51 protein-coding genes (1 of these 51 only partly in view) are annotated in these 56,072 nt (G+C 63.2%); 22 read left to right on the plus strand and 29 right to left on the minus strand.

Features of this window, described 5'->3' with window-relative positions; genetic code table 11:
• The 6 genes from IOD17_RS00275 to IOD17_RS00300 form a co-directional block, all read right to left on the minus strand.
• Positions 1-216, minus strand: the 5' portion of a protein-coding gene (locus tag IOD17_RS00275) for a DUF3301 domain-containing protein (RefSeq protein ID WP_233683126.1). 183 nt of this gene lie to the left of the window's left edge; 216 of the gene's 399 nt are visible here — the first part of the coding sequence; its start codon is at positions 214-216; its stop codon lies off the left edge, out of view.
• A 56-nt stretch (positions 217-272) separates the two neighbouring features.
• Positions 273-1,772 (minus strand): GGDEF domain-containing protein, encoded by a 1,500-nt coding sequence (locus tag IOD17_RS00280; protein WP_233683127.1) that lies wholly within the window; start codon positions 1,770-1,772, stop codon positions 273-275.
• Between the two features lie 64 nt (positions 1,773-1,836).
• Positions 1,837-2,322 carry an acyl-CoA thioesterase gene (locus tag IOD17_RS00285; protein WP_233683128.1) on the minus strand — a complete coding sequence of 162 codons (486 nt, stop codon included), beginning with the start codon at positions 2,320-2,322 and terminating at the stop codon, positions 1,837-1,839.
• A gap of 64 nt (positions 2,323-2,386) precedes the next feature.
• Complete coding sequence (locus IOD17_RS00290; RefSeq protein WP_233683129.1) at positions 2,387-3,118, minus strand: substrate-binding periplasmic protein; 732 nt, start codon at positions 3,116-3,118, stop codon at positions 2,387-2,389.
• A gap of 55 nt (positions 3,119-3,173) precedes the next feature.
• Entirely contained in the window at positions 3,174-4,541 is a 1,368-nt protein-coding gene (locus IOD17_RS00295; protein ID WP_233683130.1) for a glutamine synthetase family protein, read from the minus strand.
• Positions 4,542-4,631: 90 nt separating this feature from the next.
• Entirely contained in the window at positions 4,632-6,023 is a 1,392-nt protein-coding gene (locus IOD17_RS00300) for an aspartate aminotransferase family protein (RefSeq protein ID WP_233683131.1), read from the minus strand.
• 122 nt (positions 6,024-6,145) lie between these two features.
• Between IOD17_RS00300 and IOD17_RS00305 the strand changes: the two genes are divergently transcribed.
• From IOD17_RS00305 to IOD17_RS00320, 4 genes are all read left to right on the plus strand, one after another.
• Positions 6,146-6,916, plus strand: a complete 771-nt coding sequence (locus tag IOD17_RS00305) for an SDR family NAD(P)-dependent oxidoreductase (protein ID WP_233683132.1) — start codon at positions 6,146-6,148, stop codon at positions 6,914-6,916.
• A gap of 120 nt (positions 6,917-7,036) precedes the next feature.
• Entirely contained in the window at positions 7,037-7,693 is a 657-nt protein-coding gene (locus IOD17_RS00310; protein WP_233683133.1) for a GntR family transcriptional regulator, read from the plus strand.
• Between the two features lie 71 nt (positions 7,694-7,764).
• Positions 7,765-9,369: a response regulator gene (locus IOD17_RS00315; RefSeq protein WP_233683134.1), complete on the plus strand. Its 1,605-nt coding sequence runs from the start codon at positions 7,765-7,767 to the stop codon at positions 9,367-9,369.
• Entirely contained in the window at positions 9,366-10,058 is a 693-nt protein-coding gene (locus tag IOD17_RS00320) for a sensor histidine kinase (protein WP_233683135.1), read from the plus strand. The genes IOD17_RS00315 and IOD17_RS00320 overlap by 4 nt, the downstream gene beginning before the upstream one ends.
• 9 nt (positions 10,059-10,067) lie before the next feature.
• Here IOD17_RS00320 and IOD17_RS00325 read toward each other — a convergent pair whose 3' ends face one another.
• Complete coding sequence (locus tag IOD17_RS00325; RefSeq protein WP_233683136.1) at positions 10,068-10,520, minus strand: hypothetical protein; 453 nt, start codon at positions 10,518-10,520, stop codon at positions 10,068-10,070.
• A 14-nt stretch (positions 10,521-10,534) separates the two neighbouring features.
• A complete protein-coding gene (locus IOD17_RS00330) occupies positions 10,535-10,945 on the minus strand; it encodes an SMI1/KNR4 family protein (protein ID WP_233683137.1) in 411 nt (136 codons plus the stop codon).
• Between the two features lie 131 nt (positions 10,946-11,076).
• Here IOD17_RS00330 and IOD17_RS00335 point away from each other — a divergent pair, with 131 nt between their 5' ends.
• Complete coding sequence (locus IOD17_RS00335; protein WP_233683138.1) at positions 11,077-11,652, plus strand: hypothetical protein; 576 nt, start codon at positions 11,077-11,079, stop codon at positions 11,650-11,652.
• 4 nt (positions 11,653-11,656) lie between these two features.
• Here IOD17_RS00335 and IOD17_RS00340 read toward each other — a convergent pair whose 3' ends face one another.
• From IOD17_RS00340 to uvrD, 5 genes are all read right to left on the minus strand, one after another.
• Positions 11,657-12,025, minus strand: coding sequence for a VOC family protein (locus tag IOD17_RS00340; RefSeq protein ID WP_233683139.1), 369 nt, complete (start codon positions 12,023-12,025; stop codon positions 11,657-11,659).
• A 134-nt stretch (positions 12,026-12,159) separates the two neighbouring features.
• Positions 12,160-13,005: a Tim44 domain-containing protein gene (locus IOD17_RS00345; RefSeq protein WP_233683140.1), complete on the minus strand. Its 846-nt coding sequence runs from the start codon at positions 13,003-13,005 to the stop codon at positions 12,160-12,162.
• Between the two features lie 104 nt (positions 13,006-13,109).
• The gene (locus IOD17_RS00350) at positions 13,110-13,688 is read right to left on the minus strand and encodes a TetR/AcrR family transcriptional regulator (protein ID WP_233683141.1); all 579 of its coding nucleotides are present in this window, start codon (positions 13,686-13,688) and stop codon (positions 13,110-13,112) included.
• 102 nt (positions 13,689-13,790) lie between these two features.
• Positions 13,791-14,882, minus strand: coding sequence for a TRAP transporter substrate-binding protein (locus IOD17_RS00355; protein WP_233683142.1), 1,092 nt, complete (start codon positions 14,880-14,882; stop codon positions 13,791-13,793).
• Positions 14,883-15,072: 190 nt separating this feature from the next.
• Entirely contained in the window at positions 15,073-17,277 is a 2,205-nt protein-coding gene (gene uvrD / locus IOD17_RS00360; RefSeq protein ID WP_233683143.1) for a DNA helicase II, read from the minus strand.
• Between the two features lie 221 nt (positions 17,278-17,498).
• Between uvrD and IOD17_RS00365 the strand changes: the two genes are divergently transcribed.
• The 5 genes from IOD17_RS00365 (at position 17,499) to IOD17_RS00385 (ending at position 24,444) form a co-directional block, all read left to right on the plus strand.
• Positions 17,499-20,369, plus strand: a complete 2,871-nt coding sequence (locus IOD17_RS00365) for a putative bifunctional diguanylate cyclase/phosphodiesterase (protein ID WP_233683144.1) — start codon at positions 17,499-17,501, stop codon at positions 20,367-20,369.
• Positions 20,370-20,450: 81 nt separating this feature from the next.
• The gene (locus IOD17_RS00370) at positions 20,451-21,443 is read left to right on the plus strand and encodes an MBL fold metallo-hydrolase (RefSeq protein WP_233683145.1); all 993 of its coding nucleotides are present in this window, start codon (positions 20,451-20,453) and stop codon (positions 21,441-21,443) included.
• A 104-nt stretch (positions 21,444-21,547) separates the two neighbouring features.
• Positions 21,548-22,792 (plus strand): MFS transporter, encoded by a 1,245-nt coding sequence (locus IOD17_RS00375; RefSeq protein ID WP_233683146.1) that lies wholly within the window; start codon positions 21,548-21,550, stop codon positions 22,790-22,792.
• A gap of 50 nt (positions 22,793-22,842) precedes the next feature.
• Positions 22,843-23,595, plus strand: coding sequence for a substrate-binding periplasmic protein (locus IOD17_RS00380; RefSeq protein ID WP_233683147.1), 753 nt, complete (start codon positions 22,843-22,845; stop codon positions 23,593-23,595).
• 174 nt (positions 23,596-23,769) lie between these two features.
• On the plus strand, positions 23,770-24,444 hold the full coding sequence (locus tag IOD17_RS00385) for a hypothetical protein (RefSeq protein ID WP_233683148.1): 675 nt from the start codon (positions 23,770-23,772) through the stop codon (positions 24,442-24,444).
• Positions 24,445-24,452: 8 nt separating this feature from the next.
• Here IOD17_RS00385 and zwf read toward each other — a convergent pair whose 3' ends face one another.
• Positions 24,453-25,940 (minus strand): glucose-6-phosphate dehydrogenase, encoded by a 1,488-nt coding sequence (gene zwf / locus IOD17_RS00390; RefSeq protein ID WP_233683149.1) that lies wholly within the window; start codon positions 25,938-25,940, stop codon positions 24,453-24,455.
• A 112-nt stretch (positions 25,941-26,052) separates the two neighbouring features.
• On the opposite strand from zwf, the gene hexR reads away from it, so the two are divergent.
• A complete protein-coding gene (gene hexR / locus IOD17_RS00395; protein WP_233683150.1) occupies positions 26,053-26,919 on the plus strand; it encodes a transcriptional regulator HexR in 867 nt (288 codons plus the stop codon).
• 88 nt (positions 26,920-27,007) lie between these two features.
• Positions 27,008-27,232, plus strand: coding sequence for a PA3496 family putative envelope integrity protein (locus tag IOD17_RS00400; protein ID WP_233683151.1), 225 nt, complete (start codon positions 27,008-27,010; stop codon positions 27,230-27,232).
• On the opposite strand, the gene IOD17_RS00405 is transcribed toward IOD17_RS00400, so the two are convergent.
• A complete protein-coding gene (locus IOD17_RS00405) occupies positions 27,174-28,136 on the minus strand; it encodes a LysR family transcriptional regulator (protein WP_325175653.1) in 963 nt (320 codons plus the stop codon). The genes IOD17_RS00400 and IOD17_RS00405 overlap by 59 nt on opposite strands.
• 189 nt (positions 28,137-28,325) lie before the next feature.
• Between IOD17_RS00405 and IOD17_RS00410 the strand changes: the two genes are divergently transcribed.
• From IOD17_RS00410 to glsB, 5 genes are all read left to right on the plus strand, one after another.
• Positions 28,326-29,741, plus strand: coding sequence for an acetyl-CoA carboxylase biotin carboxylase subunit (locus IOD17_RS00410; RefSeq protein WP_233683152.1), 1,416 nt, complete (start codon positions 28,326-28,328; stop codon positions 29,739-29,741).
• 16 nt (positions 29,742-29,757) lie between these two features.
• Entirely contained in the window at positions 29,758-31,566 is a 1,809-nt protein-coding gene (gene oadA / locus IOD17_RS00415; protein ID WP_233683153.1) for a sodium-extruding oxaloacetate decarboxylase subunit alpha, read from the plus strand.
• 308 nt (positions 31,567-31,874) lie between these two features.
• Complete coding sequence (locus IOD17_RS00420) at positions 31,875-32,816, plus strand: sodium-dependent bicarbonate transport family permease (protein WP_233683154.1); 942 nt, start codon at positions 31,875-31,877, stop codon at positions 32,814-32,816.
• A complete protein-coding gene (locus IOD17_RS00425; protein ID WP_233683155.1) occupies positions 32,817-33,119 on the plus strand; it encodes a DUF3240 family protein in 303 nt (100 codons plus the stop codon). It begins immediately after the preceding gene.
• A 78-nt stretch (positions 33,120-33,197) separates the two neighbouring features.
• Positions 33,198-34,106 carry a glutaminase B gene (glsB, locus tag IOD17_RS00430; RefSeq protein WP_233683156.1) on the plus strand — a complete coding sequence of 303 codons (909 nt, stop codon included), beginning with the start codon at positions 33,198-33,200 and terminating at the stop codon, positions 34,104-34,106.
• A 30-nt stretch (positions 34,107-34,136) separates the two neighbouring features.
• Here the strand turns inward: glsB and IOD17_RS00435 are convergent, their stop codons facing one another.
• From IOD17_RS00435 to IOD17_RS00455, 5 genes are all read right to left on the minus strand, one after another.
• A complete protein-coding gene (locus IOD17_RS00435) occupies positions 34,137-34,487 on the minus strand; it encodes a hypothetical protein (RefSeq protein ID WP_233683157.1) in 351 nt (116 codons plus the stop codon).
• Between the two features lie 130 nt (positions 34,488-34,617).
• Entirely contained in the window at positions 34,618-35,973 is a 1,356-nt protein-coding gene (locus IOD17_RS00440; RefSeq protein WP_233683158.1) for an 8-oxoguanine deaminase, read from the minus strand.
• 227 nt (positions 35,974-36,200) lie between these two features.
• Positions 36,201-36,656: a GNAT family N-acetyltransferase gene (locus IOD17_RS00445; protein WP_233683159.1), complete on the minus strand. Its 456-nt coding sequence runs from the start codon at positions 36,654-36,656 to the stop codon at positions 36,201-36,203.
• Positions 36,657-36,714: 58 nt separating this feature from the next.
• A complete protein-coding gene (locus IOD17_RS00450; protein ID WP_233683160.1) occupies positions 36,715-37,701 on the minus strand; it encodes an asparaginase in 987 nt (328 codons plus the stop codon).
• A gap of 79 nt (positions 37,702-37,780) precedes the next feature.
• The gene (locus IOD17_RS00455; RefSeq protein ID WP_233683161.1) at positions 37,781-39,223 is read right to left on the minus strand and encodes an alanine/glycine:cation symporter family protein; all 1,443 of its coding nucleotides are present in this window, start codon (positions 39,221-39,223) and stop codon (positions 37,781-37,783) included.
• 152 nt (positions 39,224-39,375) lie between these two features.
• Here IOD17_RS00455 and IOD17_RS00460 point away from each other — a divergent pair, with 152 nt between their 5' ends.
• On the plus strand, positions 39,376-40,194 hold the full coding sequence (locus IOD17_RS00460) for a helix-turn-helix domain-containing protein (RefSeq protein WP_233683162.1): 819 nt from the start codon (positions 39,376-39,378) through the stop codon (positions 40,192-40,194).
• Positions 40,195-40,206: 12 nt separating this feature from the next.
• Here the strand turns inward: IOD17_RS00460 and IOD17_RS00465 are convergent, their stop codons facing one another.
• Genes IOD17_RS00465 through IOD17_RS00475 form a run of 3 tightly spaced genes read right to left on the minus strand, consistent with a single transcriptional unit; the run spans position 40,207 to position 41,989 of the window.
• Positions 40,207-40,881, minus strand: coding sequence for a GNAT family N-acetyltransferase (locus IOD17_RS00465; RefSeq protein WP_233683163.1), 675 nt, complete (start codon positions 40,879-40,881; stop codon positions 40,207-40,209).
• Positions 40,882-40,895: 14 nt separating this feature from the next.
• Positions 40,896-41,339: a GNAT family N-acetyltransferase gene (locus IOD17_RS00470; protein ID WP_233683164.1), complete on the minus strand. Its 444-nt coding sequence runs from the start codon at positions 41,337-41,339 to the stop codon at positions 40,896-40,898.
• A gap of 23 nt (positions 41,340-41,362) precedes the next feature.
• A complete protein-coding gene (locus IOD17_RS00475; protein ID WP_233683165.1) occupies positions 41,363-41,989 on the minus strand; it encodes an FMN-binding negative transcriptional regulator in 627 nt (208 codons plus the stop codon).
• 103 nt (positions 41,990-42,092) lie between these two features.
• Here IOD17_RS00475 and IOD17_RS00480 point away from each other — a divergent pair, with 103 nt between their 5' ends.
• Positions 42,093-43,568 carry a PLP-dependent aminotransferase family protein gene (locus IOD17_RS00480; protein WP_267925122.1) on the plus strand — a complete coding sequence of 492 codons (1,476 nt, stop codon included), beginning with the start codon at positions 42,093-42,095 and terminating at the stop codon, positions 43,566-43,568.
• Between the two features lie 80 nt (positions 43,569-43,648).
• Here the strand turns inward: IOD17_RS00480 and IOD17_RS00485 are convergent, their stop codons facing one another.
• The gene (locus IOD17_RS00485) at positions 43,649-45,073 is read right to left on the minus strand and encodes an aspartate ammonia-lyase (RefSeq protein WP_233683166.1); all 1,425 of its coding nucleotides are present in this window, start codon (positions 45,071-45,073) and stop codon (positions 43,649-43,651) included.
• Between the two features lie 169 nt (positions 45,074-45,242).
• Between IOD17_RS00485 and IOD17_RS00490 the strand changes: the two genes are divergently transcribed.
• From IOD17_RS00490 to IOD17_RS00500, 3 genes are all read left to right on the plus strand, one after another.
• A complete protein-coding gene (locus IOD17_RS00490; RefSeq protein ID WP_233683167.1) occupies positions 45,243-46,166 on the plus strand; it encodes a LysR substrate-binding domain-containing protein in 924 nt (307 codons plus the stop codon).
• 92 nt (positions 46,167-46,258) lie between these two features.
• Complete coding sequence (locus IOD17_RS00495; RefSeq protein ID WP_233683168.1) at positions 46,259-49,129, plus strand: ATP-binding protein; 2,871 nt, start codon at positions 46,259-46,261, stop codon at positions 49,127-49,129.
• Positions 49,119-50,189 (plus strand): HD domain-containing phosphohydrolase, encoded by a 1,071-nt coding sequence (locus tag IOD17_RS00500; protein WP_233683169.1) that lies wholly within the window; start codon positions 49,119-49,121, stop codon positions 50,187-50,189. Before IOD17_RS00495 ends, IOD17_RS00500 begins: the two co-directional genes overlap by 11 nt.
• Positions 50,190-50,191: 2 nt before the next feature.
• Here the strand turns inward: IOD17_RS00500 and IOD17_RS00505 are convergent, their stop codons facing one another.
• The 5 genes from IOD17_RS00505 to IOD17_RS00525 form a co-directional block, all read right to left on the minus strand.
• The gene (locus IOD17_RS00505) at positions 50,192-51,517 is read right to left on the minus strand and encodes a sigma-54-dependent transcriptional regulator (protein ID WP_267925123.1); all 1,326 of its coding nucleotides are present in this window, start codon (positions 51,515-51,517) and stop codon (positions 50,192-50,194) included.
• On the minus strand, positions 51,514-53,424 hold the full coding sequence (locus tag IOD17_RS00510) for a sensor histidine kinase (RefSeq protein ID WP_233683170.1): 1,911 nt from the start codon (positions 53,422-53,424) through the stop codon (positions 51,514-51,516). The genes IOD17_RS00505 and IOD17_RS00510 overlap by 4 nt, the downstream gene beginning before the upstream one ends.
• A 166-nt stretch (positions 53,425-53,590) precedes the next feature.
• Positions 53,591-54,325, minus strand: coding sequence for an amino acid ABC transporter ATP-binding protein (locus IOD17_RS00515; protein ID WP_233683171.1), 735 nt, complete (start codon positions 54,323-54,325; stop codon positions 53,591-53,593).
• Positions 54,322-54,990, minus strand: a complete 669-nt coding sequence (locus IOD17_RS00520) for an amino acid ABC transporter permease (RefSeq protein ID WP_233683172.1) — start codon at positions 54,988-54,990, stop codon at positions 54,322-54,324. The genes IOD17_RS00515 and IOD17_RS00520 overlap by 4 nt, the downstream gene beginning before the upstream one ends.
• Complete coding sequence (locus tag IOD17_RS00525; protein ID WP_233683173.1) at positions 54,987-55,733, minus strand: amino acid ABC transporter permease; 747 nt, start codon at positions 55,731-55,733, stop codon at positions 54,987-54,989. The genes IOD17_RS00520 and IOD17_RS00525 overlap by 4 nt, the downstream gene beginning before the upstream one ends.
• Between the last annotated feature and the right edge of the window lie 339 nt (positions 55,734-56,072).

A 56,072-nucleotide genomic window follows, 5' to 3' on the forward strand; every position in this document is an offset into this window, starting at 1 on the left:
ACCATACACCCGGGCCAGGCGTTTGCGGCCGCGTGCATCAGGCAACAGGGCGAGCCGGCGCAGGGCGACATTGTCATCGAGTAATTCGATATCGGTCTTGGCGCAGTGCTGTTTCACCAGCTCCAGCGCCCGTTCGCGCAAGCCATGGGCATGCCACAGCCAGGCGCAGGCAGTGGCGAATAGCATCAGCAGAAACATATCAAAGAGCTCGAACATAATGGCTCCGGCAGCAGGAAGCAGAGCTTAACAGAGCACAACCGCTGAGCCTGTACTCATTCGGCATCCTGGCAGATGCGGTTACGGCCCTGGGTTTTGGCCTGGTACAGCTGGGTGTCGGCGCGCTGTAGCAGCTGCTCCAGGGTTTCATGCGGGCGGCTGCTGGCCAGGCCGATGCTGACGCTGATGTTCAGCGGGCCCTGAAGCGTGTCGATGGGGTGCGTGTGCAGGTCGCTGTCGGGCAGGAGGATGACGAATTCCTCGCCACCCATACGGGCGAACAGGTCGGTACTGCGTGCCTGCTGCCGGCACAGGGCACTGAACGCCACCAGCACCTGATCACCGGCTGCATGGCCGTACTGGTCGTTGACCCGTTTGAAGTGGTCGAGGTCGAGCATCGCCAGGCACAGCGGCGTGGCCTGGCGCTGGCTGCGCTGCAGTTCGTGTTCGGCGCGCTGCTGGAAGGCGCGGCGGTTGAGGGCGCCGGTCAACGGGTCGGTGGTGGCGAGCTGGCGCAGTTGCTCTTCGAGGGTTTTGCGTTGGCTGACATCACGGATTTCGGCGACCTGCTGCTGGGCTTCGGCCAGCCGCACGATGCTCAGCTCGGCGGCAAATGTCTGGCCGTCTGCGCGTTGGGCGAGCAGGTCGTGGGGCTGGCCATCGGCCTGCAGCAGCAGGTCGCTGAGCGGCTGTTGGCTGCTGCTGTCGAATAGCCGCGACAGCGGTTGACCGAGCAGTTGTTCGCGGGTTTGCGCAAACAGCTGTTCCAGCCTGGGGTTGCTGTCGATGATGCGGTCATCTTCCAGTACCACCACTCCGGCGTTGCTCACGCTCATCAGGCGTTCGAAGCGTTCGGCGTTGGCGGCCGCCTGCTGGGCATTGCGCTGGCTGTCGGCGAGGATGCGGCGCATGGTCAGCAGGGTCAGGCCGACCAGGCCGGTTACCCACAGCGGGACGCCGAAATTGTAGGGCAGCAGGTAGGCAACCGACTGGGTTACGTCGACGTGTTCGATGCCTTGCAGGCCATCAATCAGACCCAGCAGGCCGCGAATCAGAGTGATCAGGGCAAAGGCGGCGAACGTAAGGGCGACGAAGCGCCGTACGCTTTTCAGTTCTGCCTCAGCCGAGGCCGTCCATAACGCGCGACAGGCCTGGATGGGCAGCAGGCCACCAATCAGCGAGTAGATCGTCACCACCAGTTCGGTATTGATCGCGGCAACAAACCAGTGCCAGCACATCACTGCGCTCATCGCGCCGGCACTGGCCGGGACGATCCACCAGGGCGGCGGCAGGCCCAGAAACCGGAAAACCCCAACCATCAGCAGGGCTTCGCCAGCCAGTTGCAGGGCGTTGCCGCTGATGTTCAGCAGTTTGTTGCCAGTGCCCATGTAGCCAACGAACAGCAACACGCCGATCAGCAGCGTCCAGGTTCCGGCCATCCAGATGCCGGGGCCACGATAGGGGCGGGAGAAGTACCACAGGCCACTGCAGGCCACGGCGCTGCCGAGCATCAGGTTGATGCTCAGTAGCATGGGGGAGAAATACAGGCTTTCCATGGCCTTACTCGGTGTTATGCGCAGGGCACAATTGTGCCGCTGGCGTGCGATGTTGTCTGCGGGTTCAGCTTTTTTCTTCGTTCAGCGCCTGGTAGCGCTGTTGCAGCTCGTTGCGGATCTGCCGACGTTGCAGGGCCTGGCGCTGGCGTCGCAGGGCGTCTGCGGTGGTCGGCTCAAGGGCCGGAATCGCCGCTGGTTTGCCGTGTTCGTCCACCGCGACCATGGTGAAGAAGCAGCTGTTGGTGTGGCGCACCGAGCGCTCGCGGATGTTCTCGGTGATCACCTTGATGCCGACTTCCATCGAGGTACGCCCGGAATAATTGACCGAGGCGAGGAAGGTCACCAGTTCGCCGACATGAATGGGTTCGCGGAAGATCACCTGGTCCACCGACAGGGTCACCACGTAACAACCGGCATAGCGGCTGGCGCAGGCGTAGGCGACTTCATCGAGGTATTTGAGCAGGGTGCCGCCGTGCACATTGCCGGAGAAGTTGGCCATGTCCGGGGTCATCAGTACGGTCATCGACAGCTGGGCGTTTCCGGGTTCCATGGCAGGCTCTGTGCTGGGGTTTGTGGCAACCATAGCAGGTGCCGGGGCAGGCCGGTGCGGCTGATCAGGGCACGCCGAACTGCTGGTGCAGTTGGCTGAGCCTGGGGGCCTGCTCGCTCAGGAACTGGTCGAAGCGTTTGATCAGCTGCGGGTAGCGGTAACTGCTCAGATGAAAGCTGGTGGTGATCTGCGGTAATTGCGGGTCACGTTGCAGTTGCTGCGGGTCGATGCCGAGCAGTTGCATATGGTGCTGCACCACCTGCGGGTTGGCGTAGATGGCATCCAGGCGGCCGCGTTCGAGCATGCGCAGCATGCTCTGGATGTCCTGCACTTCCACCAGTTCGATGCGGTGTTGCTCCAGCAGTGGTTGCCAGGCCTCGGCAGTAAAGCCACGGACGATACCCACCCGTTTGATTGCGCCCAGCCCCTGATTGAGCTGCTCGCGGCGCACCAGGGTGGCGTCGACGATTTCCACCACGGCCTGGCTGTAATACAGCGGCTGGCCGTCACGGGCTTCGCGGGCCCAGGCCGGGTTGTCGGGGAACAGCAGGTCGAGGCTCTGTTCGCCCAGCATATTGCGATACAGACGGTTGACCGGTTGCGGACGCAGTTCCAGCTCAAGGCCTTCGTGTTTGGCGAAGGCCTGCAACAGGGCGATGCAGTAGCCGTTGTAGGGCTGCCCCTCCACGGCCTTGTAGTAGGGGTAGTAGTCGTGATTTTCCAGGCCGACCCGCAGTGGCTCGGCCAGGGTAACTGCGCTGCACAGCCAGCAGACCAGGATAATGCAGAGGCGCATGGGCCACTCCAGGGTGCTCAGATCCAGTACAGCGTAGCCTGTGTAGGCATTGTCGTCAGGCGTGAGTCAGGTACCAGCGCCAGTCTTGCTCACCGACTTCGCCCATAAACTGGCGGAACTCGTTCCATTTGATCGCCAGGAATACCTTGAGGAAGTCCTCACCCAGTGCCTGCTTGGCCCAACTGGAGCTTTCCAGCGTACGCAGGGCGGTCAGCCAGTCGGTGGGCAGGGTTTCGCGGGCCTGCTCGTAGCCGTTGCCGATGATTTCCTCGCCCGGATCGATCTGGTTTTTGATGCCGTGATGGATGCCGGAAAGAATCGCTGCCGCGGCCAGGTAGGGGTTGGCGTCGGCGCCGCAGATGCGGTGCTCGACATGCCGGCTTTTGGCCGGGCCGCCGGGTACGCGGAACGACACGGTGCGGTTGTTCACCCCCCAGCTCTTGGCCAGCGGCGCATAGCTGTTGGCCTGGAAGCGGCGGAAGGAGTTGGCGTTGGGGCAGAAGATCGCCAGGGCATCATTCAGCGTGGCCATCATTCCGCCAATCGCATATTTCAACAGCGGTGTGCCATGTGGGTCTTCTGATGCCATCAGATTGTTGCCGTTTTCATCCGCCAAACTCACGTGCATATGCATCCCGCTGCCGGCCAGGTCGCCAAATGGCTTGGCCATAAAGCAGGCCTGCAACCCGTGCTTGTTGGCCACGCCCTTGACCAGGCGCTTGTAGCGCACGCCTTCATCCACCGCTTGCAACGCGTCGAAGCGGTGCTCCAGAGTCAGCTCCAGCTGGCCTGGCGCGTATTCAGAGATCGCTGTGCGCACTGGCAGGCCCTGTACCTCGCAGGCGGCGTAGAGGTCGTCGAGGAAGGCTTGCTGTTGCTCCAGCTCCAGTACGCCATACACCTGCGGTGCCTGCGGGCGCACGCCATTGGCTTGCAGCGCCGGCTGCGGACGGCCGTTGGCGTCGCGGGTCTTGTCCAGCAAGTAGAACTCCAGCTCCACCGCCATTACCGGGTGGTAGCCATCGGTCTTGAGCGCGTCAATGGCGCGAATCAGCACATGTCGCGGATCGGCGGGTGCGGCCGGCAGGCCTTGGGTCGGGTGCATGCTGACCTGCAGCTGGCCAGTGGGCGTGGCACGCCAGGGTTGCAGGGTCAGGCTGCCGGGCAGCGGGTAGGTCCAGCAGTCGGCGTCCGCGACTTCCCAGACCAGGCCGCTTTCTTCCACGTCCTCGCCCTGGATGGTCAGCGCCAGGATCGAGCTGGGCAGCGGTCGGCCGTTCTCGTAGATGGCCAGCAGCTCGTCGCGGTGCAGCAGCTTGCCGCGCGGGATGCCGTTGGCGTCGATCAGCATCAGCTCGATGCTGCGCACTTCGGGGTGGGCGGCGAGGAAGTCACGGGCTTCCTGGGGATTGGCGAATTGCATGGTGATTCTCACAGTGAGTCGTCATTTCATGGGAGGCGCTTTAGCGGCGATTGTCGCGGCTGAGGCGCCTACCACAGGCTGATCGATGAGTTACTCGCGGGCGCCGGGGATGGCCAGCAGTTCGGTCAGGGCCTGGTCGAGCATGCTGATCAGCTGGTCCACATCCTCGGCCGTGGTGCTTGGGCAGCACAGGGTCATGTTGTGGAACGGGGTGATCAGGATGCCGCGGTTGATCAGGTACAGGTGCAGGGCCATCTGCAGCTCGTCGTGGAAGGCGGCTTCGGCTTCGGCACCGGTCTTCGGCGACACCGGGCAGAACTGGAATTCGCTGCGCGCGCCCAGCTCGGTGACCGACCACTTGAGGTCGTGCTTGCCGATCAGACTGCGGAAGCCATCCGCCAGGCGCTTGGCCAGCGGCAGCATGTGGTCATAGGCGGCCGGAGTCATCACCTGTTCCAGGTTGGCGCGCATGCAGTGCATGGCCAGGGCGTTGGCCGACAGCGTTGTGCCCATACCACTGTGGCCGTGGCCATGGCTGCCTTCGCTGGCGCGTTTGCGCGCGGCGGTCATGGCTTCGGCCATCGCCGCGCTGCAACCGAAGATGCCGCACGGCACGCCGCCAGCGATCGGTTTGCCGACCACAAAGAAGTCCGGCTCGAGGTTCCACAGCTGGGTGCAGCCACCCATATCGGTGGAGATGGTGTGGGTCTCGTCGATGATCAGCAGCGCGCCGTATTTACGGGTCAGCTCGCGGCATTTCTGCATAAAGCCCGGCTCGGGCAGGACCATGCCGATGTTGGTCATGGCCGGCTCGCACAGCAGGGCGCACACATCGCCTTTAGCCAGCGCGGCTTCCAGTGCGGCCACGTCGTTGAACGGCACCGAGCGGCTGTACTGGGTTAGGTCATAGGCCTGGCCGACCAGGCCGGAGCGCGGCACGGTTTCGCCGTCGATGCAGCGCACCATCACGTCATCCACCGTGCCGTGGTAGCAGCCGTCGAACACCAGCAGGGTTTTGCGCTGGGTAATGGCGCGGGCCCAGCGCAGCACATAGCGATTCGAATCTGTTGCTGTGGCGGTCACCTGCCAGAACGGCAGGCCGAAGCGCGCGGCCAGCAGCTCGCCGCAGACCACCGCGTCCTCGCCCGGCAGCATGGTGGTCAGGCCGTTGTTGCCCTGTTCGGCAATGGCCTTGGCGATCGGGTCCGGCGAGTGGCCGAACATGGTGCCGGTGTCGCCCAGACAGAAGTCGATATATTCGTGGCCGTCGACGTCATAGAAGCGCGCACCCTTGGCCCGCTCGACGAACAGCGGCACCGGGGTCGACCAGTCGGCCATCCAGTGCATCGGCACGCCGCCGTACAGCGAGTTGCGCGCGCGTTCGGCCAGGGCCACGGATTTTGGGTTGCGCGCGATAAAACGCTCACGCTCGCGCTGGGCGAAGGCTTCTACGGCGGATGGGCTGATACCACTGGCAGTCATGTTGAACACCTCGTTCGAATATTTGCACATGCTATTTTGTGATCACAGAAAATTCAAGCGTTGGTTTAATACCGCTTTATTGCTAGATTATCGCCATATTTGTGATCACAGGATGCTGCGTGATGGACTTCCAGCAACAGGTCGCGCTGATCAGTGGCGCGGGCAGTGAATCGGGTATTGGCCTGGCGATTGCCCGCCGCCTCGGCCGTGCCGGGGCACGGGTGCTGTTGACGGCCAGCAGTGCGCGAGTCGAGCAACGGGTCGCGGAGTTATGCGCTGAAGGTATTCAAGCACGTGGTCGCGCTGCTGACCTGACTGATGAACAGCAGGTCGGCGAATTGCTCGACTGGGCGCAGGCGCAGTGGGGGCCGATCGATATTCTGGTGAACAATGCCGGCATGGCCATGCAAGGCAGCCCTGAGCCGTTTGCCGAGTTGGCGAACATGGACCTGGCCACCTGGAATTTGTCCATCGCGCGGAACCTCGGCACGGCGTTTCTGCTCACCCGCGCGGTGCTGCCGGGCATGCGGGCGCGCGGCTACGGGCGCATCGTCAATATCAGCTCGACCACCGGCACCCGTGGCAGCAACCCGGGTGAGGCGGCTTACAGTGCGGCCAAGGCCGGCATGCTCGGCCTGTCCATGGGCCTGGCGCTGGAAGTGGCCAGGCAGGGCATCACGGTCAACAGTGTGGCGCCGGGCTGGATCGCTACCGGTTCGAGCACTGAAGAGGAGCAGCATGCGGCGCAGTACACCCCGCTAGGCCGTGCCGGTCGCCCCGAAGAAGTGACTGCCGCCGTGGCCTTTCTTGCGTCACCGGAAGCCAGTTACATCACTGGTGAAGTGCTGGTGGTGGATGGCGGGAACTGCCTGATCGAAAACAAGGCGCCGTGAACCAGTAGAATTCATTCCGCCGCTCAAGTGCGGCGCTCTTCGTTAGAAGGAATACCCATGCGCAACTGCTCGCTGAGCCTCGCCCAACTCCCCGCGCCACCGCTGCGGGGCTGAATCACCATGGCCGACAATCTGCAGGATCAGCTCTACCAAAAAATTCGTGAAGGCTTGCTGGCCGGGCGCTTCCAGCCTGGCGAGCGCTTGAAAATCCGTGACCTGGCGGCCGAGTGGGGCACCAGTCCGATGCCGGTACGCGCCGCTTTGCAGCGCCTGGTGGCCGAAGGCGCGCTGGAAGGTGAGCCACAGCGCTCGGTGCGGGTGCCGCCGATGACCCGTGAGCGCTACGAGCATATCTTCCAGGTGCGCCTGGGCCTTGAAGGCCTGGCTGTGGAACTGGCCACCCCGCGCCTGACCCCCGCCGATCTGGCCGCGTTGCGTGACTGCGTGGCGCGCATGGATCAGGCCATCGAACAGCGGCAGATCCAGGCGTACCTGAATGCCAACAGCCAGTTTCACCTGCACCTCTACAGCGCTTGCGGTAACCCGGTGTTGCTGCGCAGCATCGAATCGTTGTGGTTGCAGGTCGGGCCCTTTTTCAACCGCCTGTTCACCGGCGCCGACCTGTCGCTGCGGTTGAATGACTTTCATGAAGACGCCTTCACCGCCATCGAGGCGGGCGATGCCAAAGGCGCGCGTCAGGCCATGGAGCAGGACCTGCTCTACTTCGCACGTTTTCTGCTCAACCTGCTCGATCTGGAACAGGGCCAACAGCGTTAGGCTTCTGACAGCGCGATGGTCGACAACTACACTGAGGCGACTCCGATACTGCGGGACAAGGACTTCTTCCCATGCTGGATTACGGCAGCAAGCGTTTTTTGATCGTCGATGACTTTTCCGATTTCCGCAGCTCGCTGAAAGCCATGCTGCGGGACATGGGCGCGCGCGATGTGGACACCGCCGACCGTGGCGAAGAGGCCATCAGCCTGTGCCGCAACAAGCGTTACGACATCATCCTGCACGACTACAACCTCGGTGGCGGCAAGAATGGCCAGCAGGTGCTGGAAGAGCTGATTGCCGGCAAGCTGATCAGCCACCAGTGCATCTTTGTCATGGTCACTGCCGAAAGCAGCCAGGCCATGGTCCTCAGTGCGCTTGAGCATGAGCCGGATGCCTACCTGACCAAACCCTTCAACCGCGCCAGCCTCGATCAGCGGCTGGACAAGCTGGTGGAGCGCAAAACTGCGCTCAAGGGCATTCTCCAGGGCCTCGACAAGCAGGACCCGACCGCCGTGCTGGCTGCCTGCAAGACCCTCAGCCAGCAGGACAAACGCTACCTGCCGCTGTGCCAGCGCTACCAGGCCACGGCGCTGCGCGAGCTGGGCCGGCTGGATGAGCTGGAGCAACTGCTCAATGGCGTATTGGCCGAACGCCCGTTGCCCTGGGCACAGGTGGCGTTGGCCAGCCTGCTGCACAAGCGCGGCGACTTGAGCCGCGCGCAGAGCCTCTACGAAAAGGGTTTGCAGCTGTTTCCGATGATGCCGGCGCTGTATGACGGCCTGGCCGCCGTGCTGCTGGCCCTGGGCGACAGCCAGCGCGCCCAGCAGGCCCTGGAAGATGCCGTTAAGCTCGCGCCGTTGGCGATCCGCAGGCAGATGCAACTGGGCAAGTTGGCTCTCGATAACCAGGACTATGACAGTGCTGGCAAGGCCTACCGCCAAGCCATGGAACAGGGCCGCACCTCGAAATTCAAAAGTCCGGAAAACTACCTTGGTCTGGCCCAGGCGATCACCGCCCAGGCCGGTGATGGCGCGCTCGACAAGCGCTTGCAGATCGAGATCAACCAGGCCCTCGGTGAGCTGGACAAAACCTACAGCAATGACCCCAACGTGCAGCTGCGTTCGCGCCTGGCCATGGCCAGCAGCCTGATGAAATCCGGCGAGCCGAAAAAGGCCGCACAACTTGCCGCCGAAGCGGCCGCCGCGCTGGCCAGCCTACCGCAGCTGTTCGCCGCTGATGCCGCGCTCAGCGTGGCCAGTCAGCTGCGCGCCCTGGGCCAGAGCGAGGCCAGCGACACCCTGCTGAAAACCTGCGTCGAGGCCTATGGCGACGATCCGCAGGTGATGCAGGGCGTGGCCCGACAGACCGATAACAGCGACATTCTTTCCGGCGGCAAGGAAGCCGTCGAGCTCAACCGCCAGGGCGTGCGCTGCTACCAGCAAAAGCAATTCGATGAGGCGCTCAAGCTGTTCCGTCAGGCCTTTGCCTTACAGCCGAAGAACATCAGCATTGCCCTCAACACTGCGCAATCGCTGCTGCAGTCGGCGGGTAGCGAAATAGCCCCGGCCTTGCTGGAGGAATGTCGGCGCTGCCTGGAGATGGCCAGTCACATGCCGGCCACCGATGCCCGGCATGCGCGTTACCTGCAACTGCAGCGGCGGGCGTCCGGTCAATGAGTGAAATTCCCGGTGGGCTGGATTTTTCCACGGTGATCGCCTCTACCGTGCACGACATGAAAAACTCCCTGGCCATGCTTACCCGCGCCCACGCGCAGTGGCAGGCGCAGCTGCCAGCCGAGCAACAAGCGGTGGCCGAGCTGGGCGTGATCGACTACGAGTTTGCCCGCCTCAACGGCATGCTGGTGCAGTTGCTCGGCCTGTATAAGCTCGGCGTCAACCAACTGCCCATGCGTCCCGGTTATCACGAGGTCGAGGATTTTCTCCAGGCCCAGCTGGCCCGCCATTATGAAGTGCTGCAAAGCCGCCAGATCAGCGCCCGCTGTGAAGTGGAAAGCTTCGACCTGATGGGTTTCTTCGATCAGGAACTGCTCGGCTCGGTGGTCGCCAACATCATCACCAACTCCATCCGCTACGCCCACAGCGCTCTGCTGATCAAAGCCTGGGAGGAAAACGGGCAACTGGTGCTGGCGATCTGCGACGACGGCCAGGGCTACCCCGAGGAAATGCTCGATCAGCAATCCAACTACGTCCTCGGCCTCAAACACAGCACCGGCAGCACCGGCCTGGGCCTGTACTTCGCCGGCCGCATCGCCGAACTGCACGAACGCCAAGGCCTGCGCGGGCATATCGAACTGGCCAACGGCGCGCCACTGGGTGGCGGGGTGTTCAGGATTTATCTGCCCTGAGTCGAGCCGTCAGTCGCTGGCGGGCACCTGCTCAGGCCAGGCTGTTCTCGGCAGCCCCAGGTGCGGCAGCCAGTCGGCGGGGTGCTGGGGTACTTTCTGCTCCGGCCAGTTGTGCGGGCCGCAGCGCTTGGCAAAGCTGCGGGCTTGTTTTGACCAGCTACGGTAGGCGTCCTCGCCGGCCAGCCCGGGCGCATTTTCCAAGCGCACCGAGTCGGTTGCGGCGTTGTACAGCTTCTCGGCGCTGTGCAGGCAGTGGGTGTAGGTGCGGTTATCCATGGCCCTGTATGCGGAGGGTTGTTCGCGTAGCCACTCGGTCACGTGCCAGCTTGCGCCTATCAACAGTACCGTGATCGTACAGATGGCCAGCATCATGCCGAACAGCGCGAAGGGAATCAGCGCAACCAATTGCCTGCGTAGTGATTGCGGCAGTTGCCGCCAAATGCCTTGCCAGTTGTTGGCCACCTCTAGTCAGCCACTCAGCTTTCCAGCCAGACGTCACGCACCCAGTGCCAGACCGATTCCCAGCTTTCGTCTTCATTGATTTCGCCGGTTTCCGCTTCCCAGAGCAGTACGGTGCCGTCTTCTTCAACCACGTAGTAGTTGCCGTGGTCTTCGCACAGCGGCACGAACTCGCGCGGTACACCAATGTCCCAGGCGTATGAGGCGACTTCCGGTAGATAGGTGTGGGACTGCGGATCGCTGGCAGTGACGGGTTCCAGTCGGCCGTAAACCACGTCGCTGACCGTCAGGAGGAATTCACGCAAGCCGAAGGGCAGGTGAATAAGGATCTGCTCCTGAATCTCCACTAGGATTTCTTCATCCGGCAGCTCCAGCGGGACGGGCACCGGCTCGTTGAGTTCGCGCAACTGTTCGATGACTTCTTCCACGGGTGTGCCTCTTTTTGCGGGTAATACGGGAGCGTCTTATACCCTAGACGGGTCTAAGCAAAAAGCTGGCAAAGTGCTATCGTCCAGCATAACGGTGTGTCAATTTTAAAACGCCAAAAAATGGTCTTGTTATGAAAAGCCAAGCGCAAGAATCCGAAGACGGTGTACTCAGTGAGGAAGAGCGCCTGCAGTTGCTGACCCGTGCCGGCCAGCGCAATCGCCTGTTCCTCCTGGCGCTGGGCGGGGTGCTGGGCAGTCTGATGCTGCTGTCGGTGGGATTGAATCTCTACGGACTGTTCAGTGCCGGCGATGAGTCGCGGATTCAGGCGCTGGAGCAGCAGGTGCAACGGCTTGAGCAGCAGTTGCAGGTGCAGCAGAGCACGCTGAGCAATCAGGAAGAGTTGCTGGCCAGTCAGCAGGCGTCGCAACTGACCGGGCTGTTCGAGCGGGCGGAAAACCCGGACAGCATCGCGCAGGTGAGCAAGGTGCTGCAGGCCCAGGAACGTGATTATCAGCAGGTGATGCAGGGGCTGAAGGCCGGGATGCGTGATCTGGCCGATATGCTGCCGGGTTCGCGCAGCTGGCTGGCGGATTACAACGAAATGATCGACCGCGCCCAGCTCAATAGCCGCAAGCGCAGCGAGGAAATCCAGGCCTGGAGTGACAAGGCTCGGCAGCCGCCCGGTGCGGCTGTCGACCCAGGTTGAGGCGTTAGCCCATGTGGTAGAACGCCAGCTTGTTGCCATCCAGATCGCGGAAGTAGGCGCCATAGAACCCCGGAATGCGTTCGCCGGGTGCGCCTTCGCAGTGGCCGCCCAGTTCGATGGCTTTGGTGTAGAGCTTGTCCACCCCATCGCGTGAGCCGCCGGGCAGGGCGATCATCTGGCCATTGCCCGGGGTGGGTGCTTGTTTGTCATAGGGCAGGCAGACGGCAAACATCGGTTGCCCCTTGGCGATGCCGTAGAAGGCAATGCGTCCCAGATCCATGACTACCCTGGCACCCAGCTCAGCCAGCAAGGGGGTGTAGAAGGACTTGGCTTTTTCCATGTCAGTGGTGCCAACCGTGGTGTATCCGATCATTGCTCAGGCCTCATGGTGGTTATCCTGAGCAGCAGAGTGCACCTTGGGCGAGGCGCGCGCCAGCCCATGCGTTTGCTGAATGATGGACAAAGAAAACCCGGGACATGCCCGGGTTTTCTTTATTGCAGCAGGTATCAGCCGTTCTGGCGGATACCGGCCACCAGCCACGGCTGGTTATCGCCGACGGCCCGCTCCAGGCGCCAGCTTTCGCTGAACACTTCGCCTTGGTCGAAGCGCGAGGTCTTGGCCACGCCGGTGAAGGTCAGGGTGGCGACGGTCTTGTCGCTGAGGTCATCTACGCCATCCAGCTGCACGTCGAGGTTGTCGACGTAGGTGGACTGGAAGCCATCACCCAGGTCGGCGCGTTCGCGGCGCAGGAAATCCAGCAGCTGCGGGGTGACGAACTCGGCGATCTTGTCCATCTCGTTGGCATCCCAGTGCTGTTGCAGGCTGAGGAAGTGCTCGCGACCGGCGCTGACAAAGCTCTGCTCGTTGAACCAGGCTGGAGCGTTGATCACCGGTTTGATTGCGGCGGCGCTGTTGTTGCCGCCGAAGATCGACGCCGGGGCTGCCGGCATTTCACGCTGCATTGGCGCGCCGTTGGCTGTCGCCGGGCTGGCTTGCTGGCGACGGGCGGCGAGGAAGCGGAACAGCAGGAAAGCGATCAGGCCAAAGATCAGCATGTCCATGATCTGCAGGCCTTCGAAGCCGTCACCCATAAACATCGAGGCCAGCAGGCCACCGGCGGCCAGACCGGCCAATGGGCCCAACCACTTCGAGGCACCGCTGGCTGCTGCAGGCTGACGGCCGGCCGCTGCAGGTGCTGCGCTTTGCTGGGCTGGCGCTTGGCGCGCCTGATGGCTAGGGGCGGAGCCGAAGGATTTGCCGCCGCCCATACGCTTGGCTTCGGCGTCAAAACTCATGGTGGTCAGTCCCAGGCTGAGGAACATGGCCAGGGCGATGCTAAGGAAACGCTGCATGGTTAGCTGTCTCTTGGTGATTGGATCTACGCGCGGCATCTTGCCCGCCACGATCGCTGCTGGCTAGCCATAGAATGTTTCCAGCTTTTGCCCGTGCGCCTGAGTCAGCGGCGCAGTAGAACCAGCAGCGGCCCACAGCGTAACTGCCGGCGCAGCAGGGCGCGGAAGTCGGCGGGGTCTTCCTCGGGTTGGCGCAGCCAGTGGATAAAGCAGCGCAGGTAGACGCCGGTGAGCAGGCTTTCCTCGGCGATGCGGCACAGGTGCAGGGTTTCCCGCTGCGCGGCTTCGCGCCACCACTGCACGGTGCGGCTGATGCGCAGCAGGCCACCCAGCTGCAGGTGGAGATGCCCCGGTTCGAGTTTGTACAGCAGCATCTGCCCGCTGACTGCGCGGTGCGCGGCCAGGCTGTCGAGCCAGGCAATCAGCAGTTCTTCCAGGCGTTTGGCAGGCTCTAAGGTCAGCAGGTCTGCGCCAGTGCCACGCGCCAGCAGGGCCTGGTCGGCGCGGTCGAACCAGGCTTCGACCAGCTGATCCTTGTCGCGGTAATGCGTGGCGATGGCATCCAGGCCTACGCCCAGATCAGCGGCTACATCAAACAGGTGCAGGCGTTCCCAGCCGCAAACATCGGCCAGTCGCAGGGCGCTATCGAGTATCTGTGCGGCGGAGACAGTTGCACGTTTCATTGGCTCACCTCGCCAAGCAGTATGGGCGGCGAGCGCAGTCGGGCCTGCCTGAAACGACAAACGGAACCCGAAGGTTCCGTCTGTGGTGAACGCCGCCGGGGATCAGCGCCAGTTATACAGTTCTTGCTCCGACACCTTGTGCATCTGGCTGACCTGGGCCTGGAAGGCCTGCATCGAAGCCCAGATGCGCCCGTTCAGCTCGCTTTGCGCGGCCAGTTCACCAAGCACCACGGCGGACTCGCGCTGCATGGCGGCCAGCACGTCGTCGGGGAAGCGCTTGAGCAGGGTGCCTTGTTTCTTCAGCTCATCCAGGGCCATGGCGTTGTGGTAGACGTAATCGTCGAGCATGTCCTGGCTGGCGGCGCGCGCCGCTTCCGTGAGGATTGCTTGCAGATCGGCCGGCAGGCTGTCGAGGGCCTTCTGGTTGACCAGCAGCTCCAGCACCGCCTGCGGTTCCTGCCAGCCTGGGTAGTAGTAGAACTTGGCCGCTTTGTGCAGACCGAAAGCCAGGTCGTTGTAAGGGCTGACCCAGTCGGTGGCGTCGATGGCGTTGCTCTGCAGCGAGGTGAACACTTCGCCGCCGGGCAGATTGACGGTGGTGGCGCCGAGTTTGCTCAGCACTTCGCCACCCAGGCCCGGCATGCGGATCTTCAGGCCCTTGAGGTCATCCAGCGAGTTGATTTCCTTGTTGTACCAGCCGCCCATCTGCATGCCGGTGTTTCCCACCACCATGGGTTTTACCCCATAGGGGGCATAGGCTTCGTCCCACAGCGCCTGCCCGCCGCCCTTGCTCAGCCAGGCGTTCATTTCGCTGGTGGACAGGCCGAACGGCACGGCAGTGAAGAACTGCGCCGCTGGCACCTTGCCCTTCCAGTAATAGGCGGCGCCGTGACCCAGCTCGGCGGTGCCGCGCGACACGGCGTCGAACACCTCCAGCGGCGGCACCAGCTCGCCACCGGCATACACCTTGATGGTCAGCCGCCCATTGCTCATGGCCTTGACCCGCTCGGCCAGACGCTCGGCGGCGGTACCCAGGCCGGGGTAGTTCTTCGGCCAGGCGGTCACCATCTTCCAGTGGAAGCTTTCTGCGGCAGGCGTACCTGCGGCTTGCGGTGCAGCAGGCTCTTCCTTGCAACCGCTCAGGCCGATGGCGGCGAGCAGGGCGCTGGCAAGCAGCAGAGGGCGGCGGATCATGGGGGCTCCTTATTATTTGTGTAGACGATCAATCATGCGGGAATGTCCTCAGAATCTGTTTACGATCTCGCGAGCTAGAGTCCTACAAGGCAAAAACAGGCGAGGAAGCGGAGTTTACTGGTGTAAATGAGCATTCCGAGCCTGTTTTTAACGCAGTAGGGCCGACGCGCAGCAGATCGTAGACGGGTTCTCACAGCGCCTGCAGCTTGGCGTAGCTGAGCATCAGCCACTTGCTGCCCTCGTTCTCGAAATTCACCTGCACCCGCGCTTGGGCGCCGGCGCCTTCGAAGTTGAGGATGGTGCCTTCACCGAACAGTGAGTGCTGCACGCGCTGGCCGAGGCTGAAGCCGGTGTCCGGTACGGCGCTGCCGGCGAACAAGCTGTCGCCGCTCATGCTATTGCCGCCCATATTGCGGCTGACCGCGCCGAACGGCCGGCTGACGCTATTGGACAGGCGCACTTCTTGAATCAGTTGCGGCGGAATCTCGCGGACGAAGCGCGACACCTTGTTGTAGGTCTCGTTGCCATACAAACGACGGGTTTCGGCGTAGGTGATCACCAGTTTGCTCATGGCGCGGGTGATGCCGACATAGGCCAGGCGGCGTTCCTCTTCCAGGCGGCCGGGTTCTTCCAGGCTCATCTTGTGCGGGAACAGGCCTTCTTCCATGCCCACCAGAAACACCTGCGGGAACTCCAGGCCCTTGGCGCTGTGCAGGGTCATCAGCTGCACGCTGTCCTCGTTTTCGGCGGCCTGGGTATCGCCGGCCTCCAGCGAGGCGTGTGTGAGGAAGGCCTGCAGCGGGGTCAGCTCGTCGTCTTCGTTGTTCTCGAAGGTGCGCGCGGCGCTGACCAGTTCTTCCAAGTTCTCAATCCGCGCCTGGGCCTTCTCGCCTTTCTCGGCCTGGTGATAGGCAATCAGGCCGCTCTGCTCGATGACGGTCTGGGTCATCAGGTGCAGCGGCATGCTCAGCACTTTCGCCGCGAGGTTTTCGATCAGCTCGATAAACCCGGCCAGGGCACCCGACGCACGGGCCGGTAAGGCCTTGGTGTCAACCATCAGGCGGATGGCTTCCCACATCGATACATCATGGGCGCGGGCATATTCGCGGATGGTTTCGACGCTCTTCTCGCCGATGCCGCGCGCCGGCACGTTGATGATGCGCTCCAGAGCGGCATCGTTGCCACGGCCGTCGAGCAGGCGCAGGTAGGCCATGGCGTTCTTGATTTCCGCGCGGTCGAAGAAGCGCTGGCCACCGTAGATGCGGTAGGGGATCTTCTCGCGCAGCAGCGCTTCTTCCAGCACCCGCGACTGGGCGTTGGAGCGATACAAGATGGCGATTTCGCTGCGCTTGAGGCCGTCCTTGCGCAGGGCATCCTCGATGGTCTCGACGACATAGCGCGCTTCGTCGTGCTCGTTGAACGCCGAATACAGGTTGATCGGCTCGCCATCGCCGTCTTCGGTCCATAGTTCCTTGCCCAGGCGTCCCTGGTTGTTGGCGATCAGCGCGTTGGCGGCCTTGAGGATGCCGGCAGTGGAGCGGTAGTTCTGCTCCAGGCGGATCACTTCGGCATCGCGGAAGTCATCAGAGAACTGCTGGATATTCTCGATCTTCGCGCCGCGCCAGCCGTAGATCGACTGGTCGTCATCGCCGACCACCATCAGGCTGTCGCCGCCCTTGGCCAGCAGGCGTAGCCAGGCGTACTGCACGGCGTTGGTGTCCTGGAATTCGTCGACCAGGATATGCCGGAAGCGCCGCTGGTAATGCTCCAGCAAGCCCGGTTTGTCCCGCCACAAATCGAGGGCGCGCAGCAGCAGCTCGGAGAAGTCGATGACCCCGGCGCGGGCGCAGGCCGCTTCGTAGGCTTCGTAGATCTTCAGCATGGTGGCGAGGAACAGGTCGCCGCCGGGCTGGATGTTCTTCGGGCGCAGGCCTTCATCCTTTTGCCCGTTGATAAACCACTGCGCCTGTTTCGGCGGCCAGCGCTGTTCATCCAGGCCGAGGTCGCGGATCACCCGTTTGACGATGCGCTGCTGGTCGTCGGAATCAAGAATCTGGAAGTTTTCCGCCAGGCCGGCTTCCTGCCAGTGCGCGCGCAGCAGGCGATGAGCCAGGCCGTGGAACGTGCCCACCCACATACCGGTCGGGTTGTGACCGAGCATCTGTTCGATGCGGTGGCGCATTTCGGCGGCGGCCTTGTTGGTGAAGGTCACCGACAGAATGCTGTGCGGCGAGGCGTTCTCGATCTGGATCAACCAGGCGATGCGGTGCACCAGCACGCGGGTTTTTCCGGAGCCGGCACCGGCCAGCACCAGTTGGCGGCCCACGCGCGCGGCGACGGCCTGGCGCTGGGCATCGTTAAGAGAGGCAATCAGGAGTTCGGGGTCATTTTGCATCGCGGCATTCTAGGGGGCTGCGCCAGGCAGGGCAAACCGGCTCGGCACTGGGTTTTACTGGACGACTGGCCAGTCACGCGAGCAGCCCCGGCCAGTGCTGGGCGTACTGATCGAAAGTAAGGCAGGCGAAGTGAGAATTGCAGCACATCCAGCTTGGGCGATGCGTCTAGCTCGCGTATGCTGCGCCGACGTTTAGGCAACCACTTATAAGAAAATCGCCTATGACTTCGACTGCATCTGCTCAGGCAAATGGCCTCAAGCCGACTTCCGGGCGGGAAGTGGCTCAGCTGTTTGCTACCGATATCGCCGCCGAGCGCACCCGCATGCTCTATCAGGGTTCGCAGGTGCCGACCCTGTTCATGCTGCTCAGCGGTGTGGTCTGTGCCTTCCTGCTATGGGGTGCACTGCCATCGGAGCTGCTGGTCAGCTGGTCGATCTGGCTGGTAATCCTTGCCGTGCTGCGCCTGATACAGGTGCTCGCGTTCGAAAAGGCCATGCCCAGTCGCCAGGCCGAAGCGCATTGGCAGCACCTGTTCCTGCTCGGTGCCGGAGCATCCGGGTTGACCCTGGCGTTTGCCGCCATCGCCCTGGTGCCGGCTCATGTGTTCTACCTGCAGGCACTGGTGTACGGCCTGATTGCAGCGGCGATCCTCTCGGCCAGCGTGGCCTACGCCATCAGCTTTACTGCGTTCCTGACCTTCGCCTTGCCCTGCCTGCTGCCCTCGGTGGGTTACCTGCTGCTCAGCGACAGCCCGCTGCAGCAAGGTTGGGGCCTGCTCGGCAGTATTTTGCTGCTGGCTCTGCTGGTGGTGGCTTGGCAGGTCAATCGGCTGGTGCAGCGCAGCCTGCTGCAGCGCTTTCAGAATCAGGCGTTGATCAGCAACCTGGAGTACGCCAAGCAGCAGGCCGAAGGCCTCAACAGCGAACTGGCCCACGAAGTGGAGCAGCGCCGTCGCGCCGAGCGCGAGCTGCGCCAGGCCCATGGCGAGCTGGAAATGCGCGTGGCCGAGCGCACTCTGGAACTGGATGAAACCACCTACGCTCTGAGCAAGAGCCGCGCCCGCCTGACCCTGGCCATCGAGGCCAGCGAGCTGGGCCTGTGGGACTGGGACCTGCAGAGCGACGAGGTGCATCACTCGCGGCTCAAGGAAATCTTCGGCCTGGAACCGCACGAAGTGCAGGTCATGCTGCGCGACCTCAAACCGCGCCTGCACCCGGATGACCTGCCAGTGTTGCGCCGGGCGCTGGTCGAACATATGAAGGGGCGCAGCGACGACTACCAAGTGGAGTACCGCATCAAGCACGCCTTGGGTCATTGGGTGTGGATCGAAGACCGTGGCCGCGCGGTGGAGCGCGCCGCCGATGGCCGGGTGCTGCGCATGCTCGGCACGCGCCGCGACATCAGTGCACGCAAGCTGCTGGAGCAGCAACAGCAACTGGCCGCCACGGTATTTGAGGCGGCCAGTGAGGGCATCGTGATTCTCGACCCGGACTATCGCCTGCTGTCGGTCAACCAGGCTTTCAGCGATGTCACCGGCTATCGCCAGGACGAAGTGGTCGGCAAGAGCGTGATCAGCCTGATCAGCAGTGGCGACAGCCGTCGGCAGTACCAGTTGATTCGCCTGGAGCTGGAAAAGACCGGCTCCTGGCGCGGTGAGTTGATTGAAACGCGCAAGAACGGCGAACTCTACCCTCAGTGGCTGCAATTGAATGTGGTACGCGATTCGCGGGGCAACGTCAGCCATATCGTAGGCTTCTTCGCCGATCTGTCGTCGCGCCGCGAAGCTGAGGAGCGCCTGCGCTACCTCTCGCACTATGACGAACTGACCGGCCTGGCCAACCGCAGCCTGTTCAAGGAGCGCCTGCATGAAGCCAGCCAGCGCGCCCGGCAGAGCAACCGCAGCATCGCCCTGCTGCACGTCGATCTGGACCGTTTCAAGCTGCTCAACGACAGCCTTGGCCATGAAGTGGCCGACCAGCTGTTGCGTCAGGTCAGCCGCCGCCTGACCCAGGCGGTGCCGGAGGCGGATACTCTGGCGCGGTTGTCCGGTGACGAATTTGCCATCCTTATCGATTCCTACGGCAGCCTCTCCAGTCTGGCGCGGCTGGCCAGCCGCCTGCTCAGCAAACTGCGTGTGCCGATGACCGTGGGTGGGCATGAGTTGGTGGTCAGCGCCTCTCTGGGCATCAGCCTGCTGCCGGACAACGCGCGGGAGATTTCCGCGCTGGTCAGCCAGGCCAATATGGCCATGCAACATGCTAAGCACCTGGGCGGTAACACCTTCCAGTTCTTCACCGACAACCTGCAGGCCTGCACCCTGGAGCGTCTGCAACTGGAGAACCAGTTGCGCAAGGGCATCAATGAAGGCCAGCTGGAAGTGTTCTACCAACCCAAGCTGTGCCTGACCAGCGACAGCCTGAATGCCGCCGAAGCGCTGGTGCGCTGGCGGCATCCGGAACTGGGCCTGGTGCCACCGAGCGACTTTATCGGCCTGGCCGAAGAAACCGGGTTGATCGGCGCCATCGGTGAGTTCGTCCTACGTCAGGCCTGCTTACAGGCACGCGCCTGGCAGTTGCAAGGGCTCGCGCAGATTCGCGTGTCGGTCAACCTCTCGGTGCATCAGCTGCGTCAGGGCAACCTGCTCAGCCTGGTGCGCCAGGTGCTCGATGAAACCGGTCTGGCGCCGCAGCTGCTTGAACTGGAGCTGACCGAAAGCCAGCTGCTGGATAACGTCGAAAGCGTGATCAGCACCTTCCAGCAGCTGCGTGAGCTGGGGGTCAAGCTGGCGATCGACGACTTCGGCACTGGTTACTCCTCGCTCAGCTACCTCAAGCGCTTCCCGGTGGATTACGTGAAGATCGACCAGACCTTTATCCGTGACCTCACCCCAGGCAGCGAAGACGCCGCCATCACCCGGGCGATCATCGCCATGGCCCACAGCCTGGAACTCAAGGTGGTGGCCGAGGGCGTGGAAACTCAGGCGCAGATGGATTTCCTCAAGAGCCAGCGCTGCGACGAGATCCAGGGCTACCTGATCAGTAAACCGGTGCCCGCCGAGCAGTTCGTTTTGTTGTTGCGCGAGCAGGTCTGAAGGCCTGTTCTGCCCGCCCTAAGTTGGCTGACGGCAGTGCTGGTTAACCATAGGCTGGGCGTTATTGCCGAGGATTGAACGATGCTGCGCAGCCTGACCCTGCTAACCCTGTTGTGGCTTGCCGGCTGCGTGCAGAACCCTGCCGGCCTGCCGCTCTGGCATGGCGGCGCCATGCCGCCGCCGAGCCTGCAATATCTGGGTGTGGGAGGTTACCTGTTGCGCTGGCAAGGCGAGGCACTGCTGTTCGCGCCATCCTTCAGCAACCCCGCCAGCCTCGGTCAGCCGCCGCTGCTGGTAGCCGCCGACACCCAGAAAATCGATCAACTGATGCCGTCGGCCGCCGATGTCAGCATGCTGCTGGTTGGCCATGCGCACTACGATCACCTGCTTGATGTGCCGCATATCCTGCAAAAACACAGCCCCAAGGCTCAGGTCTATGGTTCCAGGACCATGGGCCATATCCTCGCTGCCGCCATTGCCCGCTCTCGCATTGTCGATGCCGAAAGTCAGATGGCGGTGGGTGCGACACCCGGCCAGTGGTTTTATTCACCCGAGCGCAACATCCGCGCCATGGCGATCAAGAGCGAGCATGCGCCGCACCTGTTCGGCATCAAGCTGTTGACCGGTGACTATCAGGAAGACCTGAGTGAGTTGCCACGCAGCACCTTCGGCTGGAAGGAGGGGCAGACGCTGGCCTGGCTGGTGGACCTGCTGGATCAGCAGGGTCGGCCGGTGTACCGCATCCATTATCAGGATGCTGCCAGCACTCCGCCCCTGGGGCTGCCGCCGCAGCTGTCGGACAGCAAGCGGGTGGATGTGGCGGTGCTCTGTGTCGGTGCCTGGAACCAGGCGGCGGCCTATCCTCAGGTGCTGTTGCAACGCGTGCAGCCACGCCTGGCGGTGCTCGGCCACTGGGAGGATTTCTTCGGCGGCGATCCGCGCCAGCCTCAGGGCCTGCGTTTGCAGGACATTCGCGGCATGGTGGCGCAGACCCGCGCCAACCTGCCTGCCGATGGCCAGCTGAAATTACCGGTGCCTTTCGCCTTTTTACCGCTTCCTGCGCCCGCGCCTTAACGCGCGGTCCAGCTCGCCTCTGCGCGAGAACTGGCCGTTGTCGCACTTGTCCAAGTGCCTGCTCAGCCGCTACTGTCGCCGCCTGTTCGCTGTGAGAACTCGCGATGTCGCCTTCCGCCCAACGTCCAGGCAATGCCACGCTGATCCTGCTGGCCTCGCTGTACTGTGCCCAGGGTCTGCCCTCCGGGTTGCTGGCCCATTCGCTGCCGGTATTGTTGCGCCAGCATGGTGTCGATCTGGCGCTGATTGGCCTGCTTAAACTGCTCGCACTGCCCTGGCTGCTGAAAGTGCTCTGGGCACCCTGGGTGGATCGCCTGGCATCACCGCGTCTGGGCCACCACCGTGGTTGGATTCTGCCGTTGCAGATGGGTGTTACCGGGGTAGTCGCCGCCTTGGCGCTGATGAATCCCGAGCGTCTGTTCGACAGCCATTTCCTGTTGCTGATCGGCCTGTTGCTGCTGGTCAACCTGGCGGCTTCGACCCAGGACATTGCCACCGATGGCCTGGTCGTGCGCCTGCTGCCGGAGCGTTGGCGCGGCCTGGGCAACAGCTTGCAGGTGGGTGGCTACAAGGTCGGCATGCTGGTCAGCGGCAGCGGCCTGTTGTTGGCCATGGATGCCCTGGGCTGGCACCTCAGCCTGGCGCTGGTGGCGGGACTGCTGGTGCTGATGACGCTGCCGATCTGGCGCTTCAATGAACGGCGTGAGCTGCCATTCCAGCCGGCCCAGGCCGAACCCGCAGGGCCGGGGTTGTTGCTGCGGCATTACCGGGGGTTGCTGATGCAGCCCGGCATGTTGCTCTGGTTGGCGGTGCTGCTGAGCTTCAAGCTGGGCGATGCGCTGGGCTCGCCGATGATCAAGCCGATGCTGGTGGACCAGGGTTGGAGCAATGCCGAGCTGGGCCAGCTGACCCTGATCAGCAGCCTGGCCGGAATCGGCGGGGCGTTACTGGGCGGCTTGTTGTATGCGCGCATTGGTGCGCTGCGGGCGTTGTTGCTGTTTGGTCTGTTGCAGGCCAGCGGCATTGCGGCCATGGCAGTGCTGGTCAATGCCGGCGGCAGCATCGGCCTGGTGTATCTGGTGGCGTTGTTCGAGCAAACCGCCGATGGCATGTCCACGGTGGCGCTGTTTGCCGTGATGATGCGTCAGTGCCGCCCCGAACATGAGGGCGCGGACTTTACCCTGCAGGCCAGCGTGCAACTGCTGTTGGCGGGGCTGGTGGGTGCGACCAGCGGATTGTTGGCCACGTGGCTGGGCTATCAGGCGCTGTTTGTCGGGGCAGGCAGTCTCGGTGTGCTGGCGCTGCTGGTGGTGCTGTCGTACTTCCGGCGCTACGGGCAGTTGAAGTAACCGCCTGCTAGAGTGGAACAGGCTTGCTTGTTCTGCCTGGGGTGACTGCCATGTCTGTTGCGCGCGCGCTGAGCCTGCTTCTGCTGATGGCATTGCCGACGAGCCAGGCGGCTCAGGCCGATGCCTTTATGGTCTTCGGCGCGCATGATGGTTTCCCCAAGTATTACGAGGAAAATGGTGAGGCCAAAGGCATCGTGGTGGATATCAGCCGCCAATGCCTGAATGAAATGCAGGTACCCTACCGCATCCGCCTGATGCCCTGGATGCGTGCCTATACCATGGCCCAGCGTGGCGAGGGCGGGGTGATCGGCCTGTCGATGAGTGACGAGCGCCTGACCCTGTTCGATTTTTCCGAGCCGATCTTTACCGAGCGTATCGTGCTGGTGGTCAAGCAGGGCCGTGAATTTCCCTTCCAGCAGGTGACAGACCTGCGCGACAAGTTGATTGGCGCCAGCATTGGCGCCAGCTATGGCAATGTTTTTGATGCGGCGGTGGCCGATGGCACGCTGACCATTGTCGGCTTCAACGACACCCGCAACGGCCTGGCCATGCTGATGCGCGAGCGTATCGACGCGATACTGCTGGGCTCCAGCGTCGATCTGCAGCGTCTTGTTCGCGACAATCCGGACCTGCAGGGCGCGACCTTCGTTACCTTGCCGGTTGCGTTCAAAACAGACAGCAAGTACCTGGGCATTTCCATCAGCCTGAAAATGCGCTGGTTTGTGCAGCAGTTCAATCAGTGTCTGGAGCGGGGCTACAAATCAGGCGCGTTCGACTCGATCATCTACCAGTACAGCAACTGACTTTTGATAGTTGGGGCGGCCGGATCGGGCCGTTGGCGTTTCCTCTGTTCCCAACCGCCGGGCAGCGCTTGCTGGATGTGCCGGTGCTGAGCGTCTAACCCAATCAAAGATGGCTGCCTTTGCCCGCGCGGCGCGCAATCCTGACGATCTGCATGGATTGAATGGAGGTTGCGTATGCCCAAACCCGCGAGCCTGAGTGTCGGCCTGCGCCTGCTGTTGGCGTCCCAGGCCATGGCCCCGTTAAGCGTCAAGCTGGGCCTGGTCCAGCAACTGGGGGCCGAGAAGGCCGCGTTGCTGGCGCCGCATATGCCGCCCGGGCAATTGCGCGAGCTGATCATGGCCATGCCCATCGAGTTTGCCGCAGCGGTGACGGTGCACCTCGATCCACGGCTGATTCTCGACACCTACCTGAGCCTGCCAGACAGCCTGCACCTGGAGGTGGCTCGCCAGCTCTGCGCCGACGGTGCTTTTGCCACGGCAGCGCGCTATGCCGAGTGCCTGTCGGCCAAGCAGATCAAGGTGCTGATCTACGGCATCAACGATGTTGACCATGTGCTGCAGATCGCCCGGCATATCGTCGACATGCCGCTGATCAGCGAGAGCCTGCGCAGTTTCTCCACCGGTTATTTGTGCAAGCTCACCGAAGCGGCGGTGGCCGACCGCAACCTGCCGGTGGCCGCGCAGGTACTTGGTGGCCTGTCATTGGCGCGGCAGGCTGACGTCTGTGCTGGCTTGCAGCCGAGCACGTTGCGGCAACTGCTGCCGCTGCTGCTGTTGATCAGCGGCGAGGGCCTGCGCAAGCAGTTGCCGGAGGCGGTGTTGGAGTTGTTTGAAAAACAGCTGGCCTAGCCGCCGGGCTACTCCATCCACTGCCGTTCGTGGCGCTCCAGCAGGTTACCGGCCTGCTCCGGGCCATCGCTGCCGGCCGGGTAGGGGCGTGGGCTCTGGTAGTGCTGGTGCCAGCCCTTGATGATCGGGTCGACCCAGTTCCAGGCGGCTTCCACCTCATCGCGGCGCATAAACAGCGTCGAATCGCCCTCAATTACATCCAGCAACAGGCGTTCGTAGGCATCCCAGCGGCGCTGTTTGTGGAAGGCGTCCGCCAGGTTGAGGTCGAGTTCCACCGGTTGCAGGTGCATACCCTTGCCGGGGCTTTTGCCCATCAGTTGCAGGCTGATGCGCTCTTCCGGCTGTAGACGGATCAGCAGGCGGTTGGCTTCGCCGCCGCCGAACAGCTGGTGTGGCACCGGCTTGAACTGGATGAGGATTTCCGAAGTCTTGCGCGCCAGGCGCTTGCCGGTGCGCAGGTAGAACGGCACGCCGGCCCAGCGCCAGTTGTCGATCTCGGCCTGCACGGCGACAAAGGTTTCCGTATCGCTGTCGTTGTCCACGTTCTTTTCGAAGTAGTAGGCCGGCACTTCCTGGCCGCCTATCTTGCCGGCGGCGTACTGGCCGCGCACGGTCTTGTCCTGCACATCCAGGCCGGTAATGGGCTTGAGCGTTTCGAGGATTTTCACCTTCTCGTTACGCACGGCCTCGGCATCGAAGCGCACCGGCGCTTCCATTGCCACCAGGCAGAGCAACTGCAGCAGGTGGTTCTGGATCATGTCGCGCATGGCCCCGGCTTTTTCGTAGTAGGCGCCGCGGTTTTCCACGCCGAGGGTTTCGCACACGCTGATCTGCACGTGGTCGATATGCCCGGCGCGCCACACCGGTTCGAACAGGGCGTTGGCAAAGCGCAGCGCCATCAGGTTCTGCACGGTTTCCTTGCCCAGGTAGTGGTCGATGCGGAACACCCGCGACTCATCGAACACCGCACCGATGGCGGCATTGATCGCCTGGGCCGACTCCAGGGAGTGACCAATCGGCTTTTCCAGCACGATGCGCGCCTTGGGGCCGGCCAGGCTGGCGATCTTCAGGTGCGAGGCGATGTCTTCGAACAGATCTGGCGCAGTGGCCAAGTAATAGATGCGCACGCGCTCGGGGTCGTCGCCCAGGCGTTTGCCCAGGCGGCCGAAGTCGGCGCTCTGGCTGGCGTCCATGGCGAAGTAGTCGAGGCGCGCGGCGAAGCTGGCCCAGGTGTCGTTGGCAAAGTCGCTGCGCGCTACCTGGGCGCGGCAGTGGCGTTCGGCCAGGGCTTGAAAGGCGCTGCGGGCCAAGTTGCTGCGGGCCAGGGCGAGGATGCGCGTGTCGTCATGCAGACGACCGGCGCGATGCAGGTGGTAGAGCGCTGGCAGCAGTTTATGCAGGGCCAGGTCGCCGGTGCCGCCAAACACCAGCATGTCGCAGGGAATGCTCAAGGTGGGAACTCCGACTCTGTTTGGTCGTGCGGGGGCGGCGGCCATGTAGTATAACTACAAGGTCACTACAACCCGTCGTGCGCCGATCATAACCGAGTCATGCTTGTGAATGCGGCGTGCTTGATGGATTCGTTAGCCAAATGTCGAGCCTAAACCTGTGAACCTGTTGCAGCACATTGCCCAGTCGCGCCCCCTGTTACGCAAGTCCGAACTGAAGGTGGCGGATCACGTTCTGCTCGATCCGGCCTCGGTGATGCACAGCTCCATGGCCGAACTGGCCCACAGCGTCGGCATCAGTGAGCCGACTATCGTGCGTTTCTGCCGGGCGATTGGCTGCAGCGGTTTTCAGGACCTCAAGCTCAAGCTGGCGCAAAGTCTGGCGGCCGGTGCCAGCTTTGGCCAGTTCGCCATTCATGAAGACGATTCGGTGGCGGACTTCAGCCTGAAGATTTTCGATACCACCCTGCATACCCTGATCGAGGTGCGCGAGAAGCTCGACACCCAGGCTCTGCAACAGGCCATCGCCGCCATCGCCAATGCCCAGCGCGTGGAGTTCTATGGCTTTGGTGCGTCCGGTGCGGTGGCGGCGGATGCCCAGCACAAATTTTTCCGGTTGCTGCTGACGGCGGCGGCCTATTCCGACCCGCACATGCAGGCGATGAGCGCGGTGACCCTGAAGCCCACCGATGTGGCCATCTGCATCTCGCAGTCCGGGCGCTCCAAGGACCTGCTGATCACCGCCAATCTGGTGCGTGAGGCCGGCGCAACGCTGATCACCCTGTGCCCCAGCCAGACCCCGCTGGCAGATCTGGCCACAGTCAACCTGGCCATCGACGTGCAGGAAGACACCGAGATATACACCCCGCTGACCTCGCGCATCGCTCATCTGGTGGTGATCGACGTGCTCGCCATGGGCGTGGCCATGGCCCGTGGCCCGGGGCTGGTCAACCACCTCAAGAGCGTCAAGCGCAGTCTGCGCAGCCTGCGTCTGTCGCCCAAGGCGCACAAGAACAGCGACGACTGATTTCATCGTCGCGTTATTGTCCGGCCATCAAAGCGTCATCTAGGCAGCCGAAGCTGGTACTCCCTTATTCAGCCTGGGAGTTGCCCCTATGTCTGGCTATCTGGATCACGCGCAGTCGCATGAAAGCACCGACAGCAAAACCCGGCGCAAGCTGCTCGACCAGCGGCGCATGGAATACCGCCGCGCCATAGAAAGCTACGCCGAACAGCGTCAGTTGCAGCAACAGCTGGCCGATTACCCAGAACTGATTGCGCTCAACTACCTGGCGGGCAAGCAGGCGCTGGCGCCGCAAAGCGCTCAGCGAGGGCGTTGATCAGGCTGCGTTGATCGCGCACGAAGGCAAAGAACGCCTGGGCCACCGGCGACAGGTATTTGCCCCGTGGGTGAACCAGGCACCAGCTGCGCAGCAGCGGTAGTTCAGCCACCGGCAGTTCGCGCAACACGCCGAGGTCCAGCTCGCGGCGCACGGCGTGACGTGGCAGCAGCGCCACGCCGAGGCCAGCGAGCACCCCTTCACGCTGACTTTCCAGTGAGCCGACTTCCAGGCTGTGGGCAAAGTGTGCCCGTTTGAGGTGGAAATATTCCTCGCAGGCCTGGCGCGTGCCGGAGCCGGGCTCGCGAGTCAGCAGTGGAAAGGCCGTGAGGTCCTGCAGGTTCAGCTGGGTGTGCTGACACAGCGGGTGGTCGGGTGGGGCGACGGCGATGATCGGGTTATTAAGGAAGGGCAAAAACTCCAGGTTCATGTCGGTGGGCACCCGCGACATGATCAGCAGGTCATCGCGGTTGGCGTTCAGGCGCTTGACTGCCTGGTTGTGGTTGGTCACCACCAGCTGCAAGTTGACTTCCGGGTATTCGCGGCGAAAGGCGGCGAACAGGTGGGGTATGAAGTACTTCACGCTGGACTCCACCGCCAGCGCAAGTTGCCCTTGCAGTGAGCCTTGCAGGTCGGCCAGTTGCATGTCGAGGCTTTCCAGGCGGCCGAAAATATCCGCGCTGGCCAGCTGCAAGGCTTCGGCGGCTTCGGTCAGGTAAAGCTTCTTGCCGACGTAATCGAACAGCGGTTGGCCGAGCAGCTCTTCGAGTTGGCGAATCTGCAGGCTGACAGCGGGCTGGGTCAGTGCCATTTCCTCGGCCGCTCGGCTGTAAGAGAGGTTGGTGCACACCGAGCGGAACACCTGAAGCTGACGAAGTGTCATGCGCATCAATGACTTACGCACGTTTATGACCTCTATGGCTGGGCTTCTGAGGTTTAACTATAAGTCTTAGCTAATACTAAACCCAATAAATATTGATTTTGGTTAATCGCTAAGCCGGCGTAGCTTAAATGCATGACCGCTCGTGCTGCTGCGGTCACACGTCGACCGTTTTTTCCGGTTGCCTGTTCACGTGATCGAGGATGCTGGCTCGTGATCAAGAAAATCCTGATAGCCAACCGCGGTGAGATTGCCGTACGCATTGTGCGGGCCTGTGCCGAAATGGGCATCCGCTCGGTGGCGGTGTATTCCGATGCCGACCGGCAGGCACTGCACGTCAAGCGTGCGGATGAAGCTCACAGCATCGGTGAAGAGCCGCTGGCCGGTTATCTGAACCCGCGCAAGCTGGTCAATCTGGCGGTGGAAACCGGTTGCGATGCACTGCACCCCGGTTATGGCTTCCTTTCGGAAAACGCTGAGCTGGCGGAAATCTGCGCCGAACGCGGGATCAAATTTATCGGCCCGAGCGCTGAGGTCATCCGCCGCATGGGCGACAAGACCGAAGCCCGGCGCAGCATGATCAAGGCCGGTGTACCGGTTACCCCTGGCACTGAAGGCAACGTTGCCGACCTGGCTGAAGCGCTGCGCGAGGGCGACCGCATCGGTTACCCGGTGATGCTCAAGGCCACCAGCGGTGGCGGCGGTCGTGGTATCCGTCGCTGCAACTCGCGCGCCGAGCTGGAAGCAGCCTACCCGCGGGTAATCTCCGAGGCGACCAAGGCCTTTGGCAGCGCGGAAGTGTTCCTGGAAAAATGCATCGTCAACCCCAAGCACATCGAGGCGCAGATCCTCGCCGACAGCTTCGGCAACACCGTGCACCTGTATGAGCGCGACTGCTCGATCCAGCGGCGTAACCAGAAGCTCATCGAAATTGCCCCCAGCCCGCAGCTGACCCCCGAGCAGCGCGCCTATATCGGCGACCTGGCCGTGCGTGCGGCCAAAGCCGTGGGTTATGAGAACGCCGGCACTGTGGAGTTCCTGCTCGCCGAGGGCGAGGTGTACTTCATGGAGATGAACACCCGGGTGCAGGTGGAGCACACCATCACCGAAGAAATCACCGGCATCGATATTGTCCGCGAGCAGATTCGTATCGCCTCGGGCCTGGAGCTGTCGATCAAGCAGGATGACATCATCCACCGCGGCTTTGCCCTGCAGTTCCGCATCAACGCCGAAGACCCGAAGAACAACTTCCTCCCCAGCTTCGGCAAGATCACCCGTTACTACGCCCCCGGCGGCCCCGGCGTGCGCACCGACACGGCGATCTACACCGGTTACACCATTCCGCCGTATTACGACTCCATGTGCCTGAAGCTGATCGTCTGGGCGCTGACCTGGGAAGAAGCCCTGGCCCGTGGCCTGCGGGCCCTGGATGACATGCGTGTGCAGGGGGTGAAGACCACCGCTGCCTACTACCAGGAAATCCTGCGCAACCCGGAGTTTCGCAGCGGCCAGTTCAACACCAGTTTCGTCGAGGCGCACCCGGAGCTGACCGAGTACTCGATCAAGCGCAACCCGTCGCACCTGGCCATCGCCATCGCCACCGCCATTGCTGCCCACGCCGGCCTGTAGGGGAAGGAATCAGATCATGAGTAAAAAAATTACCGTCACCGATACCATCCTGCGCGATGCCCATCAGTCGATCATCGCCACGCGCATGCGCCTGGACGACATGTTGCCGATCTGCGCCAAGCTCGATCAGGTTGGCTACTGGTCGCTGGAAGTCTGGGGCGGCGCGACCTTCGACGCCTGTGTACGCTTCCTCAAGGAAGACCCGTGGGAGCGTCTGCGCAAACTCAAGGCCGGTCTGCCCAACACTCGTCTGCAAATGCTCCTGCGCGGGCAGAACCTGCTTGGCTACCGCCACTACAGCGACGATGTGGTGCGCGCTTTCGTGGCCAAGGCGGCGGTCAATGGCATCGACGTGTTCCGCATCTTCGATGCGATGAACGACGTGCGTAACCTGCGGGTGTCCATCGAGGCTGTGAAAGCCGCCGGCAAGCATGCTCAGGGCACCCTCAGCTACACCACCAGCCCGGTGCACACCGTCGAGGCGTTCGTGAAGCAGGCCAAGGCCATGCAGGCCATGGGCATCGACTCCATCGCGATCAAGGACATGGCTGGCCTGCTGACGCCGTACGCCACGGCTGAACTGGTCAAGGCATTGAAAGCGGAAGTGGATCTGCCGGTGTTTATCCACAGCCACGACACCGCTGGCATGGGCTCGATGTGCCAGCTCAAGGCGATCGAGGCCGGTGCCGACCATATCGACACCGCCATCTCCAGCTTCGCTTGGGGCACCAGCCACCCCGGCACCGAGTCGATGGTCGCGGCGCTCAAGGGCAGCCCCTACGACACCGGCCTGGATCTGGCGCTGATTCAGGAGATCGGCCTGTACTTCCATGCCGTGCGCAAGAAGTACCACCAGTTCGAAAGTGAGTTCACTGCCGTGGACACCCGCGTGCAGGTCAATCAGGTGCCAGGCGGGATGATGTCCAACCTGGCCAACCAGCTCAAAGAGCAGGGCGCTTTGCACCGCATCAATGAGGTGTTTGCAGAAATCCCACGGGTGCGCGAAGACCTCGGTTTCCCGCCGCTGGTGACCCCGACCTCGCAGATTGTCGGCACCCAGGCGGTGTTCAACGTACTCGCTGGCGAGCGCTACAAGACCATCACCAACGAAGTGAAGCTTTACCTGCAGGGCCGTTACGGCACCGCGCCGGGCAAGGTCAATGAGCAGCTGCGCAAGCAGGCGATTGGCAGCGAAGAAGTCATCGAAGTGCGCCCGGCCGATCTGCTCAAGCCGGAAATGGCCAAGCTGCGTGAGGAAATCGGTGCCCTGGCCAAGTCCGAAGAGGACGTGCTGACCTACGCCATGTTCCCGGATATCGGCCGCAAGTTCCTTGAAGAACGCGCTGCCGGCACCTTGACCCCGGAAGTGCTGCTGCCCATTCCCGAAGCCGGCGGCGTGGCCCCGGCCGGTGGTGAAGGCGTGCCGACCGAGTTTGTGGTGGACGTGCATGGCGAAAGCTACCGCGTCGACATCACCGGCGTGGGCGTGAAGAGCGATGGCAAGCGCCACTTCTACCTGTCCATCGACGGCATGCCGGAAGAGGTGGTGTTCGAGCCGCTGAATGATTTCGTCGCGGGGAGCTCAGGCAAGCGCAAGCAGGCCAGCGCGCCAGGTGATGTCAGCACCAGCATGCCGGGCAACATCGTTGATGTGCTGGTCAAGGTCGGCGACACGGTTAAAGCCGGTCAGGCCGTGCTGATCAGCGAAGCGATGAAAATGGAAACCGAAGTGCAGGCGCCGATTGCCGGCACCGTGACGGCGGTGCATGTGGTCAAGGGCGACCGGGTCAACCCGGGTGACGTACTGGTGGAAATCGAAGGTTAACCTCGGAAGCCCCGGCTGTTTGAACAGGCATTTGAACGGCTTTTTTTGGGGCTTCTTTTTACACCGCCGGCGCGGCTCAGTCGTCGCGCCAGCATGGGTTTTTAGGCCCAGTGCCTGAGTCCCCCAGGAGCCTTACGGCTCCTTTTTTTCGGTTATGCCCCGCTGCGCAGGGGCCTGCTGTTCTCAGCAGGAGACTGGGCAAAACTGCGGGTATCAGCACAACGCGTGGTGGGGGCATGACCTTTTATTCGAGCAGGTGGTGACGCGGCAGGCGTCTTAATGGCAGTTCAATACAGGAGCAATGCGCGGTGAGCCTGGATCCGGTGGTGCTGTTCTTTGTCTTCGGCCTGTTGGCCGGGTTGCTGAAAAGCGAGTTGAAGCTGCCGCCCGCGTTGTATGAAACGTTGTCGATTATTCTGCTGCTGGCGATTGGTCTGCACGGCGGCGTGGAGCTGGCCGAACAAGCCAGCTGGCAGTTGCTTGGCCAGGCGGCCTGGGTGCTGGGTCTGGGGGTGACGTTGCCATTGCTGGCCTTTGCCGTGCTGCGTGGTCTGGGCCTTGACCGGGTTAACGCCGCCGCAGTGGCCGCGCACTACGGTTCGGTCAGCGCCGGGACCTTCGCCGTGGTGGTGGCTTATATGCTGGCCAAGGGCATCGAGTTCGAGAGCTACATGCCACTGTTTGTCGCCATCCTGGAAATCCCGGCGATTCTGGTCGGCATCCTGCTGGCCAAGGGCATTGCCCGTGAAACCGACTGGGGCGAGCTGGGCCGGGAAATCTTTCTCGGCAAGAGCATCATGCTGCTGCTCGGCGGCCTGATCATCGGTGCGATTGCCGGCAAGGAGGCGATCAAACCGCTGGAGCCGTTCTACACCAGCATGTTCAAACCGGTGCTGGCGCTGTTCCTGCTGGAAATGGGCCTGATCGCCTCCGGCCAGCTGGGCTCGCTCAGGCAGTTCGGCTTGCGCCTGCTCGGCTTTGCCCTGCTGATGCCGTTGTGCGGTGCGTTGATCGGCGCGCTGCTGGGCCGTTTCCTGGGTCTGAGCCTGGGCGGCACCGCGGTGTTGGCCACGCTGGCGGCGTCGGCGTCTTATATCGCCGTGCCGGCGGCTTTACGTCTGGCCTTGCCCGAGGCCAACCCGTCGCTGTCGCTGACGGCGTCGCTGGGCATCACCTTTCCCTTCAATATCATCGTCGGCATCCCGTTGTACCTGATGCTGGCCGAACAGCTGATCGCCTGGGGGCTCTAGATGGACGCGCATATCCGCACCCTGCTTACCGTGATTTGCGAAGCGGCGCTGGAGAAAAAGTTGGTGGCTGACCTGGAACAGCTCGGCGCGCCGGGCTGGACCATCTCCGATGCCCGTGGCCGCGGCGGCCGCGGCGTGCGCAGCGCCGGCTGGGACACCGAAGGCAATATCCGCGTGGAGATCATCTGCACCCGCGATGTCGCCGAGCGCATCGCAGGCCATCTGCAGGCGCGCTACTACGCCAACTACGCCATGGTCTGCTACCTGGCCCAGGTGGAAGTGCTGCGCGCGGAAAAGTTCTAGGCGTGTGATTAGCGCCGCCAGGCAAGCGTCTATCTGCCATCGTCCGAGGCGCGCTCGGACCTTGTGGCGAGCCTGAGCATGCAAGCGCTGTTGAATGAAATTCTGGAGCAAGTCCGTCCGCTGATCGGCCAGGGCAAGGTGGCCGATTACATCCCGGCGCTGGCCGATGTGCCGGCCAACCAGTTGGGCATTGCGGTGTACAGCAATGACGGCGAACTGTCCTGCGCCGGTGATGCGCATACGCCGTTCTCGGTGCAGAGCATTTCCAAGGTGTTCAGTCTGGTGCAGGCCATCGAGCATTCCGGCGAGGCGATCTGGCAGCGTCTCGGCCATGAGCCGTCCGGCCAGCCGTTCAACTCGCTGGTGCAGCTGGAGTTCGAGCGCGGCAAGCCGCGCAATCCGTTTATCAATGCCGGTGCCCTGGTGATCTGCGACATCAATCAGTCGCGCTTTGCCGCGCCGGTGCTGTCGATGCGCGACTTCGTGCGGCGCCTGGCCGGCAACCCCGAGGTGCTGGTGGATCGACGCGTGGCTGAGTCGGAATACCAGCACCGCGCGCGCAATGCGGCTGCGGCTTACCTGATGCAGTCCTTCGGCAATTTCCACAACGATGTCGAGGCGGTTTTGCGCAGCTATTTCAGCTACTGCGCGCTGCGGATGAGCTGCGTCGACCTGGCACGGGCCTTCTGCTTTCTGGCCAACGATGGCTTCTGCAAGCACAGCGGCCAGCAGATTCTCAGTGCGCGGCAGAGCAAGCAGGTCAACGCGATCATGGCCACCAGCGGCCTGTATGACGAGGCGGGCAACTTCGCCTACCGCGTCGGCTTGCCGGGCAAGAGCGGGGTTGGCGGCGGTATCGTCGCCGTGGTGCCGGGGCGTTTCAGCGTGTGCGTGTGGTCGCCGGAGTTGAACGCTGCTGGCAACTCCCTGGCCGGGATCAAGGCCCTGGAGCTGCTGAGCGAGCGGATTGGCTGGTCGGTGTTCTGACGGTGCCGCGCCTATCGCGGCTATGATGGATCAATCGGCCATTGGCTCGGCTGATTCATCAGGTGCCGGTGCCTCTTGCTGCGGTGCTTTCTCGGTTTTTTCGCAGATGCCATTGGCGCCCTGCTTACCGGTGTAGGACACCGTTGGCGCGCCTGCAGCATTCAGGCTGATGGACAGGGTTACTCCCTCGCCCTTGGCCTCGAAGAATTGCTCGCTGAGCTTGTGCAGGACGATCTTTTTGTCGTTGATATACACCGGGCCACCGGCCTCGGCGCGTACGCTGAGGTCGGTTGGGCAGGTGACCTCGAAGGCCGGCAGGTTGGCGGCATGGGTCATGCCGCTGACGGTTAACAGGGCGAAAAGGCTGGGCAGTCTGTTCATGCTGTGGCTCCAGGCAGGGCGGTGGATCAGGCCGTCGCCGTTAGCGGCGGCCTGAACACTCAACTAAGCAGCCGTCTGTGGCCCTGTCCAGCCGTTGCGGGGTTGGCCCGATCAGCTGCCTGGCCCGCTATCACCCGGCAATCAGCTCTTTGGCCGCCTGGCGGTGATCGGCGATCAGCTTGGCTACATCCAGACCTTCGATCTGTCCGTCGATGACTCGCCACTGGCCACCGATCATCATCCGGTCGGCCTTGTCGGCACCGCACAGCAGCAGCGCGGAAATCGGGTCGTGGCTGCCGGAGAAACGCAGCTCGTCGAGCTTGAAGAAGGCCAGGTCGGCTTGCTTGCCCACGGCCAGTTCGCCGATATCTGTGCGCCCCAGCAGCTTGGCCGAGCCTTTGCTGGCCCAGCCGAGGGCCAGTTCCGGGGTGATTTTCTCGGCACCGTAGCGCAGGCGCTGGATATACAGGGCCTGACGCGCCTCGAGGATCATGTTCGAGCCGTCGTTGGAGGCCGAGCCGTCTACACCGATGCCGATTGGCGCGCCCGCAGCTTCCAGGTCGAGGGTCGGGCAGATGCCGGAGGCCAGGCGCATGTTCGAGCTTGGGCAATGGCAGATGCCGGTGCCGGCTGCACCCAGGCGGGCGATTTCATCCGGGTTGAAGTGGATGCCGTGGGCCAGCCAGGTGCGTGGACCGAGCCAGCCGACGCTGTCCAGATAATCCACGGTGCGCAGGCCGAAGCGTTGCAGGCAGAAATCTTCTTCGTCGAGGGTTTCCGCCAGGTGGGTGTGCAGGCGCACGTCCAGCTCCTCGGCCAGCTCGGCGCTCTGGCGCATGATTTCCTGGGTCACCGAGAACGGTGAGCAGGGCGCGAGGGCGATCTGGATCTGCGCGCCGTCGCCGCGCTGGTGGTAGTCGTGGATCAGGCGTTGGCTGTCGGCCAGGATCACTTCACCCTCCTGCACCGTCTGCTGCGGCGGCAGGCCGCCATCGGCTTCGCCCAGGCTCATCGAACCCCGGGTGAGCATGGCGCGCATGCCCAGTTCGCGCACGGCTTCAACCTGCACGTCGATGGCGTTTTCCAGACCACCGGGGAACAGGTAATGGTGATCCGCCGCCGTGCTGCAACCGGACAGCAGCAGTTCGGCCAGGGCCACTTTACTGGCCAGGGCGAGTTTCTCGGGGGTCAGGCGGGCCCACACCGGGTAGAGGGTTTTCAGCCAGGGGAACAGCGGCTGGTTGACCACCGGGCCCCAGGCGCGGGTGAGGGTTTGATAGAAGTGGTGGTGGGTGTTGATCAGGCCCGGCAGCACCACATGCTCACGGGCATCGAAGGTGCGGTTGCAGGGTTGGCTCGGCTGTTGGCCGGCCTTGAGCAGCTCGACGATTACACCGTCTTCAATCACCAGGCCGCCGGCGGCGTCGAGAGTATTGGCAGTGAAGATGGCGAGGGGGTTCTTGATCCAGATACGTGTAGCAGCCATTGAGTTGGCTCCTCTGAAGGTGGGTTCAGGTTAGCCAGCTCAGTGTTTACCCTGTCTGCTGATCCAGGTGCGCGGCCGGCGCAGATGGCCGGGCGTGGCGCAGAAGATAACGCCGTAAGCTGCCTGCGACAAGCCCGTCGGGCGGAATTTCTGACCAGAAGGTCAGCGGGCGAAGAGCCTGTTTTTAACGCAGCAGGGCCGACGCGCAGCAGATCATAAACAGGCTCTCAGAACAGCTTGCGGTACTGGACGAAGCCCGAGCGCTCGGCGATGCGCTCATACAGCAACATGGCTTTGCTGTTGCTCTCATGGGTCAGCCAGTAGGTGCGAGAACAGCCATGAGCCTGGGCTTCACGGTAGACGTGTTCGATCAGCTGACGGCCGGCGCCGCTGCTGCGGATGTCCTTGGCGATAAACAGGTCCTGCAGGTAGCAGTAATCGCCGGTGGTCCAGGTCGAGCGGTGGTAGATCCAGTGCACCAGGCCAATCGCCTGGCCGTCATGCCAGGCCAGCGCGGCGTGCATCGGCTCGGCTGGATCGAGAAAGCGTTGCCAGGTGATGTCGCTGGTCGTGGCGGCTATCTCGGTCATGTAGAAGCGCTGATAGCCTTGCCACAAGGGCAGCCAGGCGGCGTGGTCGGCGGTCGTTACCGGGCGGATTTCGACGGGGATGCGGACGGGCATAGCGACTACCTCCTTGGCTGGATAAAACCCTTACAGCCTAGCCGTAAGGGCCCACGCTTCAATTGGCACGTTCACCACAGACATCCAGGGCAAACCAGTGTTCCACCTCGGCCTGGCTCAGACCCGCGCCGAGCAGGGCGAACAGTTTGCCCAGCGCCGCTTCGCGGGTCATGCCACCGGCAGAAACCAGGCCGGTGCTGGCCAGTTGGCTGCCGGCCGCGTACACGCCGAATTCGACATGGCCGTGCGGGCACTGGCTGATCGCTGTCAGCACCACGCCGCGCTCATGGGCGGCCTTAAGCACGCCGAGCAGTTCGGCGTCATCCGCCGGCCCGGTGCCGCTGCCATAGCATTCCAGCAGCAGCCCTTGTATGCCACTGTCCAGCAGGGCGCGCAGGTGGCGGGCCTGGATGCCAGGGTAGAACGGCAGTACGGCCAGATTCACCGGCTGACGCGCTTGGCGGTAGTCGATACTCGCCGGAATGCTCTCGGCGCGGGCACTTTGGCGCTGGCGCGGCAGCACCTGGAAGGCGTCGAAGGCATCACTGCGCAGCTTGCTGACCCGCGCGCCATGCAGCAGCTCGCCGTTGAAATACAGATGCACGCCAAGCGATATGCCTGCCTGCAGCGCATGCATGGCACCGAACAGGTTGCCCCAGGCATCGCTGCCCTCGGCGCCTGCCGGCAGCATCGAGCCGCTGAGTACCACCGGTACGCCAAGCCCGAGCAGCAGAAAGCTCAGGGCGGCAGCGCTGTAGGCCAGGGTGTCGGTGCCGTGCAGCAGCAGCACGCCATCGCAACCGTCCTGCTCGATACCGCTGCGAATCGCTGCGACCATCGCCAGCCAGTTGCTCTGGTTCATATTGGCGCTGTCGATCGGCGGCAGCAGCTCGCGGAAGGTCCACTCGGGTAGCTGGCGCGTTTCCAGCGCCTGCTGGGCACGCAGGCGTGCCTCGAAGCCGGATGCGGGGGCCAGGCCGGCCGCGCTCATCTGCATGCCGATGGTGCCACCGGTGTAGAGCACCAGAAGATTGCTACAACCCATCAGGGGTCTCCGTACTTTCATTGTTCTTATAAGAAAACAGGGGGCCAAGCCCCCTGTTTGTCATAGCAGTTGTCGCGACTTAGCGCTGGTGCACGCTGTTGCTGACTTCTGCATGGCTGGCCGGGGCGTTTTGCGCCGCATTTGGCCAGGCTGCTGGGTCGAGGTCCAGGTCGGCGAAGTTCTTCGCGTCAAACACGGGCGACTCTACACCGGCCTTGATCTGGCTGTCGTAATCGCGCATCAGGCGCAGGCCAACCTTGAACAGCAGCGCCAGGGCAATCAGGTTGCAGATGGCCAGCAGGCCCATGGTCACGTCGGCGAAGGCGAACACCGTGCCCAGATCCTGCACCGAGCCCCAGAGTACCAGTGCCACCACCAGTACGCGGTAGACCAGTACCGGTGCACGCTTCTTGCTGAAGAAGCCCAGGGCGTTTTCGCCGAGGTAGTAGTTGTAGATCAGGGTGGTGAACACGAACAGCAGCAGCGCGATGCTGACGAACACCCGGCCCCACTCACCGACAACGGCGGCCAGAGCGGTCTGGGTCAGCACGACGCCGGCCATTTCGCTGCCTGGCTGATACACACCCGAGAGCAGGATGATCAGTGCGGTGCTGGTGCACACCAGGATGGTGTCGATAAATACGCTGAGCGATTGCACGATGCCCTGCGCCGCCGGGTGCTTGACCTGGGCGACTGCAGCGACGTTCGGCGCACTGCCCAGACCGGCTTCGTTGGAGAACAGGCCGCGTTTTACACCCATCATGATGGCCGCGCCGATGCCGCCGGCAAAGGCAGGCTCCAGACCGAACGCGCTCTTGACGATCAGGGCGAACACCGCCGGCACTTCGTTCAGGTTCATGCCGATCACCACCAGCGCCATGCCGATGTAGGAGAAGGCCATGATTGGCACCAGTACGTCAGCCATGCTGGCGATGCGCTTGATGCCGCCGAAGATGATCAGACCGATCACCACGGTGAGGATCAGGCCGCTGGCGATGGTGGGCAGGCCAAAGGTGTCATGCAGCGAACTGGCTACGGTGAACGACTGCACGGCGTTGAAGCCGAAGCCGAAGGTCACCAGCAACAGGATCGACACCACGATGCCCAACCAGCGCTGGCCGAGGCCGTGCTGGATGTAGAAGGCCGGGCCACCACGGTAGGTGCCGTCGTCTTCACGGCGTTTGTACAGCTGCGCCAGAGAGCACTCGAAGTAGCTGGTGGCCATACCGACCAGGGCTACAACCCACATCCAGAAGATCGCGCCCGGGCCGCCGAGCATGATCGCCACCGACACACCGGCGATGTTGCCGGCGCCGACGCGGCCGGCGACCGACAGCATCAGCGCCTGAAACGAGCTGAGCTGGCCAGGCTGGCGCTGGAAGGCTTCGGCGAAGATGCGGAACATGCTGCTGAAGTAGCGGAACTGGACGAAACGCGAGGCGATGGTGAAGTACAGACCAAGGCCGATCAGCATCACGATCAGGAGCTTGCTCCAGATCAGGTCGTTGAGAATATCGAGCATGGCAGTGAGGTCTCTCTTGTTGTTCTGTTAAGGAAATATGGCTGGGGCCGAATGGTTGAGCAGACGCGGGCATCGTGCAATTTCGCGGGTGGCGGCGACCTGATGCGAGTTGATGCTAGAATCGCGCCGCTCGCATCACCAGGAAATCCGCCATGTCCGACTACCTAGGGCTCAATCTAAAGCTGTTGTGCAGCCATTACCGGTCTATCGCCGAGGTGTGCCGCAAGCTGGCAATCAACCGTGCCCAGTTCAATAAATACCTGAGCGGGCAGAGCCGGCCGACGGCCTACAACCTCAAGCGTATCTGCGATTTCTTCGGTGTCGAGGCGTATGAGCTGAGCCTGCCGGCCGAGCAGTTCGCCGACCTGATCGGCGCGCGCACGCCCGGTCAGGTGGTGGGCACGCGCAGTGATGCCCTGGTGGAGCTGCTCAAGCCGCTGCGCGCCCATGCCGGCAACCTGTCGCGATATTGCGGTTACTACTTCGAATACTCCAACTGCATGTCGGTGCCAGGCACCGTGCTGCTGTCGCTGGTGCATCTGTGGGAGGAGGACGGCGACTTCCTGTTCGAGCGCCAGGAGCGTCAGGAGCGCTCTGCCAGCAGCGATGTGCAGGGCGAGGACTGGGTGCGCTGCCGTTACCTGGGCGCTGCGTTCCAGTTGCAGGACCGTTTATTTCTGATGGACTACGAATCGCTCACCCTTAACGAGATGAGTCAGACCATCCTCATCCCCAGCTACAAGAGTCGCATCACCCGCCTCAATGGCCTGAAAACCGGCGTTTCCAGCGGCGACCGGCGCAGCCCGGCCTGCACCCGTGTGGTCTGGGAGTACCTGGGCACGGAGATCAACCGCATCAGTGCCTACCGCCAGGTGCGCCTGTACCAGCCGGATGACCCACGCATCGACGATGACGTGCGCCAACGTCTGGCTGACGTACCGCTAAAGAACGGCTTGTTTGAGATCGAATAAGCGGCAGTGCTGTTATCGCAGGTCCTCTAAACGCTGTTTCTGCTGGCCGTCGGCACTGAAATTGTCCGCCGCCAGCCAGCGCTCGTAGCCGGCGGCAAGTGCCGGCCACTCGCTGTCGATAATCGAGTACCAGGCGGTGTCGCGGTTGCGCTTCTTGATCACCATATGCTGACGGAACAGCCCCTCGTTGCTGAAGCCGAAGCGCTCGGCCGCGCGCTTGGAACGCGCGTTGTCGTTGTTGCACTTCCATTCCAGCCGGCGGTAGCCGTTGGCAAAGGCGTGCTGGGCCAGCAGGTAGATCACTTCACTGGCCTGCACGCTGCGCTGCATCACGCGGCCATAGCAGATATGGCCAATCTCGATGCTGCCGTGCTGCGCGGCGATATTCAGGTAGCTGAGCAGGCCTTGCGCGCGGCCGCTGTCTGGCTCGACCACAGCGAAGAACAGTGGGTCTGTGCTGGCGGCGTTGCCGCTTAGCCAGGCATCGAACGCCGCGCGTTCGCTTAAGGGGCCGTAAGGCAGGTAGTCCCATAGCCGTGGGTCACTGTCCGGGCCTTGCAGGGCCTGCCACAGGTCGTCGCCATGGCGCGCCGGGTCGAGGGGTTCGAGACGCACATACTGGCCATTCAAGGCCTGGCGGGCCGGGGTGGGCACGGGCTGCCAGTCGCGTAGCGGTTGCTGGGGCATGCTGCGGCTCCTGTTCAGAACTGTTTGCGGTATTGGATAAAGCCCGAGCGCTCGGCGATGCGGTCGTAGAGCTGACGGCCTGGGTAGTTGGTTTCCTGGGTCAGCCAATGCACGCGGCTGCTGCCGGCCGCCTGTGCCTGGGCATAGACGTGCTCAATCAGCAGCCGGCCGATACCGCCACCGCGCTGTGCACTGTCGACAAACAGATCCTGCAGATAGCAGCTGTGTTCCACCGACCAATTAGTGCGGTGGAAGATCCACTGCACCAACCCTACGGCCTTGCCATCGCGCCAGGCGAGGGCGGCATGGGTGGGCTCGCTCGGGTCGAGAAAGCGCTGCCAGGTCATGGCGCTGACCTCGGCGGGCAACTCGCTCTGGTAGAAGTGCAGGTAGCCCTGCCACAGCGGCAACCAGACGGCGTGATCGGCAGTGCTGACGGGGCGGATTTCGATACTCATAACGATCTTCCTTGGGTTAGTGATCAATAACTGATGTGCGCAGCCAGCTCGCGGTCGCGTGGCTCATGGCTGGCGTGCAAACCCTCGCGCACACCGTCTTGATCGGCCTGGCTGCGGTTCTGCCCGAGTTTCCATTTGCCCTCCAGGCGTTCGATGGGCAGGGCGAAGCCGACGATGGCGCGCAACATGCTGTCGATGTACTCGCGCGGTGCATCGCTGACGGCCCAGGGCTGCGGGCGCTTGGCTTCATGCTGATCGCTGAGGCGGCTGACCAGCTGCAGCAGACGCTCGGCGTCATCGAACACTTCCGCGTGGCCATGGGCCTGCACGCTGATGTAGTTCCAGGTCGGCACCACCTTGCCGTGCTCGGCCTTGACCGCGTACCAGGACGGGCTGATATAGGCCTCCGCGCCCTGGAAGATCACCAGCGCCGCGCTGCCTTGCGCCAGGTCGCGCCACTGCGGGTTAGCCCGGGCAAAGTGGCCGTACAGCGTGCCGTAGGGGCCTTCACCCGTTTCCAGTAGCAATGGCAGGTGGCTGGCGAGCAAGCCGTTTGCGCCATGGCTGACCAAGGTCGGCAGGCGCGTGGCACGCATCTGCTGGTGCAGCGTGGCGAGGTCGTCCTGGCGAAAGGCGGCGGGCGTGTACATGGCTGCTTCTCCGAAACGGGGCCTGAGCTGATGGAGCCATGCTAGGCCGCCTATTGGCCTGTTGTAAGATCCACTTTCTGCGACTTCTATGGAGCCAATCGGCATGGCCATTCCTTCCGCTGCGCCGCTGCCGGTCGATCTGTCCGGCATTCACCTCGACCCACAGCGCGGCCTGGCGCGTCAGCTGTATCAGGCGCTGCGCGAGCGCATCCTCGATGGTCGCCTGCAAAGTCGTACACGCCTGCCGGCCAGCCGTGATCTGGCGAACCTGCTGGGTATCTCGCGCAATACCGTGACGCGCGCCTTCGATCAGCTGTACGCCGAGGGCTATATCGAGGGGCGCATCGGTGCCGGCACTTACGTGGCCGAGCTGAACGCAGCGAAGCGGCCGGCGCCCGCGCAGCCACTCGTCAGCACGCAGAGCCCGGCGCTGGAGCTGTTGCACAAGCACCATCTGAACCCGCCATTGAGCGGCGCGCCAAGGGCGTTTCGCGTCGGTGTGCCGGCCTTTGATCTGTTTCCCTTCGAGACCTGGGCGCGCTTGTCCGCACGCTTCTGGCGCAAGCCATCGCCGGCGCGCCTGGGCTACGGCGACCCGGCTGGCGACTGGCAGCTGCGCGAGCTGATTGCCGCCTATCTGCGCAACAGCCGCGGGCTGCACTGCGACCCGGCGCAGATCGTCGTCACCAATGGCGCGCAGCAGGCCATCAGCCTGTGCGCGCAGTTGCTGGTCAGCCCTGGTGCTCGGGTGGCCGTGGAGAACCCTGGCTACCGCGCTGCCGGCCATGCACTGGCGATAGCCGGGGCGCAGCTGTGCGGTGTGGCGGTGGATGGCGAAGGTCTAGATGTTCCGGCGTTGGCGCAGCTTGAGGACTGCCGGTTGGTCTATGTCACGCCCTCGCACCAGTACCCGACCGGCGTCACCCTGTCGCTGGCGCGGCGTCTGCAACTGCTGGAGTGGGCCGAGCGCCATAACGGCCTGATCATCGAGGACGACTACGACGGCGAATACCGCTACAGCGGCACGCCGCTGGCACCCCTGGCGGCGCTCGACCGCCAGGGGCGGGTGCTGTATGTCGGCACCTTCTGCAAGATTGCCTTTCCAGCGCTGCGGCTGGGTTACCTGGTATTGCCACCCGCGCTGGCCGAAGCCTTTGCCCAACGCCGCGCGCTGGATATGCGCCATTCGGAAATCGGCACCCAGGCGGTGATGGCCGAATTTATCGCCGCCGGGCACTTCCAGCGGCATATCCGCCGTATGCGCACGGCCGCGCGCAGCCGCCGTGATGCGCTGTTGGCCGGTTGGCCTGAACATGTGCCGGGCTGTGCGCCGCTGCCGGCGGTGGACGCAGGGCTGCACCTGTGTGTGCGTGTCGACAGCCTGGCCCGCGAGCGTGAGTTGATCAGCGCCGCCGAAAGGGTTGGTGTGGAGATCAGCGCGCTCAGCAGTTACTGGTTGCCAGGCAGCAGCACGCCTGAAGATCAGCGCGCCGGGCTGGTGCTGGGCTTTGTCGCAGTGCCCGAAGCGCAGATCAATGAGGCGTTGGCAGCGTTGCGTCAGGCCTGGAGTGCGCATTAACGCTAGGCAAAAAAAGGGATGGCCGTGGCCATCCCTTGAGGAGTGGAGGCGGGGGAGCCTCCTGTTACGCAGGGGTTCGCTTACTGGCTGAGGGGCACCAGGCGCGGGGCGATCATGTTTTCCGGGCGTAGGATGTCGGCCAGTTCGGCGTCGCCCAGCAGCTTCTCTTCACGCACCAGTTCCAGCACGCCGCGTCCGCTTTCCAGCGCTACTTTGGCGATGCGCGTGGCGTTCTCGTAGCCGATGTAGGGGTTCAGCGCGGTGATCAGGCCGATGGAGTTTTCCATCAGCTCGCGGCAGCGCGCTTCGTTGGCGGTGATGCCGTCGATGCACAGCTCGCGCAGCATATCCATGGCGCGGGTCAGCAGGCGGATCGAGTCGAAGATCTTGTAGGCGATCAGCGGCTCCATCACGTTCAGCTGCAGCTGGCCGCCTTCAGCCGCCATGGTCAGCGCCAGGTCGTTGCCGATCACTTCGAAGGCCACCTGGTTGACCGCCTCGGGGATCACCGGGTTGACCTTGCCCGGCATGATCGAGCTGCCCGGCTGGCGCGCCGGCAGGTTGATTTCGTTGATCCCGGTACGCGGGCCGCTGGAGAGCAGGCGCAGGTCGTTGCAGATCTTCGACAGCTTCACCGCCGTGCGCTTGAGCATGCCGGAGAACAGCACAAAGGCGCCCATGTCCGAGGTGGCTTCGATCAGGTCGGCGGCCGGGGTCAGCGGGTGGCCGCTGATGATCGCCAGGCGCTTGACCGCCAGCAGCTGGTATTGCGGGTCGGCGTTGATCCCGGTGCCAATCGCAGTGCCGCCCAGGTTGACTTCGGTGAGCAGGGTCGGGGCGAGCAGTTTGAGGTGCTGCAGGTCTTCGCCGAGGGTGGTGGCGAAGGCGCGGAACTCCTGACCGAGGGTCATCGGTACGGCGTCTTGCAGCTGGGTGCGACCCATCTTCAAGACGTGGCTGAATTCCAGGTGCTTTTTCGACAGCGACTGGATCAGCTTGTCCAGCGCGGTCAGCAGGCTGTCGTGGCCGAGCAGCAGGCCGAGGCGGATGGCGGTGGGGTAGGCGTCGTTGGTCGACTGCGCCATGTTCACGTCGTTGTTCGGGTGCAGCTGCTTGTAGTCACCTTTCTCGAAGCCCATGGCCTCCAAGGCAATATTCGCAATCACCTCGTTGGCGTTCATATTGGTCGAGGTGCCGGCGCCGCCCTGAATCATGTCGACCACGAACTGCTCGTGGAACTCGCCTTGAATGATGCGCGCGCAGGCGGTGCTGATCGCCGTGTGCTTGGCGGCGGACAGGTGGCCCAGCTCGCGGTTGGCGTCGGCAGCGGCCTGTTTGACCATGGCCAGGGCGACCACCAGTTTCGGGTAGTGCGACAGCGTCACGCCGGACAAGCGGAAGTTCTGCACAGCGCGCAGGGTCTGGATGCCGTAATAGGCATCAGCGGGGACTTCAAGGGTACCGAGCAGGTCTTTTTCGAGGCGAGTGGATGCAGCAGCGGACATGATCAAGGTCATCTCAGGAAATACGGCATATGCCGCGATGTCCCGTAGATTAGGGGCTGTGGCTTGATGCTGGCCAATGCTGTTAAGCGCTGGGTCATGCATAATCGGTATAATGTTGGCGTGACCGCTCAACGTCGACCGACGTGTTCGCATGCACAAGGGCTGATCCATGAACCTGGAAAGCAAATGGCTGGAAGACTTTGTCACGCTGGCCGCCACCCGCAGCTTCTCCCAGGCGGCGCAGAAGCGCTTTGTTACCCAGCCGGCGTTCAGTCGGCGTATTCGCAGCCTGGAGAACATGCTCGGGCTGACCTTGGTCAACCGCGCCTGCACGCCCATCGAGCTGACTGAATCCGGCCAGCTATTTCTGGTCACCGCACGGAGCATGGTCGAGCAGTTGGGTGAGGTGGTGCGCCATCTGCACAACCTCGAAGGCCAGCAGGGCGAGGTGTTGCAGATCGCCGCCGCGCATTCGCTGACCCTGGGTTTCTTCCCCGAATGGATTGCCCGCCTGCGCCGTGAAGGTCTGCCGCTGAACACGCGGCTGGTGGCGACCAACGTCGGCGAAGCGGTGCACGCCCTGCGCGAAGGTGCCTGTGACCTGATTCTCGCCTACTACGACCCGGATGCGGCGTTGCAGATGGACCCAGAGATCTTCCCTTCTCTGCACCTGGGCCGCACCGAGATGCTCCCGGTGTGTGCGGTGGGTGACAGCGGTGCGCCGTTGTTTGACCTGACCAGTGGCCAGAGCGTGCCGCTGCTGGCCTACAGCGCCGGGGCCTTTCTCGGGCGCTCGGTCAACCTGCTGCTGCGCCAGCGTGCCCTGCGCTCGACCACGGTGTACGAAACGGCGATGGCCGACAGCCTGAAAAGCATGGCCCTGCAAGGCATGGGCGTGGCCTGGGTGCCAAGATTGAGCGTGACCGCCGAGCTGGCCCGTGGAGAATTGGTAGTGTGCGGCGACGAACAATGGCAGGCGCCGCTGGAAATTCGCCTGTACCGCTGCGCTCTGGTGCGCAAGGCGGCGGTGCGTCTGCTCTGGCGCAAGCTGGAAGGTGGCCTGGGTGGCCCTGATAGCACGACTAAGTGCTAATACAGTCTTAAGGATTGCTATGGTAGCATTCTGACATTACTCGGCAGCAACTACGTTTGCTGCCCTATGAGTGTTTACCGGAGTCAGCCAGCGTGTCGGCGAAAACATCCCTCAGTCTGAGTCAGTGGATCTGGCGGGCCTTTGTGCAAAGTGCCCTGATCCCGCTGGTGCTGGTGGAAACGGTATTGATCGCCATCTACCTGCTGAGCAACAGCGCGATCCGCGATGCCCAGGTGGATTACCTGCGACAGACGGCCCTGGAGGATCTGCAGGCCTCGGCGCGCCTGGAAACGCGCATCGTCGATGGGCAACTGACGCAGATCGAAGCCCTGACCAACACCTACCGCAACCTGACCCAGCGTGCCTTGCAGCAACCGGCCGGCGCCCCGCCGGAGCTGGCCGTCACCCCCAGCGGCGTGCGTTACAGTGCGGCGGATAACGGTGGGGCGGCGTTCTTCTACTCGGCGGTCACGCCGCTCGCCCGCCAGGACCTGGGTAAGGCGGCCCAACTGGTGACGCTGGAACCGCTGATGGCCGAGCTCAAGCAGAGCAGCCCGCTGGTGGCCAGTCTGTACTTCAACAGCTGGGACAGCCTCAACCACATTTACCCCTGGTTCCTGACGCCGGACCAGTACCCGCATGACATGTTCATCCCCGACTACAACTTCTACTACCAGGCCGATACCGCGCATAACCCGCAGCGCAAGGTGGTGTGGACCGACGTCTACCTCGACCCGGCCGGCCAGGGCTGGATGATGTCGGCGATTGCCCCGGTGTACCGCGGCGATTTTCTCGAAGGGGTCAGCGGGGTGGACATCACCGTTGGTGGCATTCTCAGCCAGATCGATCAGTTACAGGTGCCCTGGGACGGCTACGCCATGCTGGTCAGCCAGGACCTGAACATCATGGCCTTGCCCAAGACCGGTGAGGATGACTTCGGCCTGGATGAGCTGACCGAGCATTCCTACGCGGAGGCGATCCGCCGTGAGATCTTCAAGCCGGAAGACTTCAACCTGAGCAAGCGCGAACAGACCCGCAGCCTGGCCGCCGCCATGGCGCAGCGGTCGCAGGGCGTGCAGTCGGTCATGCTTGGCGGGCGTCCGCACCTGCTGGCCTGGGCGACGATTGAACGTACCGGCTGGAAGCTGCTGGCGGTGGTGGACGAGGCGCAGGTGTTCAGCCAGACCAACTTTCTCGCCCGTCACTACCAGCAGATCGGCTACCTGCTGATTGCCGGGCTGGTGCTGTTCTACCTGCTGTTCTTCGCGTTCATGTGGATGCGCTCGCGCCGCCTCAGCCAGTACCTGCTCAAGCCGATTGCCGGGATCTCGACGATGATGGCCGCGATTGGCCAGGGCCAGTGGCGGCCAACGCGGGTAAGCGCCGATATTCGCGAGCTGGATGAAATGGCCGGCCAGGCGGCGCAGATGGGCAGCACCCTGGAGCAGAGTGAGGTGCGCAACCAGGCCGCTCAGCAGCGCCTTGAAGTGGTGTTGGAAGGGGCCACCGAGAGCCTCTGGGAGCGCCACTTTGATACAGGCCTGGTGCATGTACGCGGGCGCTTCTGCAAGCGTTTCGGGTTTTCTCAGGAAGTGTTCAGTGAGGACGCCTTCCTGCAGCGCGTACACCCGGACGATGCCCGCCGTGTTCGCGACGCCGTACAGCAGGTGCGTGAAGGCACGAGCCAGCATTATGAGGCCGAGTTCCGCTTTGCCGATGCCGAAGGCCGGTATGCCTGGCTGATGGGCCGTGGTCGGGTCGTTGAGCATGACCCACAAACGGGTCGGGCCCTTGTACTGGCCGGCACCCATGTGGATATCGATGCCCTGAAAAATGGCGAGCAAGCCCTGCGCCACGCCACCGAGGAAGCGCAGGCGGCCAACCAGGCCAAATCGCGCTTTATTTCCAGCATGAGCCATGAGCTGCGCACCCCGCTCAATGCCATCCAGGGCTTTGCCCAACTGATTCGCATGGGCGACCTGCCAGCGACCACCCAGGACGAGTACCTGGAGGAAATTCTCCAGGCCAGCTTGCACCTCAACCAATTGGTTGGCGACATCCTCGACTGGTCGAGCATCCAGGCGCAGAAGCCACAACTGGAGCTGCAGGCGGTGGATGTCGGCACGCTGATGAGTGAGTGTGCCGACCTGGTGCGGCTGGAAATCAAGCGCCACGGCCTGCAGTTCAACCTCGACTTGCCTGCCACGCCGTTGCAGGTGCGCGCCGAGCCCCGACGCCTGCGCCAGGTGCTGCTCAACCTGCTGGCCAACGCGATGAAGTACAACAGCCCGAACGGACAGATCAGCTTTGGCTATCAGCTGCTCGACGGGCATGTACGCCTGCTGGTCGAGGACACCGGGTTGGGCATCAGCACCGAGCAGCAGGAGCTGCTGTTCAAACCGTTCCAGCGCCTGGGCCGCGAGAACACGGCAATCCAGGGCACCGGCATCGGCCTGTCGCTGTGCCGCGAGTACGCCAACCTGATGGACGCCACAGTCGGCGTGCGCAGCGAGCCGGGAGTGGGCAGCAGTTTCTGGATTGAACTGCAGCTGTACGCGGCCAGTGCCGGCGTACAGCCGGCGGATCAGCGGTTGCAGATTGTTTACGCGGACAGCGATGTTGCCAGCCAACAGGCCGTCGCTGCCGCCCTCACAGACCTCGGCCAGGTGCGCCTGGTCAGTGACGCTCAGGCGGCCCTGGAGCTGCTGTTCAGTGCGCCACCTGCCTTGTTGTTGCTGGACGTGCAGTTGCCTGGGTTGAGTGCCCAGGAGCTGCTCAAGCAGTTGCGCCGTCACCCGCGCAGCGAAGCGCTGCCGGTGGTGCTGCTGACCCACGGCATGACGGCTGAGGTTGCCGCTGCTGCCGTCAACTGCCAGGGCTTGCTCGGCAAGCCACTGGACCTTAAGGAATTGCGTGGCCTGGTCGAAGCCCTGCTAAGTGAGGTAACGGATGATGCTGAGTGAATCCCTGCGGTTTTCCCGGGTGGTGGTAATCGATGACGTCACCGCCAACCTGCGTTTGCTTGAGTCCAGCCTCAAGGTGCTGGGGCTGCGCGAGGTCAAGGCATTCAGTGATTCGGCGCAGGGCCTGCAATGGCTGTTGAGCCAGCCCTGGGACCTGCTGTTGCTTGACCTGGACATGCCAGCGCCGGACGGTTTCGAGATTCTTCGGCAACTGGCCGCGCGTGACCGCAACTGTGCACCGGTGATCCTGGTCACCGCATTGAGCGATGTGGAAAATCGCCGCAAGGGCCTGGAGCTGGGGGCCAATGACTATGTGTGCAAGCCGCTGGACCTGCCCGAGCTGCTGTTGCGGGTGTGCAACAACCTGCAACTGAGCCAGGCCAGCCAGGCGTTGCAGCGCGAGCGTGACCTGCTGGAGGTGAAGGTCTTGCAGCGCACCGAGCAGCTGGGCGCCAGCTACCAGGCGGTGATTCGCTGCCTGACGCGTGCCGCGGACTACAAGGACAACGAAACCGGCAACCACATCATGCGCATTGGCGAGTCTGCCGCCTTGTTGGCGCGGGCCTACGGCATGGATTTGCCCTGGGTCGAGCTGCTGCGCCAGGCGGCACCGATGCATGATGTCGGCAAGATCGGCATTCCCGACAGCATCCTCAGCAAGCCCGGCAGGCTGACGGAGGAAGAGCGCACGGTGATGAACACCCATGCGCAGATTGGCCACGACATCCTGCAGGATGCTGATCCTTCACCGCTGCTCAGCCTGGCGGCGGAAATTGCCCTGCACCACCATGAGAGGTGGGACGGCAGCGGTTATCCGCAAGGCCTGGCGGGCGAGGCGATCCCGCTCTCGGCGCGCATCGTGGCGTTGTGTGATGTGTATGACGCGTTACGTTCGCCGCGCCCCTACAAGACCGCCTGGCCGGTGGAAAAGGCCCAGGCCTTTATTCGCGAGCAGGCCGGCAAACACTTCGACCCACAGCTGGTGCAACTGATGGAGAGCCTGTTCGAGCATATCGAGGGGGTACAAAGCCGCCTGGCGGATGCCCTGGCCACCTGCTGACGTCAGGCCTGGAGGCCGTACTTCTTCACCTTGTCGAACAGCGTGGTCTTGGCCATGCCCAGGGCCTGGGCGGCCTGGCTGAGGTTGCCGGCGTGACGACCGAGGGTGTCGCTAAGCAGGCTGCGTTCGAACGCTTCCACCGCTTCGGCAAAGCTCGGGCTGCTGGCGCTGCTCAGCTCGCTGCCTTTGAACACCGGCAGGCCCAGGGCAAAACGTTCGGCGACATTGCGCAGTTCACGCACGTTACCCGGCCAGTCATGGGCCATCAGGCGGGTCAGGGTCTGACGGTCGAGCGCTGGCGCGGGGCGGTCGAAGCGCAGCGCGGCCAGTTGCAGAAAGTGTTCGAACAGCAGGCCGATGTCTTCGCGGCGTTCGCGCAGCGGCGGCAGGGCCAGGCTCACCACATTGAGCCGGTAGTAGAGGTCGCTGCGAAACTGCCCGGCTTTGCCTTGCTGCTCCAGGTCGGCCTTGGTCGCGGCGATCACCCGGCAATCCACCTGCACTGACTGGTTCGAGCCGAGGCGCTCCAGGCTGTGTTCCTGCAATACGCGCAGCAGTTTGATCTGCAGGTTCAGCGGCATGCTCTCGACTTCATCGAGAAACAGTGTGCCGCCGTTGGCGTGTTCGATCTTGCCGATGCGCCGTTTGCCGGCTCCGGTAAAGGCATGCGCTTCGTGGCCGAAGATTTCGCTCTCGAACAGATTTTCCGGCAGGCCGCCACAGTTGAGCGCGACAAACGGCTTGGCCTGACGCCGGCTGAAGTCGTGCAGGCAGCGCGCGACCAATTCCTTGCCGGTGCCGGTTTCACCTTCAATCAGTACGTTGGCCCCGGTGTCGGCGACGTTGGCGATCAGCTCGCGCAGTTGCTGCATGGCCGGTGAGCGACCGATCAGGCGTTGCTCCAGGGCCTGGCGACCGGCCAGCTGGCGGCGCAGGGCCGTCACTTCGCGGGCCAGGCTGCGTTGTTCCAGGGCGCGGCGTACCACGTCCACCAGGCGCTCGGGGGAGAAGGGTTTCTCCATAAAGTCGTAAGCGCCGTCGCGCATGGCATTGACCGCCATGTCGATGTCGCCGTGGCCGGTGATCAGCACCACCGGCAGGCTGGCGTCGCGCTGCTTGAGGCGACTGAGCAGTTGCAGGCCGTCGATGCCGGGCAGGCGTATATCGCTGATCACGATGCCGGCGAAGTCCGCGTCGATGCGTTGCAGGGCTTCTTCGGCGCTGCCCACGCCGACGCTGGGAATGTCTTCCAGAGCCAGTGCCTGCTGGCAACCGAGCAGCACGTGAGGGTCGTCTTCGACGATCAGGACGCTTAGCGGCTCACTCATGGCGTGGGTTCTCCTGGGGTGACTTTGGCCAGGTTCAGCTCGAAGGCGGTACCGCCGCTGTCCGGGTGTTGCACGGTCAGGCTGCCGGCCGCGGCGGCGGCCAGGCTGGCGGAAAGGGTCAGGCCAAGGCCGAGGCCCTTTTCGCCGGGTTTGGTGGTGAAGAACGGCTCGAACAGGTGCACACGCACATCGGCGGCGATCCCCGGGCCGTTGTCGCGTACGGTCAGGCGGTAGCGTTCGCCATCATCCTGGCCGCTCAGCCAGAGCTGGCGCTCGGTTTGTTCGCTCATGGCGTCGAGGGCGTTGGCGATCAGGTTGACCAGAATCTGCTCCAGGCGCGTCTGTTCGATGGCCAGGCGCACGTCGGCCGGGCCGTGGGCATAGTCGCGGTGCAGTTGCACGGCGGCATAGCCGGGATGGTTCTGCAACAGCAGCAGGGCGGCGTCCACCGCCTGCTCCAGGCTGGCTTCGCCCTGGTCGCTACTGCGCCGGGCAAAGGCGCGCAGGCTGGCGGTGATCTTGCCCATACGGTCGACCAGCTCGCCGATGGTTTGCAGGTTGCTGCTGGCCACATCCAGTGCGCCGCGCTGGAGGAAGCGCACGGTGTTGCCGGACAGGGTACGCAGTGCGGCCAGTGGTTGATTCAGCTCATGGGCGATGCTGGTGGACATCTGCCCGATCACCGCCAGTTTGCCGGCCTGCACCAGTTCATCCTGGGCCTGGCGCAGGGTGGTTTCCGCCTGCAGGCGTTCGCGCACTTCGGCTTGCAGGCGCTGGTTGCTGGCTTGCAGGTCGGCGGTGCGCTCCGCGATCTTGCGCTCCAGCTCGTTGTTGGCCTGCTCCAGCGCTTCGCGCGCGGCCAGGCGGGTGGCGATCACCTTGCGCCGCTGGTTCAGCGCCAGGCCGAGGAAAATCAGCAGGGCGCAGGCCACGGCGGCCAGCATGGCGTGGCTGAGGGCAGCGCTGCGCTGGTCCTGCAACGGGGTAAGCAGGGTCAGGTGCCAGGGCGTGTCGTCCAGCGGCCGGGTCTGCGCCAGGTAGGTAATCGGCCTGGCGTCCGCCTCGCCGTCCTGATCGGCGGCGAAGCTGACCTGCTCCAGGCCGTCGCCGAGGCGGCGGCGGGCCAGCGGTTGCAGCTCTTCCAGCGCCCACCAGTGGTATTGTAGGCTGCGCGCCAGGCGCTCACGGGTGTTCGGCCCCAGCGAATGCACAGCTTTGAGGCGTCGGCTGGGGTTGCTGGAGAGGATGATGATGCCGTTCTCGTCGCTGACATAGGCTTGCAGGCGTGCGCGCTGCCAGCGCTGTTCCAGGCTGTCCAGGCGCACTTTGACCACCGCCACGCCGATGATCCGCTCGCCGCTTTTCAGGCCGTGGGCCAGGTAGTAACCGGGCTCGCCGGTGGTGCTGCCAATGCCGTAGAAGCGCCCCGGTTTGCCCTCGATGGCGTCCTGGAAATAGGCACGAAACGACAGGTCTTCACCGAGGTAGCTGCTTGGCTCGCGCCAGTTGCTGGTGGCCAGCACGCGGCCGCTGCGGTCCAGCACGTAGATGGCCAGGCTGCCGCTGCGCTGGTTGAGGCCTTCAAGGTAGTCGTTGACCAGCTGCCTACGGTAGGTGGTGGGCGTTTGCAGCAGGCGGCCGACGTTGTACTCCAGCTCCAGCAGGCTGGGCAGGTAGGTGTATTTGGTGATTTCACTCTCGACCGCACGGGCGTTGAGCTCGAGCTGGCGTTCACCGTTTTCGGCCAGGTCACGGATGCCGCTGCGTTCACTGAGGTAATAGCCGGCATAACCGCAGCCGAGCACCAGCAGGAGCAGCAACAGAATCAGCAGCAGAACACGGGCAAGGCGCGGTTTCACGGTCAGGGCTGGCGGCACGGCGCGAGGAGGGGCGGTGGAGCATTGCATCACAGTCCTTCCTGGCTGGGTAGTTGTGGGCGCGCGTAATCCGGTGGATGGGTTTGAGGCTCTGGCAGCCTGCTTTGCTCTAACACCTGCTTGTTCCAACCGGATCGGCCAATCGCCGCTGAAGCGCCTTCCACAAGCGCTCAGCGGCCTGGTCCCAGGTTTGGGGTTAGTGCTGGAGAATCTTCGCGAGGAACTGCTGGGCGCGCTCGGAGCGCTGGCTGACGTCACCGAAGAATTCTTCCTTGGCGCAGTCTTCGACGATCTGCCCGGCGTCCATAAAGATCACCCGGTCGGCAACCTTGCGCGCAAAGCCCATCTCGTGGGTTACGCACATCATGGTCATGCCTTCCTGGGCCAGCTGCACCATCACATCCAGCACCTCGTTGACCATCTCCGGGTCGAGGGCCGAGGTCGGTTCGTCGAACAGCATCACCACCGGGTCCATCGCCAATGCACGGGCAATCGCCACGCGCTGCTGCTGACCGCCGGAGAGCTGGCCGGGGTGCTTGTGCGCATGCGCCGACAGGCCGACCCGCTCAAGCAGTTTGAGGCCCTTCTCGGTGGCTTCGGCCTTGCTGCGGCCGAGCACCTTGATCTGCGCGATGGTCAGGTTTTCGGTGATGGTCAGGTGCGGGAACAGCTCGAAGTGCTGGAACACCATGCCGACCCGTGAACGCAGCTGGGGCAGGTTGGTTTTCGGGTCGGCAATCGAGGTGCCATCGACCACAATGTCGCCCTTCTGGAACGGCTCCAGGGCGTTGACGCACTTGATCAGGGTCGACTTGCCGGAGCCGGACGGCCCGCACACCACCACCACTTCACCTTTCTTCACCTCGGTGCTGCACTCGGTCAGCACCTGGAAGTTTCCGTACCACTTGTTGACGTTTTTGATGGAAATCATACGGCTAACCTTTTTTGCAGATGCTTGACCAGCAACGAGGCGGAGAAGCTGATGAGGAAGTACACCAGACCGGCGAAGATCAGGAATTCATGGGGCTGGCCGATGATGTCGCCACGGGAGCGGGCGGCGTTGAGGAAGTCCATCAGGCCCACGGTGTAAACGAGCGAGGTGTCCTGGAACAGGATGATGCTCTGCTGCAACAGCAGCGGGGTCATCTTGCGGAACGCCTGCGGCAGGATGATCAGGCGCATGGTCTGCCCGTAGTTCATCCCCAGCGCCTGGGCGGCACCCATCTGGCCACGGGGGATGGCCTGGATGCCGGCGCGGACGATCTCGCAGAAGTACGCCGCCTCGAACATCACGAAGGCCACCAGGCACGAGGTGAAGGCACCCACCGGGGTGTCTTCGCCGGTGATCCAGCGCAGGATGAACGGCACCGCAAAGTAGAACCAGGTGATCACCAGCAGCAACGGAATCGAGCGGAAGTAGTTGACGTAGGTGGCCGCCAGCTTCGACAGGAAGACGTTGTGCGACAGGCGCATAAGCGCCAGCAGCGTGCCCAGCACCACGCCACCAATAACGCCCATGACCATCAGCTGCAGGGTCATGGCCATGCCATCCCACAGGCCTGGCAGGGCCGGAACGATTGCACTGAAATCCATCACTTACCTCCCGCGGCGATCAGGCCGGGCACGGCGACTTTCTTCTCGACCAGGCGCATCAGCAGCATCAGGCTCATGTTCAGGGTGAAGTAGATCAACGTGGCCAGGGTGAAGGCCTCGAACAGGTTGGCGCTGAACTCGGCGGTCTGTTTGGTCTGCGCCAGCAGCTCCATCAGGCCGATCAGCGAGGCTACCGAGGAGTTCTTGAAGATGTTCAGGAATTCGCTGGTGAGCGGCGGAATGATGATGCGGTAGGCCTGCGGCAGCAGCACGTTGCTGTAGATCTGTGGCAGGCGAAAACCCATGGCGTAGGCAGCGGCCGTCTGGCCTTTGGGCAGCGCCTGGATGCCGGTACGCACCTGCTCGCAGACCCGCGCCGCAGTGAACAGGCCCAGGCACACCACCACACTGAGGTAGGCCGAGGTGGCGGGGCTCAAGTCCTGCTTGAACCAGATTTCCAGCGGCTCGGGCAGCAGGTCCGGCACCAGGAAGTACCAGAGAAACAGCTGCACCAGCAGCGGTACATTGCGGAACAGTTCCACATAGGCGGTGGCGATGCCGGCGATCCAGCGGTTCGGCACCGTGCGCATCACGCCGAGCAGTGAGCCCAGCGCCAGGGCGATGATCCAGCCAACGATGGCGATGGCGATGGTCCAGCCCAGGCCGGTGACGAACCAGTCCAGGTAGATCTCGCTGCCGATGCCGGTGGACTTGAAGAAGATGCCCCAGTCCCAGTTGTAGTTCATGCGGGTTGCCCCTTGCGTGAGGGTACGATCTGCTGCGCGTCGGCCCTGCTGCGTTGAAAACAGGCTCGGAAGTCGTTTGCGACTAACGCACTTCAGTGCGGCCCCAAAGGGGCGAATGAAGTGAGTCATGCTCATGTGCAACAGCACACTCCGCTTCCTCGCCTGCTTTATTCGCTGGCGCTCCCCCTTCGGGTCAGCCTTTGGCTGTTACTCCCGTTGGTCGTTGCGCCTTGCATGGCTCTAGCTCGCGAGATCTTGAATGCATTTACGTTGACGAAGGGCGAGAGATGTCCGTATCCGCATGGACGGATGGTCTTGGCTTCGTCAGGAGTTAGGTTG

Origin of the sequence: Pseudomonas anguilliseptica, assembly GCF_021375795.1 — a bacterium.
Lineage (GTDB): Bacteria > Pseudomonadota > Gammaproteobacteria > Pseudomonadales > Pseudomonadaceae > Aquipseudomonas > Aquipseudomonas anguilliseptica_A.

What these genes read in the sequence shown, in the direction of transcription:
- IOD17_RS00425 (WP_233683155.1), top strand. Translation starts at nt 32,817, where the DNA reads ATGGACGCGCATATCCGCACCCTGCTTACCGTGATTTGCGAAGCGGCG.
- IOD17_RS00400 (WP_233683151.1), top strand. Translation starts at nt 27,008, where the DNA reads ATGTCTGGCTATCTGGATCACGCGCAGTCGCATGAAAGCACCGACAGC.
- IOD17_RS00365 (WP_233683144.1), top strand. Translation starts at nt 17,499, where the DNA reads ATGACTTCGACTGCATCTGCTCAGGCAAATGGCCTCAAGCCGACTTCC.
- IOD17_RS00455 (WP_233683161.1), bottom strand. Translation starts at nt 39,223, where the DNA reads ATGCTCGATATTCTCAACGACCTGATCTGGAGCAAGCTCCTGATCGTG.
- IOD17_RS00280 (WP_233683127.1), bottom strand. Translation starts at nt 1,772, where the DNA reads ATGGAAAGCCTGTATTTCTCCCCCATGCTACTGAGCATCAACCTGATG.
- IOD17_RS00335 (WP_233683138.1), top strand. Translation starts at nt 11,077, where the DNA reads ATGAAAAGCCAAGCGCAAGAATCCGAAGACGGTGTACTCAGTGAGGAA.
- IOD17_RS00515 (WP_233683171.1), bottom strand. Translation starts at nt 54,325, where the DNA reads ATGATTTCCATCAAAAACGTCAACAAGTGGTACGGAAACTTCCAGGTG.
- IOD17_RS00300 (WP_233683131.1), bottom strand. Translation starts at nt 6,023, where the DNA reads ATGACTGCCAGTGGTATCAGCCCATCCGCCGTAGAAGCCTTCGCCCAG.
- IOD17_RS00485 (WP_233683166.1), bottom strand. Translation starts at nt 45,073, where the DNA reads ATGTCCGCTGCTGCATCCACTCGCCTCGAAAAAGACCTGCTCGGTACC.
- IOD17_RS00500 (WP_233683169.1), top strand. Translation starts at nt 49,119, where the DNA reads ATGCTGAGTGAATCCCTGCGGTTTTCCCGGGTGGTGGTAATCGATGAC.
- IOD17_RS00290 (WP_233683129.1), bottom strand. Translation starts at nt 3,118, where the DNA reads ATGCGCCTCTGCATTATCCTGGTCTGCTGGCTGTGCAGCGCAGTTACC.
- IOD17_RS00355 (WP_233683142.1), bottom strand. Translation starts at nt 14,882, where the DNA reads ATGATCCGCCGCCCTCTGCTGCTTGCCAGCGCCCTGCTCGCCGCCATC.
- IOD17_RS00470 (WP_233683164.1), bottom strand. Translation starts at nt 41,339, where the DNA reads ATGAGTATCGAAATCCGCCCCGTCAGCACTGCCGATCACGCCGTCTGG.
- IOD17_RS00460 (WP_233683162.1), top strand. Translation starts at nt 39,376, where the DNA reads ATGTCCGACTACCTAGGGCTCAATCTAAAGCTGTTGTGCAGCCATTAC.
- IOD17_RS00295 (WP_233683130.1), bottom strand. Translation starts at nt 4,541, where the DNA reads ATGCAATTCGCCAATCCCCAGGAAGCCCGTGACTTCCTCGCCGCCCAC.
- uvrD (WP_233683143.1), bottom strand. Translation starts at nt 17,277, where the DNA reads ATGCAAAATGACCCCGAACTCCTGATTGCCTCTCTTAACGATGCCCAG.
- IOD17_RS00480 (WP_267925122.1), top strand. Translation starts at nt 42,093, where the DNA reads ATGGCCATTCCTTCCGCTGCGCCGCTGCCGGTCGATCTGTCCGGCATT.
- IOD17_RS00475 (WP_233683165.1), bottom strand. Translation starts at nt 41,989, where the DNA reads ATGTACACGCCCGCCGCCTTTCGCCAGGACGACCTCGCCACGCTGCAC.
- IOD17_RS00465 (WP_233683163.1), bottom strand. Translation starts at nt 40,881, where the DNA reads ATGCCCCAGCAACCGCTACGCGACTGGCAGCCCGTGCCCACCCCGGCC.
- IOD17_RS00440 (WP_233683158.1), bottom strand. Translation starts at nt 35,973, where the DNA reads ATGGCTGCTACACGTATCTGGATCAAGAACCCCCTCGCCATCTTCACT.
- zwf (WP_233683149.1), bottom strand. Translation starts at nt 25,940, where the DNA reads ATGGCCGCCGCCCCCGCACGACCAAACAGAGTCGGAGTTCCCACCTTG.
- IOD17_RS00505 (WP_267925123.1), bottom strand. Translation starts at nt 51,517, where the DNA reads ATGAGTGAGCCGCTAAGCGTCCTGATCGTCGAAGACGACCCTCACGTG.
- IOD17_RS00310 (WP_233683133.1), top strand. Translation starts at nt 7,037, where the DNA reads ATGGCCGACAATCTGCAGGATCAGCTCTACCAAAAAATTCGTGAAGGC.
- IOD17_RS00435 (WP_233683157.1), bottom strand. Translation starts at nt 34,487, where the DNA reads ATGAACAGACTGCCCAGCCTTTTCGCCCTGTTAACCGTCAGCGGCATG.
- IOD17_RS00315 (WP_233683134.1), top strand. Translation starts at nt 7,765, where the DNA reads ATGCTGGATTACGGCAGCAAGCGTTTTTTGATCGTCGATGACTTTTCC.
- IOD17_RS00285 (WP_233683128.1), bottom strand. Translation starts at nt 2,322, where the DNA reads ATGGAACCCGGAAACGCCCAGCTGTCGATGACCGTACTGATGACCCCG.
- IOD17_RS00320 (WP_233683135.1), top strand. Translation starts at nt 9,366, where the DNA reads ATGAGTGAAATTCCCGGTGGGCTGGATTTTTCCACGGTGATCGCCTCT.
- IOD17_RS00525 (WP_233683173.1), bottom strand. Translation starts at nt 55,733, where the DNA reads ATGAACTACAACTGGGACTGGGGCATCTTCTTCAAGTCCACCGGCATC.
- IOD17_RS00345 (WP_233683140.1), bottom strand. Translation starts at nt 13,005, where the DNA reads ATGCAGCGTTTCCTTAGCATCGCCCTGGCCATGTTCCTCAGCCTGGGA.
- IOD17_RS00340 (WP_233683139.1), bottom strand. Translation starts at nt 12,025, where the DNA reads ATGATCGGATACACCACGGTTGGCACCACTGACATGGAAAAAGCCAAG.
- IOD17_RS00450 (WP_233683160.1), bottom strand. Translation starts at nt 37,701, where the DNA reads ATGGGTTGTAGCAATCTTCTGGTGCTCTACACCGGTGGCACCATCGGC.
- IOD17_RS00350 (WP_233683141.1), bottom strand. Translation starts at nt 13,688, where the DNA reads ATGAAACGTGCAACTGTCTCCGCCGCACAGATACTCGATAGCGCCCTG.
- IOD17_RS00385 (WP_233683148.1), top strand. Translation starts at nt 23,770, where the DNA reads ATGCCCAAACCCGCGAGCCTGAGTGTCGGCCTGCGCCTGCTGTTGGCG.
- IOD17_RS00370 (WP_233683145.1), top strand. Translation starts at nt 20,451, where the DNA reads ATGCTGCGCAGCCTGACCCTGCTAACCCTGTTGTGGCTTGCCGGCTGC.
- IOD17_RS00510 (WP_233683170.1), bottom strand. Translation starts at nt 53,424, where the DNA reads ATGCAATGCTCCACCGCCCCTCCTCGCGCCGTGCCGCCAGCCCTGACC.
- IOD17_RS00305 (WP_233683132.1), top strand. Translation starts at nt 6,146, where the DNA reads ATGGACTTCCAGCAACAGGTCGCGCTGATCAGTGGCGCGGGCAGTGAA.
- IOD17_RS00375 (WP_233683146.1), top strand. Translation starts at nt 21,548, where the DNA reads ATGTCGCCTTCCGCCCAACGTCCAGGCAATGCCACGCTGATCCTGCTG.
- IOD17_RS00380 (WP_233683147.1), top strand. Translation starts at nt 22,843, where the DNA reads ATGTCTGTTGCGCGCGCGCTGAGCCTGCTTCTGCTGATGGCATTGCCG.
- IOD17_RS00490 (WP_233683167.1), top strand. Translation starts at nt 45,243, where the DNA reads ATGAACCTGGAAAGCAAATGGCTGGAAGACTTTGTCACGCTGGCCGCC.
- IOD17_RS00445 (WP_233683159.1), bottom strand. Translation starts at nt 36,656, where the DNA reads ATGCCCGTCCGCATCCCCGTCGAAATCCGCCCGGTAACGACCGCCGAC.
- oadA (WP_233683153.1), top strand. Translation starts at nt 29,758, where the DNA reads ATGAGTAAAAAAATTACCGTCACCGATACCATCCTGCGCGATGCCCAT.
- glsB (WP_233683156.1), top strand. Translation starts at nt 33,198, where the DNA reads ATGCAAGCGCTGTTGAATGAAATTCTGGAGCAAGTCCGTCCGCTGATC.